The organism is Schnuerera sp. xch1, from assembly GCF_019931165.1.
Classification (GTDB): Bacteria; Bacillota; Clostridia; order Tissierellales; family Tepidimicrobiaceae; genus JAIOUP01.
Genome location: NZ_JAIOUP010000003.1, coordinates 57,672 through 115,342, shown reverse-complemented (window position 1 = coordinate 115,342; position 57,671 = coordinate 57,672). Strand labels below are relative to the sequence as shown.

Sequence of the window (57,671 nt, the reverse complement as noted above, 5' to 3'; positions counted from 1 at the left end):
TAAAATTATATATTATAATTTATATAGAAAGCGGTTTCTATATTTAGAATATAATCCATTCTGGTATTTGTCAATATTATTATTCTGTTTAGGATAATATGTTCTATCAAAAAATATTTTGGGAGTGGGAGTGATATTTTATGAAATATAAAATAAGTGATGTAGCAAAAGAAGCAGGAGTTTCTATTTCTACTGTATCAAGAGTTATAAATAATAACTATCCAGTTAGTGAAAGCACAAGAAAAAAAGTTGAATCTGCAATTAAGAAACTCAATTTTGTACCAAGTTACCTAGCTAAAAGCCTTTCTGAGAATAAATCCTATGTTATAGGCGTTCTTATACCTAGCATTAATAACTTATTTTTTACTGAAATAGTTGCAGAGTTGGAGAAACATCTTGTTGATAATAAATATATGATATACCTAGTTTCTACAAATAACATCTGGGAACAAGAAAAAAATTACTTAATCAATATGGTTGAACGACAAGTGGATGGACTTATTATTCTGGATTCTTCTGCTAAGGAAACAGGACATTTCAAATTCATAAATAAAATAGCCTTTAATATACCTACCGTTATGGTAAACGGTAGATATTCTGAAATTAATTGTTCTGCAGTGGTTTCGAATGAAGAATATGGTGCAAAATTAGCATTAGAGCATTTATATAATACTGTTGGTGATAATATTTCTATTTTTAGTGGTAAAAGTAGTTTTTCTTATGAAATTAAGGAAAAAGTTTTTTTTAATTTTTTATCTGAAAAAAATATATCTCTCAAAAAATATAGTATTTTAAAAGTTCCATTAGGTAACAGTTTACAAACAATTGATTATTCACGAGATATATTTATAAAAACTTATAAAAAATTTCCTTACATAAAAGGTATCTATGCTTTTAATGATTTGATTTCTTCAGGTATTTTACAAGGTTGCAAGATGTTAAATTTAAATATTCCAGAAGATATTTCCATAATAAGCAACGATAATACTATTTTATCATCGCTTTCCTTTACAAAACTTTCAACTGTTGATTTAAAGCTAAAGAAAATAGGATTTGAAACATTTAAATTAATATATAAATTAGTTACTTCAAAAACACAATCCAACAATATTATTGAAATAGATACCGAATTAATACTTAGAGATTCAACTATTTAAATGAAATAGATTCATATTTATTTAAATAGTTCAATTCTATTCTCCTGTCTCTATTACATTTGGCAAGGGTAAATACCTGCTAATTCCTAAGTTTTTGGTTTCAGTGCTACCATCTTCATACTGAATTATTACCTTTGATTCTACCGTAGCTCCATCTATACCTTTTAGAATCAATTTTTCTTCATTTTCTTCTAACTCTGAATTTTTCTTATAATATGTGGGTGCTTCTACTTTATCTGTAACATTATGGTTCCATTCTACCTTAGGAGATTCTTCTTGCCCATAAAATCCTATATATAGTCTGTATCCTATAATTTCAGCCCATATTAAAATAGGAAAATCCTTATTGTTTTTAAATTTAAAATCCTTACCTCCATAGGCAACAGTTGCATCCTGACCATAAGGTACATAGTTAACTGGCATAGAATGATAGTGTCTTTCTACAATCTCTAAGTCACTTAAAACCGCAACATTGTATAAAGTAGAGGCAATCTTACATACCCCTCCACCTTCAGTCTGAACTATATTTGGACCAGCAAAAGAGGCTCCTTTCTTATATCCTCTTGATTCAGTATATGGACCTATTAATTCATTTTGTGAAAATATCTTTTGAGAAGGTAATACTATTCCTCTAGCTGAACTAGCAGCTAGATTCACATTGTGTTCTTCTCCGGGTAATGGATCTGTTAACACTGAACAATATGCTGCCATCAATACATGAGTATTATTTTCCTGTTGTGCTTTCAAAAAATCTTCATCTTCTGCCCAAGGTAATTTATTTACAGGTCCAGATACATCTGGTGTATCTACTTCTATCCCTTTTTTCCCCAATTCCGATTCATCAACATGTATTTCGATACGTTCTTCTTTCAATTCTGTATTTGTATTTGAATTTACGGTAGAATAGGATTCCAAAGCTAATAACATAGCTAAATTAGCCATGAATACTGAAATTTTATCTTTTGCCATTATAATCCTCCATTTTTATAATCTTATTTAGAACTACTATATAGTTTTCATTAATAAGTAGAAAATATTCATAGGATTATAACTTTACCATATTTATCTAATATGATAAGATTATCATAGTGAAAAATTTAATTAATATTTTTTAGCATGAGGTGATGTTTTGTATAATTTCTTTGATGCTATAGGAAAAAACCCTATTATTGCTGCTGTTAATAAGTTAGAGCAATTAAATAATGCTATTGAATCACCATGTGAGAATATATTTCTACTTGCAGGAAATATTTTTAATCTTAAGGAAATAGCTCATAGAGTCCTGACAAAAGATAAAGGATTATACATAGGTATAGATTCTATTGACGGTTTCTCTAAAGATACTTGGGGATTAGAGTATATTATAAAAAATATACATCCTAGTGGTATAATTACTTCCAAGGATAATTTAATAAAGTTGGCTAAGGATTTAGGAGCATTTGCTATCTTTAGATTGTTTGTATATGATTCTGTATCCCTTAAGCAAGGTATTAGAACTATCAAAAATGTTAGACCTCATGTTGTTGAAATATTACCAGGTATTATGCCTAAAATAGTTGTAAAGATATTCAAAGAAACCAGTATGCCAATTATCACAAGTGGATTGATTATGGATAAAGAAGATGTATTTAAGAGCCTAAATTCTGGAGCTATTGCTGTATCCAGTTCTAATGAGGATATATGGTACTTAAACAAAAATGAGTAAGGAATCAATCCCTTACTCACTTTTATTATTATAAGATAAAGAAAGGTTCTTCGTCTTACTAATGACTTACTTTACTAGTATCTTCTTTAAATAGTATCTTGTACCCTTGCACTGCTAAAACTATAGCTAATATAAATAATAATACCGGAAATACTACTAGTATATAATTTGCTTTAATAAAGTTATCTCTAACTAAGAATACAAGAGCACTAAGTGTTACTATAAGCATAAATATCATTGGAATGGTTATCATATTGAAACTCTTCTTTGATTTTTTCAACCATAATGCTACAGCCATCAATGCTAATGCTGCTAGTAATTGATTTGCAGAACCAAATATTGGCCATATCTTAGCATATCCACCTGCTGCAAGTATACAACCTATAATTACAATAATAGCAGTTGCAATATATTTATTAGTAAGCACTGATTGTTGTTCTTTATCTGGATCTTCAAAATATTCTTGGAATATGAATCTACCAAGTCTAGTTGAGGTATCCAAACTTGTTAATGCAAAGGCTGATACTGCCAATGCTACGAAGTTTTTACCTACATCAAATGGAATGCCAAACTTAGACATAAATACTCCTACACCTTCAGAGAATACATTTACAGGTCCGCCTTCTAATAATGTCGATAGTTCTCCCTGGCTTACATAAGCTGCAGTTATCAAAGCAACAACTGCTAATACACCTTCAACAAGCATAGAACCATATCCAATAGGTCTTGCATCCTTTTCGTTATCAATTTGCTTGGATGTAGTTCCAGATCCTACTAAAGAGTGAAATCCTGATATAGCACCACAGGCTACTGTTACAAATAACATTGGGAATAGATATTGTCCGCCTACATTAAATGATGTTACTGTGTCAAGTTGAATGCTTGGTCTATAAACTATTAATCCTACTACGGCTCCTATAATCATAGCATATAATAAGAAAGAGTTCAGATAATCTCTAGGTTGTAATAATATCCATACTGGAGCCACAGATGCAATGAAAATATAGATTCCTAGTATTACTATCCATGTATTTACACTTAATTGAATAGGGAATACATTCCCTAACCATACACATATGAATAGAAGAATAACACCAACTACAGTTCCTAATTTTAAAGATACTCCTTTTCGGTATACTGCAAGTCCGAAAGCAATAGCTAAAACTATAAACAATAACGAGGATGTTGCTGCTGCAGGTGTTGATGCAAAGGTTGCTGCAACTATGTTTGTAAATGCTGCTACGATTAACACTAAAGTTAACCATGCAAATATTGAGAATAACTTTTTACCTGTTTTCCCCATAGTGTCATTTATTACTTCTCCTATGGATTTCCCTTTGTTACGTATAGATACGAATAATGAACCATAATCGTGAACTCCACCAAAGAAAATACTCCCAATTATAATCCATAGAAATACTGGTACCCATCCAAATATTGCTGCCTGAATAGGCCCGTTAATTGGTCCTGCTCCAGCTATCGAAGAAAAATGGTGTCCCAATAATACTGCTTTACTAGTCGGTACATAATCTACTCCGTCATTAAATTCATTAGCAGGAGTTTTTTTGCTTGTGTCTACTCCCCATTTTTTAGCGAGCCATGCACCATAAGTGGCATATGCAATAATAAAGATAATAATACTGCCAACCATTAACCACAATGCATTCATAATTACATCTCCTTTCCCTTACTACACTAGGTAAAAGCTAAATACCGTAAACCTCTCTAACCTCCTTCCCTTTTTTACTTGTTACTATATATTCATCATTCATAGTAACCAAAATTAATCGGATATCAACCCATCCTTTAAAACCAAAAGCAAACCCCTTTTGATATTTAAATTTTTTTATAGTATCGATAATCTCCATATTAGGCTGTTCATCCAAAACTATTACCCCTGTAATCATACTGGACATGTGACTTTCATCTGGATTTACTATTTCATCAGTAAAACTAATTAAGATGTTAATATATGTTTGAAGACACTGCTGAGTGAGATTGTCAAAATACTTAATAAAGCAATACTCATTGTTTTCAATAGCATCTAACACAGTTTTCTTGAGCAATATATACCTTTCCGTTCTTAAGTGATACTCGGCGAATAGATCAAATTCATAATTCCCGACTTTATAATTTTTTTCAATATCAAAATTGTTTTGTAGTTTTTTTTCAATAATCTCCAGATATTGTTTAAAGTCCATCTTATCACCCTTGTAAGTGTTTGTTATGTATTAATAAATATATTCACTGTACTTCAATTATATAACGTTATCGAACGTAGAGATGGAATTTTAGAATAAGATGCATAAATTTGAGTGTAAAATGCATTATTAAAAGATAAAGTACATTGTATTAGCTTATATTCATAATTTCCTTAAATTCTTTTGATTGACTTCTACTAACCGGTATCTTTGTACTAACATTCTTTAGCGTTACATTAAAGGTCGAATTGAACCAAGGCTCTATGGTTTCAATTAAATCTAAATTTATTAAATAACTTTTATGACTTCTAAAAAAACATTGTGATCTTAGTTTCTCTTGAAGTTGTCCTAAAGTATAATTAGTTTCAAACTTTCCTTTTTTGGTTATTATTACAGCACTCTTCCCTTCTACAGTAGCATATACTATATCACTTAAGCTTAAAGGTATCAATTTACCGTTATGATACAGCGATATTCTATTTGAATATTCATTTTCTTTATTACTCAAATCTTCAATTAATTTGTTCAGCTTATTATAATATACCTTTCCTTCCATGTTCATATTATTGACTATCCTGTTCATTCCTTTTCTCAATCGTTCTTTACAAACAGGTTTTAATATATAGTCCATAGCGTTTACTTCAAAAGCTTTCAGAGCATATTGTTCATAAGCAGTTACAAATACTATGTATGGTACATGATTTTCATTTAAAATTTTTCTTGCCACACCTACTCCATCTAATTTAGGCATCTTTATGTCTAAAAAGATTAAATCCGGTTTTAAATCCTTATTCATTTCTAATGCCTGTAGTCCATGAGATGCTTGTCCAATAATCTTTATGTTATCAAACCCTTCTAACATGTATATCAATTCTTCCCGTGCAGGGCTTTCATCATCAACAACTATTGCTCTTATCATACTGTTTCTACCCTCCTCAATTCTTTGGGAATTAACATTTTAACAGTTGTACCTATACCCAATTGACTTTCTATATTTAGACCAAAGCCTATACCATATTTAGTCCTTAGTCTATCGTTAACATTTTTTATTCCAATCTTTAATGTATTGTTATTTCCTTTTAATAAAGAGGACAATAACTCTTCACTAATACCTACTCCATCATCTTTAACCATAAGCTCTGTAGCCCACTCAATATCTGTTGCTTTTATCAATACAGTACCACCTTCTACTCTTTCTAGTACCCCATGTTTTACTGCATTTTCAACTATTGGTTGCAATATAAGGGGAGGCAAAGAACAGTCAATGTCTTCAGGAATATCAAAAATAACCTTTAATTTATCACCAAATCTTGCTTTTTCTATCTCTAAATATGAGTTGACATTTTCAATTTCCTTATATAAATCCACTTCATTAGTTTCCTCTTGGAGATTATTTCTAAAATAATTTCCTAGATGAATGAGTAAAGCTCTTGCATTGTCTGGTTGAGTTCTTACTAAGGATATTATAGTATTTATAGCGTTAAAAAGAAAATGTGGGTTGATTTGAGCTTGCAATGCCTTTAATTCAGATTTAGCCAATAGTTCAGCTTGATAATCAATTTTACCAAGCTCAATCTGAGTTGAAAAGATAAGTCCTAATCCTAAAGCTAGTTCTCTTTCCACTTTGGTCATTGAGTTCTCCTCGTCTTTGTATAACTTTAAAGCTCCTATAACCTTATTCTGTTCCTTTAATGGTACAATTATCGCAGATTTTAATTTACACTTTTTATGTTCGCACCTTATCTCTTCCTTTTTGTTAGCAATTACATAATTTCCGGTCTTCAACACTTCTTTAGTTAGATTAGTTTTTACTGTGCTTCCAGGTAGATGATGATCTTCTCCAGTTCCTATATGAGTCAGTATCTTATCCTCATCCGTAAATGCAACCGCTTTCACCCCTGTCATGTTTTTTATTATTTTTGCTGCTTCATATGCAGTATCTTCATTTAATCCCTTTCTAAAATATTTTAAAGTCTTATTGGCCACCTTTAAAGCTAATTGCGCCTGATAAGCTGCCTCTGTTTCTAAATCCTTTTGAACACTATCTATAATTGCTATAAAAATTGCTATACCTATGCCATTTGTTATTATCATTGGTATACTTATAACCTTTACTAATTCTAAAGTAGCTGAAAAAGGTTTTGTAAATATTAATATTATTATCATTTGAGCAATTTCTGCTATGATTCCAGATATTAGTACAAATATGATTCTATTATCTGAGCTATCGATCTTTCTCTTCAAAAACCCTGACATAATACCTTCTACAAACGTCGATAAGCCACAGGAAAATGCCGTAAAGCCACCTATATCTGTTAGAAATCTATGTCCACCAGCAATCAATCCAGATAGTATTCCTACAAAGGGGCCTCCCAATAATCCTCCAACAAAAACTCCAACTACACGTGCATTTGCAATAGCTCCCCGAATTGGTATCCCTATATATGTTCCTACTATACCAATCATTCCAAATATAAATGATAACAATATTTTGTCCTGTAAGTTGAAATTTTGTTTTGAAACCAGCTTCCTAAACAATTTAGTTTTGGTCATTAGAAAAGCTAATACCATTATAATCCCTACACGATTGATTAGATTTTGGAAAAGTATTAGTAACAGTTAAAACACCTCTTTACCATTTTTTGTTCTACTTTAACTCTATTATAGTACATTGTTGCCTAATTCTCAATATATTCACAATTATTATAAAATAAAAAAAACACCTGAGAATATTGAAATGCTACAGCATATTATAACTGAATATTTTTTCATATCCTCAGATGACTTCATTATTCTATTGTGTAAATTGTCTTTCCCATATTTGAGGATATCTACCCACGGCCCATTCAGCCATTATTACCTTTTCAGCTGAATTTAAACCTATCTTCTCTATTGGCTCATCCTCTAACTTCCCATTATTTATTTGATAAACTAATATTTCATTATGTGTTAAAATGACTGCAATATCTTTATTAGGAGATATAAATACGTCCAATGCTTCAGGCACATCTGTTTTTATTACGTTCCATGGTATGGCAAGCTCATCGAAACTTACCAATTCTTCAGGTGGGAAGGCATTAATATTGAAATCCTCATATATATATTTATCTTCTTTTATATAATTCACTCTTCCTTTAAACATCCAATACCCATTTCTTCTAAACAAGCCAAAACTCTCTTCTTTTGGATTTATATCTACTAGGCTATTCTTATATTCCTCATTCCTAGAAATTATATCCTTATTAAAGCCTTCTATTAGGGCTTCTTTACCAGACTCACCCATAATATCTGATAATTTTATAGGTGTATTGTTATCTATATTGTCAACAGGATAAAATTCCAAATATCTTTGCCCTTTATTCCTATGATAAATGTTTTCTATAGAGATATAATTATTGCTTACAAACAATATGTTTTTTATGGTTTTTTCATCCTTTAATTCTCTTATTTTATCTTGCTCTTTATCATTATTCTGTTCTTTCTTTTGGTCCTTCCTTTCAGCTTCCGAATCCACTGTTTTGTCTATAGGATAGGCAACTATATCATCGTTAACTTTGTCATCAACATTTTCTCTGTTTACTTCGATTTTCCAAAATCCTGTCATTCTAGGCAATAATATACCTTCCATTTCACTAACACTTACTGTGTCTTTATTATGACTTCTAATAAATATTGTTCTATAATGCCACTTCTCTAATCCACTTTTGCTAGTATCTAAATCTAAAGATTTAAGTCCTAAAAGAATTCCAGAATTTAAATCATTTTCATCAGAAACCTGTGTGGATTTTAATGTTATTTCTTTTGGAGCTTTTAAAGCTTTGATCTTTTCTTTATCCACCTCTTCATCTACCTTTTTTAAATAAAAGAATGTACCATCAATATTTGTTATTATAACATCCTCAGATACTTTGATAAATTCATTAATGAAATGTTCTGGTCCAGTTATGGATATTATTTGAATTTCTTCTAATTGAATGTCCAATAATTCTGGATTTGTTTTAAAATGATATTTTAGATAATCTTCAGCATTTACATTTTTTATTTTAAATGAAGGTTCTAAACAATATTCATCGCCTAGACAAACTAATTCTTCGTGAAATAAAGCTTCCATACCTAAATATGATTTAGCATCTTCTTCATCCATCCCACTAATGGTACTCAATCTGTAATCCTCTACAACCCATTCCCCCGAAATAGGCAAATTATTATTCTTTGGTGTTGTAATATTTTCAGATATCTCCAAATTGTCTACATTACATCCTGTAAACACAAGCATAATTATTGTCACCAATATGATCAAAATCTTTCTTTTCATTGTGTCACTCCCTTTATTGGTAGGGATACAATTACCATTGTACCTTGATTTAATTTACTCTTTATTTCAATAGAACCTCCATGCAATTTTACAATTTCATCACATATGGAAAGTCCTAGTCCACTATTAGCTTTACTATTTTTCCCCTTATAAAATTTTTCTGTAATATATGGAATATCTTCTTCATGTATACCTGATCCATTATCTTTTACCTTTATCAAAATATTATCATTGTCCTTTAATGCCTCCAGACTAACTTTTCCTCCCTGTTGAGTAAATTTCAATGCATTATCCAGCAAATTTATTAAAACCTGCTTTATCCTATTTTCATCAGCAACTATATTAGGCAAATCCAGTTCGAAAGATACATCAAATTTAATATTCTTATCGTTGGCTCTTGGTCTTAATTGTTTACCTATTTGTTTTATAGAACCTATTATACTCATTTCCTCTTTCTCTACAGTAATCCTTCCCGATACAAGCCTTGAAAAATCCAATAATTCATCTACGATTGTTGATAGTCTATCGCTTTCTTTTTCAATTATATTTAATCCATCCATTAGCAATTCATCATCATTTGATTTATCTGATTTTAGAGTAATTGCCCAACCCTTTATGGAAGTCAATGGAGTTCTTAACTCGTGAGAAATTGAGGATATAAAATCATTTTTTAATTGTTCTTTCTTTATGAGCTCCTCCGCCATATAGTTTAATGTGTCTGAAAGTTTTCCAATTTCATCATTAAATCTTTTCTTAGACCTTATCTTCAGTTGACCATCAGCCATCTTTTCCGCTACCGTTGTTACTTCCCTTAAGGGTTGAGTTATGGTATTAGATAAAAATATACTAACCAGTCCAGATATTATTATTACTATAACACCTATTAATAACAGTGTTTGATATATACCATTAATCACCAGATTTGTTTCTCTTAAAGAAGAAATAAATCTTAAAACTCCAACAATTTCTCCATCTATAATTAAAGGATGGGAAACTGCCATTACAGGTTCTGTATCATATTCTACATCTCCGATCCAAGTGCCTGTATCCCCTTCTATGGCTTTAAGTACATCACTTGTATTTATACTGTCTATAGAATGAACAGCTCCTATCGAATCCATTAAAATAGTTCCATCGCGATCAAGTATCTGTACTTGAGCAGATGTATGTTGTAAAAATACATTTACATCATCTATAATTACATCCTCCAATGTATCCGAAGAAAAGTATCTAGAATAGAGATTTGTCGAAAAGGTAATCTGATTAGAAAGTATCTCTTCTACACTTTTATAATAATAATCTCTGATTGCATTAAATAAAAAGAATTCTATTATAAGAACCGTAATAATGATTACCAACATGAAATTTCCTACTAGTCTCTTATTAATACTACTATTCATTATGTTCACCTGCGTGTTCCTTTTCACTTCTCCATCTATATCCTACTCCCCATACCGTTTCAATATAATAAGGATTTTTCGAATCAGTTTCAATTTTTGATCTCAATCTTCTAATATTCACATCAACAATTTTAGTATCTCCTATAAAGTCATAGCCCCATATCAAATTTAATATTTCATCTCTACTAAATGCTTTCCCCGGATTTTCAATAAAGAGTTTCATTATTGAATACTCAGTTGGAGTTAACTCTATATGTTTATTATTTTTGTAGAATTTTCTCGAATACTTATCTATTTTAAAAGGATCATCAACTATTACATCCTTATTATCTTCTTTAGCTGAATCCATTCGTCTAAGCAAAGATTTTATCCTAAGTATTAGCTCCATTGGATTAAAAGGTTTTACCATATAATCATCTGTTCCATACTCCAATCCCATTATCTTATCAACATCTTGAGATTTAGCTGTAAGCATTATTATTCCTATAGTAGAAAATTTATTCCTAAGCTTTTTACATACCTCAAATCCGTCTATTCCTGGTAGCATAATGTCCAGTATTACCACATCAATATCTCCAGTTTGTGCAATTTCTAGTGCCTTTTCTCCAGTTTCCGCTTCAGTAACAATGAATTTTTCCCTTTCCAAATTAATTTTAATAAGTTTTCTAATAGGCTCCTCATCTTCCACTATGAGAATTTTCCTTTTTAAATCCACTTTAATGACCTCCAGTTAAAAATTATTCAAAAGTACTAAATTCATAACCATTATCGATTAAAAATTCTATTATACCTGGCAATGCTTTAGGTGTAGTTTTCTTTGCATCTGTATCATGCATCAGTACAACAAGTTCATCTTGTCCTTTGAACGTGCTCTTAAATCTTTCAATCAATCTATTGCTTGGAATATTATGACCTTCTGCATCTCCGTTTAGAGAATTCCAATCTATATACTCATAACCCATGTTCTCTACTGCTTCTTTATATACTGCCTTTCCTTCACCAAAGGATCCTCCAGGAAATCTCATTATTTTAGTTTCAAAATCTTCGCCTAATATATTTTTAAATATTTTTTCTGTGGTTTTTAACTCCTTTATAAAATTAGAGGGTTTCTTATATATATCATTATATTTGTGAGTATAAGTATGATTTCCTATAGCATGTCCATTTTCATCTATTCTTTTCAACATATCAGGGTGCCTTTCAGCTAAGTTCCCAATTACAAAAAAAGTGGCTTTTACATCGTATTCATCCAAAATATCAAGTATCTGAGATGTTATAGTTTCTGATGGTCCATCATCAAAAGTTAAATATGCTACTTTATTATTTCCCATAGATTTCTTTTCCTGATCTGCTTGCTGTTCTATTTCTTCCCTTGATCCTTGATTCTGCTGCTGTTTTTGTTCTCCCAATTCCTTTTCCTTTTCTGGTACTGTCGACTGACTAGATTGATCTTCCACACCTACATTAGCATCTTCTGCTTCAATTATATCAGAATCCATCTTTTCATTATACTTGTAAGAGGTGAAAAATAAAATAATGATTAATAGAATAACTGTAAAACATCTTTTATTAAATTTTTTTGTCTTAATTCTCTTTGATTTGTTCATTTTCATCCTCCTTTTGATGAAACATATCATATGTTGTCATTGCTTCTATATATAGAATACTATATACCCAGTAAAAATGAATTACAAAAGGGTTACAAAACAAAAAACAAGCTAGACCAATATTAGCCTAGCTTTTCTCAGTAACCATATCCATTTTCAAATATAAAAGGTCTTCTCCTTCTTAATAATTCTGAAATAAGTATTATGGTTATTATATCTCTAACCAATCTTCGTCTGCCGTAAAAAGGTCTTTGAAGAGAACGATATCTACCCCTTCTTTCTATAGGATCTTCGTCTATCTCTGGGCACTCTTCTACCATTTTTTCATAAACTTCATCTACTAAGGACTCTAACACATCATCTGAAATATTTTCTGGATTTGGATTGTTGCTAAGATATCCGTTTACTGAATCCATAACTTTCGGATAAACCCTATAGTATAATTCTGGATAATTTATATCCATAAATAAAACCTCCCCATACATATTCAATATATAATATGCATGGAGAGATTGTTCTGTTACATCTTTTAATCATCAAGATCTTTAAATTGAGATCTATATAATTCAGCATATATATCATCTTTACTCAATAGCTCTTCATGGGTTCCCCGTTCTTCAATTCCATTATTAGTTAATACAATTATTTCATCTGCATTTTTAATAGTAGACAATCTATGAGCAATTACTAGAGTAGTCCTTCCTTCTGATAGCTTTTCTAATGCTTCCTGTATCAACATTTCTGTCTGATTGTCCAATGAAGATGTTGCTTCATCTAGTATTAAAATTGGTGGGTCTTTTAAGAATAATCTAGCAATGGATAATCTCTGTTTCTGACCCCCTGATAGTTTGACACCTTTTTCTCCTATATAGGTATCATAACCATTAGGCAAAGTCATAATATATTCATGAATACTTGCTAATTTAGCAGCTTCTATTATTTCTTCTTCAGACTTTGTTGGATCTCCATATGCTATGTTATCTTTTACTGTCCCAGTAAACAAAAATACATCTTGCTGAACTATCCCTATATTTCTTCTAAGAGATTCTATTTTAATATCTCTTATATCCTTACTATCCAATAAAATTTCCCCATTATTGATATCATAAAATCTAGGTATCAAATGACAGAGAGTTGTTTTACCTGCTCCAGATGGTCCCACCAATGCAACAGTTTTTCCTGGTTTAATATCCATATTTATATCTGTTAATACTCTATCTTTGCCATTGGTATAACTAAATGAGACATTATTAAATTGAATATGTCCTTTTACATCTTTAAGTTCAACGGCATCTTTCTTATCTATAATGTCCGGCTTAATGGCCATTATCTCTATAAATCTTTCAAATCCAGTCATACCTTCCTGATATTGTTGCATGAAATTGGATAATCGTCTTATCGGTTGCATGAAGAAGTTCACATACATAGTATATGCAAGCAAGTCCCCTACTTGTATAAAGTCGTTATAAACAAAATATCCACCTATACTTATGACTGCTAAATTAAGTATATTTGTGGTAATATTGATACCAGCCATGAATTCTGCCATGACCTTGTAGGATTCTTTTCTTGATTCCTTATACTCATCGTTGCTATAATCAAACTTATCAATTTCATAATCTTCATTTGTAAACGCCTTCGCAACTCTTACTCCTGAAATACTGTTTTCTAAATAAGCATTTATATTTGAAATCTTTCTTCTAACTCTTTTAAATGCATTATGCATCCTGACTCTTTTTCTTAAAACAAACCAAATTATTAATGGAATAAAGGCAAATATTATTAAAGTTAATCTCCACTCCACACTCATTAGAAGAATAAATGAACCAATTAGCATAACTAAAGAAATGAATAGATCTTCTGGTCCATGGTGAGCTAGTTCTACTACATCTCTTAAATCATTTACTAATCTTGACATAATATGTCCTGTTTTTGTGTTGTCATAATAACTAAAAGGTAATGTTTGTAAGTGAGCAAATAATTCCTTTCTCATATTATATTCAATGTATACGCCTAAAACGTGCCCCCAGTAAGCTACTATATAATTACTTATATACCTCACGATAAACAATACTAGTAATATTATTGTCCATCTAAGTAAAAGATCCATTCTCCCATTTGGAACTATATCATTAACTATTTGTCGAGAAATCATTGGGAATATCAAATCTATTGCCGAAATTAAAAAAGCAAAGAACATATCAATGAAAAATAATATTTTGTGTGGTTTATAATATGAAATAAATTTTCTAACCAACTCTTTATACGCCCCCCCTCTTAAATTCTTACATAGTTTTTCTAAAATTAATAATAGATCCTGTACTTCATCCTTTTCCATATTAGATAAAGCTGAATAAGTAACTCTATTATTTCTTTCTTTTTTATCTAATATAGTACTCTGCGCTCTATTAAATATTTATCATTTAATATCCATATTGATATCTAAATATTTCTTTACTAATAGAGAAATAAGGTAGTGACACATGAATATAAATGCAATATTACCAGTATCATTGATTAAAAATGCTACTACTGCTATAAAAAAAATAATACTCGTCTCCTTTATAAAATTTTTATCAACACTTTGAGATAAGAATTTTAAGGAAACTAATTGAGCAACTATTACTATGCTAAAAGGTGGTAATAGAGTAAACTTGACCAATTCCATTATTTTTACTCCAATCATACTCAAAAGTTCTGTAATTCCATTCTGGCTGATCCTTATAAAGAAGTTTATAGCATGGGACTTCTGTCCATTGAGAAAATCGAAATACATATTTAGACTGAATATTACAACTCCCATTAGAACTAAAATCATCACAATCTTTATACCTTTTTCTCCTTTTAAAAACTTTGTATATACTATAATTAATAACAACACTAAGGCAGCCAAAAAACCTCCTGTATTGGCCCCAAATCTAGCTGAAAGAATTAAAATATCTACACATGCAAAGAATAAAAATATTAATTTAGATACAAAGTCATTTTTTATTAAATCCTTAATAAAGAGATAGCTTACTATAGAACTAGCTAATACTACTCCCATCATTCCATTATTAAATCCATAGTATCTGGCTCCATAGAATAGATTATTAAAACCTATATAGAAATTATAAATATTTTCTGGAAAAAATACAGTCATCATAATTATTAGTGCATATGTTATAGTGGAAAACAATCCTATAATATTTGTTTCTCTATCATACATAAATGAAGTTATTATATAGGATATCAATAAATTTATGGATAAATACAATACAATATTTACATGATAATTTGACGCTCCCATCAACAGGCTAACAACAATGTTTATTATAATAAATATATTTAAATAGTGAACTTTTTCCAATTTATCATATTTATTCTTATATATTAAATACGCACAATAACATTGTACAAAGTATAAAAGTCCATGAAAAATATATGTTATTAACATTAAATTATTAGTCTTTTGAAATAGATTTTTTGCATAATCTATATTATCTTCTTTTTCCTCGATTTCTATTTTATTACCTATTATAGGGCCATCATTCTTATTATAAATGGACAACAATTCTCCATAAATGTCTTCTAAAACCATAAAGCCTTCCCTTTTAGTAGAAGAACTAGTACCAATCCCATTATTGCCGCTGTTTATATATAATATGGGTGTTAAATGATTATTTATAATATTATTCATATCTTGGGGTACTTCTTCTGATACGATCATAATATTAGTACCCTTATATTCCTTTATATAATCTTTTAATAGAGTAATTCTATTATTATACTGGTTTATATCATAAGATAACACAAGTATATTTGAATCAGATAGATGAAGATTAGTTTTATCAATCAACCATTCCTTATTATATTCTATCTCTATTTCTCCTGACTTAACATGTCCTTGATTATCTGCAGCAACAATAGCTGAAGAATTATCTCCTATATAAGATATACCTTCATCTTTTAGTTTCTCTCCTATTAAATCATCTTCCATGTTTTCCGTTCCATTTGATATGCTATCAAACATATCATTGAATCCAGCTATGTTTATTCTCCCATCTTGATCCTTATAAAGTCCTCTATAATATTTTGATTCAACTCCTATCTTCCTTCCTAAAGCAGTAGAAAAATAAAAGCTCTCATTTCCATAGGGCTCTCTAGTTCTTATATTTACAAATCCTACTCCGAAGTCTTTATCAACAATATTTTGAATTTCATTCAAACTTAATTCATCCAACAGAATTAATATTGTCTTATCTTCAGTTGCATAGGAATTTGCACTAAATATTAAAATTAAAGTTATTACCAATACTAGTATTATATTACATCTTTTCATAGGAACACCCTTTAATAAACAATATGGTTAATAATAGAGAATACTCCCAAAACTATGGAAAGTATTCCAAGAAATATCTTATATTTAAAAAATCCGCTATTTCTATCTACATCTTTTTCCACAAAAGTTATTTCTTCATTTTCTCTTTTTACTTTATAGTTTTCACCAAGTATAAAAAATAATCCTAATATCAAAAATAATATCCCCATTAATAACAATTCTATCGCCTCATTTTATTATATTCTTTTATACAACCAATTTATTATATCAGTCAAAATTTTGTCTTTTTCTCTTTCATTCAATATTTCATGATAAAGATCATCATATATCTTAATTTCTTTATCCTTAGAAGATATACTATTATACAAATATATGGATGCCTCTTTAGGAACAATTTTATCATTTTCACCATGAGTTATTAGACAAGGATAATTGTACCTTTTTATATTTTTTCTAATCCAATCAGTACCCTTAATCACAAACTGTACATGAAAATTTAATGTAGATTCCTTTAGCACCAATGGATCATCTTTATAATCTTCTACAACTTGCTGAACGCTACATGTATCTTCAGAAAGCACATTTTTTATCTTCATATTAGGTACAAAAACATTTAATAGTTTAAATAAATCTCCTTTAATGCCTTTAGCTATAGGAAGTCTCCTAACTGCTGCTCCAGAAAATATTTGTCCTTGTAGTCTATCTGGCTTACTTATCCCATATAGGCATGTTATAAAACCTCCCATACTGTGTCCAAGCATAAATAGGGGCAAATCAGGATATTCCTTTTTTGCTAAATCAACAACTCCATCTGCATCAGATACGAACTGCATAAAATCATCGATTTGTCCCTTAGGAGATTGCGTTCTGCCATGTCCTCTTAGATCATATCTATATACTCCAATCTTTGCAATGTTTAAAGTTCTAGTTACATAATCATATCGATCCAAATGTTCTGCAAACCCATGATTTATAATTATATTTGCAATTGCACCTTCTGGTATATCCTTCTTATAGTATAGTTTAACCTCATCTCTACATTTTAAAAAGCCTTCCATCCATATCCCCCTAATCATATTTACACATCATACTATACCTACAGTTTCCTTCACAATTACTAGATTTTTCATATTTATCTATTGAATTGTTATTGTTAATAAAATTGATAAACTGTTTTATACTTTCATAATTATTATCTAAACTCCTGTTACTAATATCTATTTTTTCTAACTCTCCTGTTCCCAAAAATAAAATAGCCGCCCTCTTTACCTCCATATTTGTTATCCGTTTAAAAGCATTAACATACAATTGAAGTTGCGGTTCATATATCTTTATAAGTTTGTCTTTATTAAAAACTTTATTGGTTTTAAAATCCAATATTTCACATTCGCCATCTTTGATATTTATCCTATCTATTATTCCATGAATATAAATATCTTTAATCTTTAGGAGAAATTCCTTCTCAGAATATATTGTATCAAAATCTTCGCTATAATGTTTTAGATAATTTTCTATATATAACATCAATTCTTTTTCTATCTGTATATTATACTCTAATCCAAAGGAATTAACTATCTGTTTTAATAACTGTTTATAATCCAATTTTAATCTATAATGTTGACAAAACCTATGAATTATATCTCCTTTAGTTATTGGATCTAACACGTAAGAACTCTTTTCTATATTATCAGAATCTGTGTATGTGTCAAATATTGTTTCTTTTGCTTCTAGTGGAAGTCTTCGATAATATTTCATAAAAAACATTCTCTTACACTTATTAAAATTTACAAATTGAGTGGCATTAATACGTGAAAAAACCTTATGTCCATATTCTGGAATCTGTTTGTATAATGGAAATTTTGTATTATCAAAAGGTTTAATTTTAAAAAAATTCTCCTTAAGTACTTTGGTACCCTGTGTTGAATTTGGCCCAGCATCTACTCTATCTATGTAAATCGTTTGATTGGTATCGATTAAATCCTTAACTAATTTTTTTAATCCCCTATTCTTTCCTTGATTACCAATTATTAATCTCTTTTCGGCTCTTGTCATTGCAACATATAATATGCGTTTATTTTCATCACTGTCTCTTTGTCTCACTTTATCTTTTATATAATCATAAAAAGGTGCTATTCCATCATGTTTTAAGCCAATGCCTTTACTTTTATCAAATAATATATAATCCATATGATAATTAAATCCTCTCGCCATCTGTGGGATTATCACAACTGGAAACTGTAATCCTTTAGATTTGTGAATAGTCATTAACTTTACTACATTTGCGCTTTCCGAATAAATTTTACCTTGGGATTCATCTATATCTTTGTTTTGTTCGATATAATCTATAAAGTCTTCCAATGACCCTATAGTGTTCTTATCAAAATCTAAAGCAATATCCATAAACTTGTACACATTTGAAGCTAATTGTTTTCCCCCTTGTTTGAGCATAAGCTCATCGATATAGTAAGTCTTCTCAATAAGCTGATTCAATAATGTATATACCCCATATAAATCCTTTTTTATAATAAATTCTTCTAATAGTCTTTTCGCTTCTTTTACCTTTGTCTTGTCCTCATATTCTATATAGGGAGTATCTTCATCTAAAGTATCTAATAAACAGTTCCCTCTATTTCTTAATATCCAGTATAATGTTTTATCAGAAAGACCTACCATAGGACTTCTTAAAAATCCTATGGTAGATATTATATCATATCTATTGCTTATAGCCTTTAAAGCATTTATTAAATCTTTTATTTCCTGACCCTGGTAAAGCCCTTTACCTCCTACATTATAATAAGGAATACCATATTTTCTCAGTGCATCTTCATATATATAATCAACTGTACTGGCTCTAAACAACAGACAAAAATCTCTATAATCAAATGTCCCTGTATCTACTAATTCTTTTATCCTGCCAGCTATTAGTTTGCTTTCAAAATATGTATCATAATCTCCTCTTTTTATATTCGGAGGTGTTTCTAATCCTTCCCTTTCAAGTATTTCTACGTCTATCCGATTTTTAGATACATGATAATTGTCTAGACTAATGTATCTATCACTCATTAATTTATCAAATAATGAGTTTACAAATGAAAGAATAGTGTCTACAGTTCTAAAGTTTTTATCCAATGCAATGGTCTGCTGACTTGACATCTTTTCAATATCCTTCGTTACTTCATAGAACACTTCTAAATCTGCGCCTCTAAATCCGTATATAGACTGTTTTGGATCTCCAACTACGAAAAGATTATTCCTATCCAACAACTCATTCTCAGAACATAATTTATAGAATATACTTTTTTGTAATTCATTTGTGTCTTGAAACTCATCAACCATTATATGTCTGTATTTATCCTGATATTTTTTTCTTATCGATTCATCTTCCAAAAGTTTTAATACTAAAATCTGCAAATCATCATAGTCCAATGCTCCCTTTTCTTCTTTTCTTATTGAATATTCCTTATCTATTTCAACTAATAGTACAAGTATAGTTCGATAAAGCCATAGATATTCTTTCTCCTTAATTAATAGTACTTTATTCATAATAGCCTTTAAATTATCAATTACATCTGTTTCATTTTTATTTGTCCCTATATTATCATATAGGTATTCTAGTATTGGTACTAACTTGTCCCTTGAGTATTCATCATTAAAAAACTTTATCCAAACTTCATCTGTTTGTAGCTTACCAATTTTGGAAGTCTTTCTGGATTTATCTATTAGATACATGAATATATCCTTTATGCTTTGAACATCCTCCATATTAAATTCAATATTCTCAATATTAGATATGGTCATATCCTTCACCGTTTTAAATGAATATCCTACTGTTCTAATCCTATAATATATACTCTTCAGTTCCTTAACTATCTTGTCGAGATCATCCCTTTTAAATAGTTTGACCATATTATATATATTATCATCTTCTTCTATACCCTTTAGCAATAGTTCAAGTATTACTTCTTGTAATAACATATCTCCGTTATTTTCATCCAATACAGTAAACATAGGATCTATGCCTACTTCTAATGCATTTTCCTTCAATATATTGCCACAAAAACTATGAATAGTTGATATGTTAGCCTTCTCCATATCCCTATAAAATCTTCTCCATTTTTTATCTAGTTGAAACCTTTTCTTTATTTCTTCCCTTATCCTCTTCTTCATCTCCTGAGTAGCCTTCTTAGTAAAGGTTATTGCAACTATGGACTCCACTTCCTTGTTCTTTTCCAAGTTACCATTTTGCAAAATATATATGTATCTTTCTGTAAGTACTTTGGTCTTTCCAGTTCCTGCCCCAGCATTTACAGCTAAGTTTCTATCAATTGTTTTTATGGCTAAATCTTGTTCTCTTGTATTTCCCATTATTTTCCCTCCAAGACATCTTCGTATCTGCATATATCTTTATAGATACAAAAAGATGAACATTCCATCGGATTTACTGAAAAATCTCCTTTTGAAATAGATTCAATATAGGTTTTAATAAAGGTCTTGCTAATATTCAATAGTTCCTCTAATCCTTTAGCAGTTAATGCCCCTTTATTTTTCTTTGTTACCAAATGCTTTTCATCAATATTTCCTACCTTTACCTTGAATTCTCCATTTGAAATTATTCCATACATGGCTGCAACAATATTTTTATCCTTTTGAGTTAAAATGTATATGGGTAATTGTAACGATAGTCCAGATTTCATTTGGTCTATATCCTTTACACTATATGCACTATTTTTATAATCAATCAATATGTATTTATCTTCATCTACATATTTATCAATTCTGTCTATAACTCCAGTAAATCGGATCTTCAAATCACCTATTCTCAATTCAAATAAATTTCTCCTGCCAAAAGGAACCTCAAAATTATAGGGCAATACTTTTTTCTTCAATTTAGTTAATCTATCTAAGTCGGATTTTATAAAATCAAGCAACCTATTAGTATTGTTATCTACTCTTAACTTCCAAATGGCTGAATTCATGTTTTGATTTTCAGATTTTATCTTTTCTTCAATTTTCACATGTATAAAATCATAGGTTTCATCTACATCAAACTCCTTATTACCAAGTACATGATCCTCTATTTCACGACTATAATTAAAATAATATTCTTTTAAAACCTCATGGTTAATACTACCTCTATCCAGCGGAGTAAAGTCCTGAAAAATTCTCTCCATCTCTTTCACATTCATTATATTGTTTAATAAAAAATAATATGGACATTTCCCATAGGATTCTAAGTAGCTAATTGAATATATCTTATCTCTTTGTATATTATCAATATCCCTTTTAACATTGTCGTCTTCAATCATACCACTATATTCATTAAATCCTTCTTTCTCCCTTTCAAACTCACATAAAATCCTGGTATTTACCTCTTTAAAAGTTTGTCCATCCAAATCATTAAACATTTGAAATAACTCTTCTACACTTTCTCCCTCATAATATTTTCTCAACAGATATTGAGATAATTCTCTTTTTGTCGTTAACTGACATGCTTCATCCTTTAAGATATAATCAATGTCTACATCTATCACATTAACTTTTTCCTCTATTTTATCTCCTTGTATCCTGTTTAATATTTCATCCAAAAATATAGAAGGTATTCCTTTCTCATTTTCAGTGGAATCCTGTGAATAAGACAAGTATAGAATATCAGAACAAGCTGAAATTATAGTTGAAAATACAATTGATTCCTTATCCAATTTTTCATAATAATTTTTTACATCAATACCTATTTCCCTTAACTGTTTATAGTTATTCTCCCTAAAGAAAAAATTTCTATCGACTATATTGGGATAGTCATCTTGAGAAAGTCCTACCACAAATACAATTTTATATCTTTGTCCACGAATTGATACTGGAGATAATATATTGATTCCTTTAGTATTTCCTTCCATTTCCACTATACTTTCCTTTTGCAGATAATCCTTTAATATATTCAGGAATTCATCTATTGTTATTCTAACGTATATTCTTGATAAGAATTTATCCATAGTAGATAGTATTTCTTTAAATTTATTAACTGCAGTAAAATCTCTATTGAGTAAATTATAATCTTCAGTCAATTTATAGATATCAAGTATCCTCTCTTCTATATTAAACCTGTCCAATATATTTGACACAGCTTCTACATATTCTTTCACACTACCATTTTGAGGAATGCATTCTGACTCTTGTTCTATAGTAAACTTTATATCTTCAATATTCTCTATAAAAGAAGAATTAAAATCCTGTTTTCTCAATATATATTCCATGGCATCTCTTTCTTGAGGATTACATAATGGAAAATAGGCACTTTTTATTCTGTTTATGATGTTTATATCGTCCATACCATTCTTCTTAACTTCTAAAATATGTAGTAACTCTTCCAACAACGGTATCTCTATTAGATTTATCTCCTTATCCAATGTACAGGGAATTCCTTCTTCTTCAAACACCTGAAACATTTTGTTCGTGTATTCACTAGGATTTGTCAATACAATTGCCATATCATTTAAATATATACCATTCACGTAATATCTCTTTATCTCTTCAGCTACCTTTTTCATTTCCAGATAACTATTGGCTACCCTTATAACATTGATATTAGAATTTGGAGCTAAAATCTTTTCGTCGTCATTAAATATGACACTAGCTAATTGTTCATAGTATGATAAATCCCTTTTCTTTAATTTTTCTATCTTAAATTCCAAACTCTTTAGTATATCTATTGTCCTGTTAAATGTATTAAAATTTTCATCTCTATTAAAGGGCATATTTATGTATATAGAACAGTTCGTTTTCATTATTTCCTTTAGTAATTCCAACTCCTGAGGCCTAAAATCAAAGAAATAATCAATTATAATAAAATCTAAACCATTAAAAAAGCTGTTATCCTTTTTTAATAAATCCAAACTTTTTCTAAAACTTCCTTCTCTGTCTATCAACCCTAAATCATGCAGTCTTCTTTCATATTCCATATATACCAGCCCTATTTCAGTATAGAAAGGCGTTCTAGGACATCTGTTTAAGAATTGTTCAGGAGAGACTAACGATCTTTTTAACTCACCTATTATATTTGCCACAATCTTCACAAATCCTTTTTTTGAAGAAATATCTTTATAGAAATTTATCTTCTCCTTTTTGAATTGTATAAATATATCTGTTAATAAGGCTTCCTTCGTCTCACCATCAATGTAGGTATAAAAGTCATCCTTTAGTAGTCTGTCCACTATATTGTCGAAGGTGAACAAGTTTAAATCAAATACTTGTCCTACTTCTTCTAGTATGGCCCTTCTATACTTTACCAATAGTTTTCCATTAGGCAATATATAATAAAATTTATGACCTTTGTTTTGCTCTAAATAATCCACTGATTTATTAAAAAGCTCATTGGATTTATAATTATTATATTGTCCTATATAAACTATTCTTTCAATCATTTTATCTCTCCTGTTTTTGTCTTTCATTTAATCTATTCTTTTTAACACTTCTTTTGTTCTTGAATTTACATCTTCTATACTAAATTCATCTATTACGCTGTCCTGTAGATTGTAAGCTTTTTTCAACCTAATAATTCTATATACCTTTTCATCTAATTCTTCTTCAGTTATATTGTTACTTTCTACTTCTTGTTTTATCCTATTCAACACATTTATTTGATTTTCATATCCATGACATATCAACAGTAAGTCCCCACCAGCTTTTAAAAATTTGGCTGAAGCTTCTTCTATAGTATAATTATCTGCTATAGCTCCCATAGTCATATCGTCAGAAATAACAACTCCATCATAGGATGACTTTTCTCTAAGCAGTCCATTGATTATGTCATATGAAAGAGTAGAAGGATTGTGTGCATCCAATTTTTGAAACAAAATATGCGCTATCATTATTCCATCTACATCTGTATTTATAGCTTCTTTAAATGGCACTAACTCTAAATTTTCGAGCTCATTTATTTCCTTGTCAATAACGGGAAGATCTATATGAGAATCTGTATTAGTATCCCCATGGCCTGGGAAATGTTTAACTACAGAAATAACTTTTTCTGAATTAATTCCACGCATTACCTGAAGGCCATTATCAACGACTGTATCTACATCAGATCCAAAAGCTCTATTACCAATAACAGGATTATTTGGATTTGAGTTGATATCCAATACAGGTGCAAAGTTCATATTAAATCCTAATTCCTTTATTCTTGCACCTAATATTTTACCATATTCTAAAGAAATATTCCTATCATTCATATCTCCTATTTTCTTAGCATTAGGTAATTTAGAAAAGGAATCTGGTAGTCTAGATACCATTCCTCCTTCTTCATCTGTAGCTAAAAATAGAGGTATAGGATTCTGGGCATTTGTCCTCTTTAATGAATTCAATAATTCTACTGTTTGATTTTCATCTGAAATATTATTACCAAATAATATAAAACCCCCTATATTATTTTTCTCTATCATCTCTTTTACATGTTCATCCATTACAGTACCATCTAATCCAAATACTAATAATTGCCCAATTTTTTCATCAAGAGTCATACTATTTACTATTTCTTCAATTTCATCTACTTCTTCCTCTTTTTCTTTGTCCTTATCATTTTCATCTACTATTTCTTCTTCCAGATTGTTGTTGTCTTCATCTATAATTTCTCCCTTATCATTACTACAACCAACTGAAAGAAGCATAATTCCTATTAATGTAATCAAAAGTACTTTTTTAATCATATTACATATTCCTCCCTTTTCTGTTTTTAGTTAATAATTTACATATTTTTGTTATTGAGAATTTCGTAAATCAATTTTATTATAACATCAGTAGTATTTCAATATTCATCGGATAAAATAAAATCCATCACTTATGCTCAGGATTTTTAAAATTATTTTCTTATTAGTATTAATGCACGTTAATATCTGCACCACCAATAAATTCCCTTAAAATTGAATTAGCAGGAATAGTGCTCTCATCTTCTATACTTTGAAAATACTTTAAGAACTTCAGTAATCTTTTGCTTTCGGAATAATAGATACTACTATTGTCGATTTTTTCTAGAAGCGAAACTGCATATTTTTTTAAAACTGCCAATTCATAAACCAATGCAGTATTAAACATTACATCAGCTTCCTCTTGAAATGGAAATATATTTATTCCTTCACCCTCTACTACCCCTTCCCATAATTGAAAGGTTCTAAATACATCATTCCCTCTAAATTTACTATCTCTAACCATTCTCCTTATGAGTCTGGTATCTGTTGTAGATATCCGGTTATGAGCATCTATATTTAGTTGTGTTAACGCTGAAATGTATATTTTAAATTTATTTTTATCAGGAATATGAGCAGTAAGCTTAGGATTCAATCCATGTATACCTTCAACTATGATTGGATGATCTTTATCTACCTTAATCTTTATCCCAGAATTTTCTCTTTTCCCCGTTAAAAAATTAAATTTTGGTAGTTCTATTTCCTTTCCCTCAAGTAATGCCAACAAATCCTTATTTAAACGTTCCAAATCTATCGCTTCTATGCATTCAAAATCATACTCTCCATCTTCATTTATAGGGGTTGTTTCTCTGTCCACAAAATAATCGTCTACAGAAATGGTTATTGGTTTTTTACCATTTACTGTAAGATGAACTGCCAATCTTTGAGCAAATGTAGTTTTCCCTGAAGATGATGGGCCTGCTATTAATATGATATTCACATCTTCATCTTCACATATTAAATCAGCTATTTGTCCTATTTTCTTTTCATGAAAGGCTTCATTGACTCTAATTGTTTCTCCAATAGTTCCACTTAATATTTTTTCATTTAATGAACTTACATATCCTAAATCCAATATATCAGCCCATTCATTAGCCTCATCAAAAACCTTTGCTAACTTCTTCTGTTCCTTAAATTTGGGTATTTTCTTATCACTATCTGTAGTCGGAAACAATATGATAGCACCTGGGTAATAGTATTTAAGGTCAAATAATTTAACATATCCAGTTGAAGATGTCAAGTATCCATGAAATCCATCAACATAGTCTCCTATTCTATAAATTTGGATCAAATTCTTATTTAATGAATTATATAGTCTTATCTTGTCATGGTGTCCATATTTTTCAAATAATGAAATTCCTTCTTCAAATGGCACTTTTTCTCTTAAAATTGGTAGATCCTTTTCTATTATGTCTATCATCTTCGCTTTTATCTTTTCTATATCACTAAAGCTTATGGATTTCCCATTTTCGAATTCAGCATATAATCCATTTCCTAAAAATTGCTCTGTTGTCACTGTATGTTCTGGAAATAACTGTTTACAAGCCATAATAAATACTGCAGCTATTGTTCTTGTATATATTCTATATCCATCTTGCTCTGTAATATCTAAAAATTTTATGTGCATTCCATCCTTTGCTATTTTTCTCAAATGATAGACTTCGTTATTTATCCGAGCCCCTAGATAATTTTTATATTCACTTCCTAAGGCCTTATTCAATATATCTTCTAATGTAGAGCCTTTTTCAACTTGTATTTCCCCAACGCCTTCTACATATACCTTTATCTTATTCGTCATGATACTTTCCTCCACTTCTTTACTATTTAAACAATTCTTCTTCGATCTTTGCGAACTTTTTACTGGGTTTTGCAATAAATTGTTTATCATTTAAATATTCTAGAGGTCCATATAATCCATTAAATACTATTTTATAAGCATGTAAAAATTGACTTCCTAAATTATACTTTTCTTTAAAGTATTTGTTTGCTTTATCGTCACCATACTTTGTATCACCTATTATCGGATGACCAATAGATGCTAAATGTGCCCTGATCTGATGAGTTCTTCCTGTTATTAATTCTATTTCCAATAGAGAATATCCATTAAAATTTTTCAGTACTCTAATGCGTGTGACTATTTTTTTCGAACTGTCCTCTTCTCTATGAGATACCTTTACTTTATTCAATTCCTCGTTCTTAGTTAAAAACCCTTCAATTTTCATGTCTTTTTTTATTATCCCATTAACTATTGTTTTGTAATACTTTCCAATAGCTTCTTCCTTTATTGCATCATTTGTAATCTTTAGTACCTGATAATTTTTAGCTCCTATGATGATGCCACTGGTATTTCTATCTAATCGGTTACATATGGCTGGTTTAAATGTTTTTTCGGCTCTAGGATTATATTCTCCTTTTTTATAAAGATAATGTATTATGCCATCAACTATGTTGTTCCCATATTCCTTATTTGCAGAATGAGATAGTGTGCCTACTGGCTTATTTATCAATATAATATTTTTATCCTCATATATTATCCTTGGAGTAAAATTGCTATTACCTATATTGTTGCTACCTTTAAACTTTTCTATAGTTTTATCTGCTAAATATAGTTGAATAGTATCTCCTTCAACAACCATTGTATTGGGATTTGCCTTTTTATTATTTAGTTTAATCCTTTTTTTTCTTAACATCTTATAAATAAAACTATTAGGTGCTTCTGATAAATATTTTTTCAGAAACCTATCCACTCTTTGTTCACTGTCATTTTTGTTAATAAATACCTGTCTCAAATTTTTCACACCTTTTCTTTGTTGTTATGTTATAATTATATTATAATTGAATTTATAAATGTTATCCAATGGATATAAAAGAGGTGAACTCAATGAAAAGTTTTTTTGAAAAAGCTAAAGACATATTGTATGATGGTATTGATTACATAATGATGATTATAATAATTGTTGTTGTAGCTTTAGTAATAAATTGGAGATTAGATGGATTATTTGCCACAAATGCAGAGGAATTAGCAAATGAGCCCCCCATAAATATGTCAAATATTGATTTTGTTCCTGAAGATTTTGAACATGAAGACAAGCCTGATGATAACAAAGATTCTAATAAAACACAGGATGAAAATATAGATGAAACAATTAAAATAGATATCCCAGCTGATTCATTACCTAGTGACATTGGTAATATTTTAGCTTCTAACGGACTTATTAATAGTAAAAAAGAATTTGTGCAAAAAGCTATGGAACTCAATTTAGATACAAAGTTAAAATCTGGGAAGTTTGAAATTGCTAAAAGCTCTTCTTTAGAAGAAATAATCAATACTCTTACCAAGTAAAGGAAAAAAGCCTTTAAAGGCTTTTTTCCTTTATCTATATTAAGTTTTTTCCACTTCATTTGCAGTAAGTTTTTTAGATAACCAATTCTTTCCTTCCAATATCCTGGTTACCATCATAGAAACAACTGTATCTCCTGTTACATTTATCATTGTCGCAGGCGGATCAACTAAGTACCCAATTGTAGCTATTATTGGAAAAGATTCTAATGGAAATCCATATAAATTTACTATTAACATTTCTCCTATTAGCCCCCCACCAGGAACTCCCGACATAACTACTCCACTTAAAACAGAGATAATAACAGCAGTTACATAAGTTCCTATTCCCTCAAAAGGAACATCAAATATTCCAAACATAAATGAAATTTTTAAAATAGCACTCATACATGATCCATCCATATGTGCAGTGGCTCCAATTGGAATTACAATATCTCTAATATCCTTAGATACCCCTATTCTCTTAGCTATGCTTAAATTTACTGGTAATGTAGCAATACTGCTTTGAGTAGCTAGAGATGTAACTGCAACTGGAAATATGTTTTTAAAATAGACTTCAACTCCTTTTTTACCACCAGCAAAATATGAATAAAAGAAAAATGCTATGAAGAAATATAGTATACATAAAGGATAGTATACAACCATGGCTCTAGCATAAGACCCTAATAATTCTGGTCCAAAAGTTCCTATCAAAGAAGCAAAATAGGCACCTAATCCGATAGGAGCATAGTACATTACTAATGAAACCATTTTTAAAAATACATCAGATAAAACATTTAACAGATTTGCAACTGGTTTTGCTTTTTCCCCTACTAAGCTAACACACAATCCGAAAAATATTGAAAATACAATCAAAGGAAGCATATTTTGTCTAGAAATCAAATCTGGAAAATCACTTACAGTTATAGCTTTAACGATTTGATCTACAGTACTTAATGCTTCTATCTCCTCTGCTGATTCCATAGTCAAATTTACTCCTTCAGCAGGTGGAAATATGTTTACTGTAATTATCATTATTATAGATGCAATAAGCCCTGTAACTATAAATACCGCAAGCATACTACCAATAATCCTGCCAAGTCTCTTCATGTCTACCATACTGGAAACTGCACTGGCAATAGTAACAAATACAAGCGGTACAACTATGGTAAACATTATGTTTAGGAAGATATCTCCTAAAGGCTTCAATACGGAAGCCTTTTCACCTATTATTAGTCCTATAATACTTCCCAATATAATGGATGATAATAGAATAATAGGGAATCTATAATATTCCCAAAAACTCTTCTTATTTACATCCGGCATCTGAACACCTCCAATCCTGTTAAATTATAAAAAAATCCATCACAAATTCTATTTGCTCCACCTTTCATATATATTCGATAATTCTCATCAAGCTCAACTTGCAGTTTTCCTCCTTCAGTCTTAACATCAACAATTTCATCTAATCTATTTGTTATGTTGCCTATAACTACACCTGCACAAGAACCTGTTCCACATCCCAAGGTTCTACCTGCACCTCTTTCCCAAGTATAAATATTTATCCTGTTTTTATCTATAACTTCGATAAAGTTAACATTTGTCTTGTTAGGGAATATGGAATATTCTTCTAAGCTTCTGCCCAACTGATTAATATTTATATCCTCCATATTGTCTACAAATATCACTGTATGGGGAACTCCTACTAGGACTGAAGAAAATACTATTTGCCTCCCATCTATTTCTATAGTTTCCTCCAATACCTTTTCCCTATCTATATGTACAGGAATATCCTTTGAATTAAAAACAGGCCTTCCCATGTTAACCTTTACCAATTCCACATTGTCTTCCTCATCTGTATATAACCAAATAGTTTTAACTCCACCAAGAGTCTCCACTGTAAACATCTTTTCATTTACTATACCTTCTTCATATACATATTTAGAAAAACATCTGATGCCATTACCACACATCTCTCCTCTAGAACCATCAGAATTGTAATATAACATTTGTATATCTGCTTTATCAGATTCAACACATACCAGCATGCCATCAGCACCAACACTAAAGTGTCTATCACAAACCTTTATAGCCAAATTATTGTAGTCTTCAATTTTATATTCAAAATCATTAATGATAACAAAATCATTGCCGGTAGCTTCCATCTTTGTGAATTCCATCTATACCTTCCTCTCCAATGCTTTTGTTTAATAGTTCATAATATCATAATATGCATACTCTTTATCTATTAGTATATCTTTCTTCTCATGTATCTATATATTATTTATTCTATACATTATATAAAAATCCTCTCAAGATTATATATAAATACAAAGTGGATGATAGATTAATAAAAAGCTATCATCCACTATTAAATTATTAAATGTTGGAAATACATTTATGATGTTGGTCTTTCCAATATGATCAATTCTTTGTTATCCGCATCTAATTTGGTTTTTACTCCAAAGGGAATAGTAATCACTGGTTCACAATGTCCTGCCTGTAAATTAAATATAGTTGGTTTCTTTAAAGGTTTTATTATATTATCTATTACTTGTTCTAAAGTGAGAGAATCATCATAATCTGAACTTTCTGGTATACAGTTATTGAAATTGCCTAAAATAATTCCTTCTGCTTCTTGCAGTTTCTTTGATAATCTCAGCTGGGTCAACATTCTATCAATTTTATATGGTTCTTCCCCTACCTCTTCTATAAACAAAATCTTTCCTTTAGTATCTATCTCATAATCAGTACCTATTGTGCTTGTTATCAAGGATAAATTTCCTCCAATAATTGGCCCCTCTGCAATTCCATTATTTATAGTTATAATCTCTTCTGAATGATTCTTTATTGAAGATTTGAATTCGCCTTTTAATATACAATTGTATAAACTTTTCTTTGAAAACTCACTAAATTCTCCAATTATATCCGATGCTGCCATAGGCCCATGGAAGGTTACTAAGTGCGATATCTGATTGAATACAATATGAAGAGCAGTTATATCGCTGTATCCAATAAATACCTTTGGATTATTCTTTATTAATTCGTAGTCTAATAAATCTAAGATTCGTGGAGTTCCATATCCTCCTCTTAAACATATGATTCCATCCACTTTTTTATCTTTAAACATATTGTTCAAATCTTCTGCTCTCAAATTATCTAAACCTGCCAGGTAACCATAATTATGGTAACAACTTTTCCCCATAATTACTTTAAATCCCATTTCAATCAATTTATTATATACTCTTTCAACTTTATCCTTAGTTGTAGGGCTAGCTGGAGCGATTATCCCTATATTATCTCCAAATTTCAAACTCTTTGGTCTAATCATAATTTACTCCTTTACTGATCTTAAAAGAATATTTTTGAAATATAGATAGCAGCTAACAAACCAGCCAAGTCTGCTAATAATCCTGCTGGCAATGCATGCCTTGTCTTCTTAATAGCTACTGAACCAAAATAGACTGCTAATACATAGAAAGTGGTCTCAGTAGAACCCATCATTACAGCTACTGTACGGCCTATCAACGTGTCAGGGCCATGGGTATTTATAATTTCAGTCATTACACCTTGAGCTCCACCTCCAGATAATGGTCTCATGAAGGCCATTGGCAATGTTTCTCCTTCTATTCCTAAAGCATTAGTTACTGGACTTAAAGCGTTAGTAAGCAAATCCATAGCACCTGATGCTCTAAAAACACCTATTGCCACAAGCATTGCTACAAGAAATGGAATTATTCTTACTGCAGTATAAAATCCTTCCTTTGCTCCTTCTGTGAAGGATTCGTATACCTTAACCCTTTTAGCCAATCCAAAACCAACAATCCCTACAAAAACAACAGGTATGGCGTATCTGGATATTGCTTCTATTATACTGATAAACATAGATCCCCCTCCTTACCTCTATTCATTTTTAATCTTCTCATACTCAATTTGATATCTAGGTAATTTTTGCATTATTTTGGTTGCAATCACAGCTACTACTGTCGAAACAGTTGTTGCTATTATAGTTGGTCCGATTATATCTGTGGGATTAGTGGCCCCTGCTGCTGATAATATACCTATTGTTGATGCTGGTATTAAAGTTACTGAAGAAGTGTTAATTGCCAAAAACATTACCATAGCATCTGTTGCAGTATCCTTCTTTTTGTTTATCTTCTGCAATTCCTGCATAGCCTTTAACCCTAGAGGCGTAGCAGCATTTCCCAATCCAAGTATATTTGCAGCCAGATTCATAATTACTGCTCCTATAGCTGGATGATCTGCTGGTACATCAGGAAATAGGCGAGTTGTAATAGGTTTTATTAGATTAGCTAGTTTTTGAACTATCCCTGCATCTTCTGCTATCTTCATTATTCCAAGCCAAAGAGTCATGATTCCTATTAATCCTAATGCTATGCTTACTCCAGTTTCTGCATTTTCAATAGCTGCATCTGTAACTGCATCCAAGTTCCCTGTTGCAGCACCTACGACAAAACCTATTATCAATAGTGCTGCCCAAATAATATTGATCATTATAAAACCCCCTTTATTTAATATTGATTAAGCATAAAACTTTCCTATGTTTCTTTGACAGCTAATCTATCATTATACTATAGTAAACATAACTAACCATTTAGTCTTTTTATTAAACTTACTATTCCTTTAGTAGAAATAATATAACCTTAATTTGCATCAATTTAAAATTAATACAGGATTATAGCCATTAAAAAAAGGAAAACCCCATTAAGGTTTTCCTTTTTATCTATTTATTAAACTATATGGACTCATAGCCTATACAATTTCTCCTCGTAAACTTTTACAATTCATTCCTCATAATATCTTCATACGTTTCTCTTTTAACCATTAATCTATACTCCCCTTGTGATACCATGACCACTGCTGGCTTTGGAAGTCTATTGTAATTGCTGGCCATAGAATAATTATATGCTCCTGTTGAAAAAACCGCTAGCACATCTCCTGATTCTATTTTTGGTACTTTCAAATCTTGAATTAAGATATCTCCAGATTCACAACATTTACCTGCTATGGTCACCGTATTTATCAATTTTTCTCCTACTTTATTAGCTATTATACCTTCATATTTTGCTTCATATAAACTTGGCCTTGGATTATCAGGCATTCCTCCGTCTACTCCAACATAGGTTCTTACACCAGGAATTTCTTTTATAGAACCAATAGTATATAGAGTAATGCCAGCTTCACCTACAATCCATCTCCCTGGTTCTATAATAACCAAAGGTCTTTCAAAGCCACTTTTTTTACATTCATTTTCCAATTCAGACATAATAGCATCTGTAAAATATTTTATAGGCTTCCTACTTTCATCGCCAGAATATTGAATTCCATAACCTCCACCAGTATTTAATTCTTTTGTTATGAATCCTAATTGTTCTTTTAATTGTTTCATCAAATATGCTATTTTCCTAATTGCTAAAATATAACCTCTATTCTCATAAAGTTGGGATCCAATATGAAAATGAAAGCCTAATAATTTAACATGATCTAGATTTATCGCTTTTTTAACTGCTATATTTATAATATCTTCATTTAACGGAATACCAAATTTAGAATCAACTTGTCCAGTTTGTATGTACTTATGGGTATGTGCATCTACTCCAGGAGTTATTCTAAACAATACGCTTGAAATTTTATTATATTTGCTTGCTGTCCTTTCAATTAAATCCAATTCCGTTATATTATCTACAACAATTCTTCCAACATCATTTTTTATCGCCATTTCAATCTCATATAATGATTTATTATTTCCATGAAATACTATCTTATCCATTGGAAAATCAACTTGAATAGCTGTATAAAGTTCTCCTCCAGATACAACATCCATTCCCAAGCCTTCTCTTTTTATAATTCTAGCCATTTCTTTTATTAGAAAAGCTTTACTTGCATATACAGCCATTGTCTTTTCATATTTATCTAAAAAATCTTCTCTAATTTCCCTACATCTATCTACTATGTAATCCTCGGATATTACATATAAAGGTGTACCATATTTCTTAGCCAATTCAACAGTATCACAACCTTCAAATACAAGATTTCCCATTTAATTCACCTACCTCTATTATAAAATAGTAAGCAAAAAGAGAACTAAACCTTAAATATAGCCAGTCCTCTTAAGTTTTCATCAGTATCTTTCATTTATATAATCATCAATGAGAGATCTCTTCTTCCCTTCTATAAATACTCCTTCTTTTTTTAAAATTTCTAATAACCACAAACTCTTTGAATGAAAAATTGCTTCTTTATAATCCAATAATACAATTTCATATAGTTTATCCTTTAAATATTTAGATTCTACTTCTATAAAATAAGCTTCTACATCTTTAAAATCCAGGTATTTTAATAATTGAAATGTAGATTTGTCCTTTTGATGGTAGTACTCATCTCCCATTTCTTTATAATGAGTGTAATATTTGTTATATTTTCCTGATCTTCTTATATCTTTGGCCAACATTGTATAATATTTTGCTAAAACATTGTAATATTGATAATTATACATTCCCTTTTCATAACTATCTATTCTATCAAAAGGCTTCACATTCATATCCTGTACAAAATCAAAATTATACTCTAAAAATTCTTTTTTTGAAATATCTCCATTTGCATATTGAATAATAAGTGATGACCTATTTTCAAAAAAAGTTTCAAATATACCCTTATCTTTATACTGCACCAATTATAACACCCTATCTAAATATAAAATTAAATTATAAATAGATTATACCATAAAAATAAACCTTTTTGTTTTAATTATCCCTTTTATACTTATTTAGTAATTTTACATAGTATACTAATAAATTTTACTAAGTATAAATAGATTAAATTCAAGCAAAATAATTATGAATAAATAATATAGGAAAGGAGATTTTTATGCGTATAGAGAAAACAGATGATCATATTGACGGGGTAAAGTGTGTTGTCAATACTTGCTATTATTATGAATCAGGTGATCGATGTAATGCAGCTAAAATTGAAATACAGCCGAGAAATGCTACTAACACTGAAGAAACTGATTGTGCAACTTTTAGGCCCAAAAATAATAATTTCCGAGCATAAAACAATAAGGCAGGAATTCCTGCCTTATTGTTTTATGCCACTTCTAATTCTATACAATTACCCTTCAATTCATCAGGTACATCATCTATACTTAAATCAGATCCAATATGAAATTCTGTATTAAATTTTTCACTTATTGTTAATAAATACTCATTAAGCTTTTTCAAATCATCAGCTTCTAATGGGAATACTTTATATATTCCATCTACATATACCTTTTCTACATCATAGTCACTTCCTATAATTCCACATAAAAAGCCATAGAAAGATTCAATATTTTTAATGTTGAATTCTATGGCGTTAATAAGTCTTACAGAATAATCTAGACTAAATATATGGTTATCATCTACATCAATAAATATGATGTTTCCATTATCTTTTTTAATTTCTTCGTTAGCCTTATCTACTAACCACTTTGTCTTTCCACTACCTTCAGGACCTAAAACAAATCTAACCATATTTATCATCCCCCTTTATCATTCTTAATATAATATTCTACATTATTTTTCATTTTCCTTTATTTTTTATCAAATTATTTAGAATTTTTGTAATTTCTTTATAGCCTTTCCATTCAAGTATTGGAACTTCTTACCTTGCTTTATTTTCCTGTTTCTCATATCTTCAACTATTTCGTCTCTTATCTTCCACCAACTTTCATTCCAATTAACGAATAGAGTATTTTCCTTTGGAGCTCTACCTATAATTCTTTGCACTATTATATCTTCATCTAGATATTCCAAGAATGTGATTACTCTTTCCTTATATTCATCTTTCGAAATTAGAGAAACTTCTCCTTCTTTGTACATTCTTCCTAATTCAGTTCCATCTACCACATATAAAGCATGCAATTTGACTTCCTCTACATTTAAAGCAGATAGTATCTTGGCGTTTTCAATAACATCTGTCATATCATCCCATGGAAGGTTTAAAATCAGATGCGCACATGTTCTTATACTGTATCGTTTATTTCTAATGACCGCATCAATAAATTCTGCTAACGAATGGCCTCTATTGATCTTCTTTAGTGAATGATAATTTACAGTCTGCAATCCTAATTCTATGGTTATTTCCAAATCATATCTATTCTTTATATCGGAAAGGTATTTAAGATAGTTATCATTTACACAATCTGGTCTTGTAGATATAGATATACCTACTATCCCATCTACTATGGATTCTTCTACATACTTTTTAAAATCATCCAATGGTAAATAGGTATTAGTGAAATTTTGAAAATAGGAAATAAATTTATTAGCTTTATATCTTTCACTTATATATTCTTTATTTCTTTTTACCTGTTCCCTTACAGAAAGGGCATGAGAAAGATTCTCAAAGGAACCCCCCTCTTCACCACAAAATATACATCCACCAGTTCCCACACATCCATCTCTATTGGGACAAGTAAGTGGTAAATTGATTGGAAGCTTATATACCTTTTCGCCAAACCTTTCTTTTAAGTATTTTGAATAAACATTGTATACTGCTATATCCATCTTATCACCTTTTCTGTTGGTGCATTCCTCTGATTTTTAATAATGTATATCTATACTTTTAATATCTTTTTTAATTCAAAAGCCACACCCGCTTCATTATTATCCTTTTCAGTAATAAAGTCTGCTACTCTTTTAACACTTTTACTTGCATTTTTCATAGCTATACCACATCCTGCATTTTTTACCATCTCTGCATCGTTATTATCATCACCTATAGCTATAATTTCAGATTTAAGAATCCCTTTTCTTTTTGCATATTCAGATAGTGTTTGCCACTTAGTCCCCAACGGGTTCATTATCTCAAGCATGGCTTCTGCTATTCTAATATTTTCCATTATGTGCGAGCTATATGTGTTAGGATACCGTTCATTTATGTAAAGATGAAAACTTTCCATATCCTTTTTATCTCCCGCATATACTACTGCTAGTATCTTATCCTCTGTCATTTCTAGATAGTCTTCGACTTCCTTGCATCTTTCCTCAGATTTGGATATATAATTATGATACATTCTATGAGCCTTATCCATTTCCACCAATAAGTCAATGCCATTCTCATAATCATCTACATGAATTATAGGATATAGTCCCAATTTTTTGCTTTCAGCTATCAAGGTTTTAAAGTTCTCTACATTTAGATACTTCGTAATTATCATTCTATCATCTTCGGTATTTCTAACTACATTGCCATTGTTGGCCAAAATAATAATAGGTCTGTTGATTATATTTATAAAATTTTTAGCTTCCCAATATCTTCTACCAGTAGCTATAACTACTTTATACCCTTTATCAATTAATTGTCTCAATACTGTTAAATTTTCTATAGGAATTTTTTTATCATCGTCTAATAATGTGCCATCTAAGTCAATAGCTATTAATTTATACATTAAATATATTCACCTCTGAGAACATGTCTATATTTCATAAAATCTTTTAAAGGATTTATATACATAATAATGATCTAATACGCCACCTAATTCTCGTACAGAATGCATAGCCAATATCGGATTACCTATATCTACTGATGGAATGTCCACCTGAGTTGATGATATAGGCCCAATTGTAGATCCACCTTTTTCATCAGATCTATTGACAAACTTTTGCACTGGCACATCTGCAGACTCACATATTCCCTTATAAATAGATGCTGATATGCTATCGGAGGTATATGCCTGACTTGCTGCTATCTTTATTGCTGGACCACCATTTAGTATTGGTTTATTGGTTAAATCATTTTTTCCTCTATAATTAGGATGTAGAGCATGGGCCATATCTGCTGATATTATAAACGAATTGGATAGTGCCCTATAATAGTCTTCTCTATCTTTACCCATGGATATTGCAATCCTTTCCAATATAGTCTTAAGCATAGGACTAGCTGCTCCTTGCTTTGTTCTACTACCTACTTCCTCATTGTCAAAACATACTAATATATTCGTAGAATTAGCTACTTTACTATCTATAATTCCATGTAGTCCTGCATGAACCATAGCTAAATCATCTAATTTTCCAATGGATATGAATTCTTCATCAATACCTATTAATGAGCCCTTTTCCGTATTATATAAAAACAATTCAAAGTCCATAATGTCTTTCTCAACTACATCAATATTTTCTGCTATCAATTTCAATAAGAAATTTTCCTTTTCCAATTCTTCATTTATAACTGATAACAATGGAAGCGTATCCTCTTGCGGATTTAGTTTTACTCCTTCATTTACCTTCCTGTTCATGTGTATTGCTAAATTGGGAATTGTTGTGATTGGATTCTTTATATCCACTAATAATTGCTTAGGTTTCAATGGATTTTCAGTCTTTATACTTACTCTACCTGCAATAGATAAAGGTCTGTCAAACCAAGTGCTCAATATGGGTCCTCCATAGACTTCTGTATTCAATTTAAGATATTTATCATCTACAGCAATCTCAGGACGTGGTTTTATTTTAAATGTTGGTGCATCTGTATGTGCTCCTACCAACCTAAAGCCATCCTCTTCTATTTCTCCTCTTCCTATCACAAAACCTATTATTGCAGATTCATTCTTTATTATATAATATTTGCCTTCTTTTTTTAAATCCCACTTGTCTTTTAGCTCTAATTTTTCAAATCCACTTTTAACAAGAACATCTTCAGCTTTTTTTACTGCATGGAATGAACTAGGGCTATTATCAATGAAATTAATCAAGTCTTTTGCAAATTTTTTCTCTTTTCTCATCTAATCATCCTTTCAGTATATTCATAAAAAGTACTCCAACTATATAGTTAAGTACATAGTTGAAGTACTCTAAGTATTAATAATTATTCTTCATCATCTTCTTCATCGTATTCTTCATCTTCTTCAAATAATGCATAGAAAGCCTCTGATGCTATCTCAAATTCTTCATCGTCTTCAATGTTTATTAAGTCCATTTCTCCATCTTCTTCTTCGTATCTGTATAGAAATACTTGCTCGTCTTCTATAGGTACTAAAGCAATATATTCATTATCTTCAACTTCAAATGTTCCTAAAACGTGACATTCCATTTCTCCGCCATCTTCAAGAACTAGATTAATATGTTCATGGTCATGGTGATGACTATTATTCATAATTATTCTCCTCTCTCTTTTTATTAGGCTACACTCTATATTATCTTATTTCTAATAAAAGATATTCTTGATTACTTTATTTCCTTTAATACATTTGATAATAGTTCATAAGTTCTTTGAGTGGATGATATGCTAAGCTTTTCTTGTGGAGAATGAACGCCATACATATTTGGCCCAAATGATATCATATCTATACCACCACCAAATTTTTCTGCAAACAATCCGCATTCTAGGCCAGCATGGATAGCTGCTATTTCTAACTCTTTACCAAATTGTTCTTTATAAACTTTTTTAAATATATTTCTTATATCAGATTTCTCCTTTAATTCCCAAGCAGGATAAGCTCCATGACTTTCCCATTTACCATTAACCATATTTGCTATTATCCTAATTTTCATGGATATATTAGCCTTTAAAGATTGGTGAGAACTCCTTATGGCTGATTCTATCGTTACTGCATCATCCTTAGTTTTAACTATACCCATATTGTTTGAACTCTCCACTAATCCTTCCATATCCATACTCATGGACTGCACTCCAGTAGGAATTAGAGTTAGTGCAGCTATTACTCTGTTGAAACTATCATCTGTAAATACTTTTTCTACCTTATTTTTAACTTTTTCTACTGCTAACTCAAAGTCAGGGTCTGCTACCTTTAATTCATTTTGAATCTGTCCTTCCAATTTTTTAACTTCTCTTAAAAATGATTCCTCATCTTCTCTTTGAAGAGCTACTAGAGCTAATCCATTTCTTGGTATAGCATTGGTCTTTGAACCACCTTCTATACTAGCTAATTTAAAATCGCATTCATTCTTAATAAAAGCTAATACTCTAGCTATAATTTTATTAGCATTTCCTCTACCTTTATCGATTTCCATTCCAGAATGTCCACCTTGTAGACCTGATGTTTTTATTGAATACATCATATAGTCTTCTTTATTATCCAAAGATTGCCATTGTATTGGAATAGTAACTAAGTCTCTTTCTCCGCCTGCACAACTAACTAATGCCTTTCCTTCTTCTTCTGAATCAATGTTGATAAGAATTTTACCGTTTATATTTTTTGGATCCAATCCTTTTGCACCATCCATGCCAGATTCTTCATTAGATGTAATTAGAACTTCTAGCGGTGGATGAGAAATATCCTTGGATTCCAATATGGCTAAACACATAGCTACAGCTATACCATTATCTGCTCCAAGTGTAGTTCCTTCTGCACTTAAAAAATCTCCTTCTACTTTCAAGTCAAGAGGATCTTTTGAAAAATCATGTTCATATGAATCTTCCTTTTCACAAACCATATCCATATGCCCTTGTAAGATTACAGTAGGACTATTCTCATATCCAGGAGTACCTGGTTTTCTTATTATTACATTCAATGATTCATCTTGTATGGTTTCAAGTCCTTGTCTTTTACCAAACTCAGCTAAATAATTACTGATTTTTTCTTCATGAAAAGAACAACGGGGTATCTTTGAAATCTCTTCAAAATAATAGAATACCCTCTCTGGCTTTATATTTTCTAATCTTCTTGACACAAAACCACCCTCTCATTATTAATTTGATAAATATTAAAGTTTTCATTTCCAAATATATCTATGTACTTGATATATATTTTTCTACTCTCTTTAAAATCAATATCTTTAATCCTAATATTAGACTTGATAATTGGTTTGCCGTTGTTCCTATAGTTTTGCCAATTAAATACTGGAATATATCCATTATAGTCTGTATCTATACCAATAAAATCTATTAAAGCTAACGGCTTTTTCTGTAATATATATTTTACTTTATCTTTGAATTTGTCTTTAATATTTATTTTACTTATATCTATTTTATATTTATCTAATTCTATATTCAACGCATGAATACCTTTTTTATCATTAACTATTTCTATATTTTTTACGGACAATTTTCCTCCACTCATAGCTTTATCAGGAAACTTATAATTAATAAAAGGTAAAGATCTATTCTTTACAAGCCTTTTATTGATAATAGCTCCAGATAAATCTCCATTATCTGCTAATATCCATCTTCTATTAAGTCTTTCTGCTACTATACCAGTAGTTCCACTTCCGGCAAAGAAATCGGCCACTATGGAATCCTCATCAGAAGAAGTCAGTATAATCCTTTCTAATAATCTTTCAGGTTTTTGAGTGGCATAATCTACCCTTTCTTTAGCAGTTCTTCCAACCATATCAATTTGCCATACATCCTTTAAATTGACTAAAGTATACCATCCCAACTTATCCTCGTATTCCTTAACCCCTTTAAATCTATATGGTTTTAATCCTCTATTGTAGGATTTCTCTAATTGAGGATTAAATATATAATCCTTGCCTCTAGTATAAACTAATATGGTATCATGTTTTCTAGAATAATATCTTTTGCTCACCCCACCAGATTTGTATGACCATATGATTTCATTTAAAAAATTTTCTTCTCCAAATATCTGGTCCATCAATATCTTCACATAGTGAACCGTTCTATAATCTAAATGGATATATATGCTTCCTCTTGCGCTTAATAATTCCCTCATTAGATATAGTCTTATATATAGCATCTGAAGATATGAAAGCAATCCATCTTTCCATACATCACTATAAGCAAATTGTTCCAATGTATATTTATTTTCTCCATCGTTAACAACTATCTTTGCCTTATATTTAGCATTTGTTAAAAAAGGTGGATCTATATATATTAAATCTAATTTGCTCCTATAATCACTTTTTAGTAATTTTTCAATAGCTAATAGGTTATCTCCTTGATAAAATTGATTTAACCAGTCATAATTATATGAACACTCAGGTATTATCTTTTCCTTGTGCGTAAAAGCTTCTACGTAGGACCTTTTTAGTATTCTTTCTGCTTCTACTTGCCCATCATCAATGATTTTAGGTAATTGTTCTATTATAGATAAATTACACATATAGCCACTCCTAATAGTATATTAATGCTATTATAACATAATTCTTTAATTTAGTGGAATTTTAGTTCTCAGTATAAAAGGGGTTGGCATATAAGCCATCCCCTATTAATCATGCATTATTTTATTATACTGAACAAGGACTATATCCACAGTCCTGACATTCTGAACAGCCTCCACTATGAATCATGTTACCTCCACACATTGGACAGCTATCTGGATCTTCTTTTAACTGATCATTTATCAATTCATCTATCTCCTCTTGAAGTTTTTCAATTCTTTCTCTTTTAGTCATCTTGGCTTTATCAGATATCAATATTCCTTCTCTAGCACATCCATCTCTATAAATCGTAATACCCTTTAATCCTTTCTTCCATGCATATATATACAATTGTTCTACTTCTTCAATAGTAAATTCATTAGGTACATTAACCGTTGATGATATACTAGCATCTATATATTGTTGCCATGTTGCCTGTACATTTACTCTATCAACATAATTTAAATTGGATGTAGTTACAAAGAAATCTGGCAAATCCTCTTCTCTTGTAATGTTATTTCTGTCCATATATTGCTTAACTATTGGAGTAAATACCTTGTAATAGGTATCCTCTTGATGTAAGGATTCAGACTTTCTCGTATAGGATATTTGAAATATTGGTTCCAATCCATTGCTACATCCCACTAAAGTGGATATACTTCCTGTAGGTGGTATAGTCAATAGCTGGCTATTTCGAAGTCCGTACTTTTTAATTAATTTTAGTACATCTTCATTAGCATTAGATAATAAAAATGGTGATTTTAACACTGCTTCCCTATTATATTTAGGAAATGGTCCATCTTCTTTTGCAAGTAATGCTGATTGCTTTAAAGCTTCGTTTATTAAAACCTCTCCTATTTGATGTATCAAATCTACGGATTCCTTGCTACCATATCTTATTTCCATCTTAATAAACATATCTGCCACACCCATAAGACCTAATCCGATCTGTCTTAATTCTTTAGCCATCTTCCTTTGCTGTTCCAATGGATGTAATTCCATATTTTCATCTAGCACTTCATTTAAGAATATAACTCCTTCTCGTACCATTTCAGAAAATCTATCAAATTCAAATATTGCATCTTTAGTAAATGGATTTCTTACAAATTCACTTAGATTAATAGATGAAAGATTGCAACTACCAAAAGGCGGTAATGTCTCTTCTGCACAAGGATTCACTCCTGCAAATTCAAATTCTTCATCTTCACTCATTAGATGCCATCTATTTATCTTATCTGTAAATAATACACCTGGCTCTGCCATATTCCAATTGTTTTTAGCTATTTTCCCGTATAAATCTCTAGCTCTAATAATTCTCCTAATTTCTTCTCCTGTAGCTTCAACCTTAAAATACAATTCATATTCCTTATCTTCTACAACGGCTTTCATAAACTCATCTGTGATATTAACAGATATATTTGCATAATTTACTTTATTTAAATCATTTTTTACATCTATAAAATCTTCAATGTCTGGATGATCACAATCCAAATTGAGCATAAGAGCTCCACGTCTACCCTTCATCCCTATTAATCCTGTCACTAAAGAAAATAAATCCATAAATGAAACTGCTCCTGTTGTGGTACTAGCAGCGTTATTAACTTTTGCTCCTTTTGGTCTTAATTTAGACAGTGTAAGCCCTACTCCTCCACCATAGGAATAAGTTCTAGCCATATATTTAGCAGTATCAAATATTGATTCAATATTGTCGTCTACTTTTGGCATTACATAACAATTTGATAATGTAATCTTTCTTCCATGTTTATCTAATCCTCTACCAGCTAAAATTCTTCCTGCTGGCATAAATTTCTTATCCTTTATTGCTTTCTTTATATAATTATTACCACCACTTACTCTAGTTAGGAACTGGTCAAAACTTTCATTTGCAAATCTATACTTTTTCTCATATATATCCCTTTGTAGATCAGTCATTTCCCAACCATGTTTTCTAAGCCTAGCTCTTTCTTCCCTATACAGTATATATTTTTTTGCTACATCAGGTCTTGCTCTCATCAATTCAATTTCTACAAAGTCTTGTATTTTTTCTATATTTATTATATCCACATTATTAAAGGTATCAAATACATTGTCAGCAATCTGCTTTGCCAACTCATTATCTATACCCATTTCTGTTTCAGCCATAGCCTTGCTAACAGCCTTAACAATTTTGTCTCCATCGAAATCAACTATCATACCATTTCTCTTTTCAACTTTCAATATAAAAACCCTCCTATGCTATATGTAGTATATAATATTTTTTCATGTACTATATATACTACATTATCATAGGAGGAATATAAAAATCAATACCCTTTTTATATGAATAAAGTCATATATGTCCTATTTACTTCTAATTTAACTGAATATCTATACGATATACTAAATTGTATTTTTGTACAAAAAAGATTTTGGTAATCAAAAGTCACTCAAACATAGAATATCTCTGTTATAGCCATCTTAAATGTTATCCCACTCTATATATTCATTTAATATATCAACAAATTTGACAAAATATTCCTTTTCAAGCTCAGTAAATCTTCCAACCTCTGGGCTATCCAAATCAAGCACTCCAATCACTCTATCTTCTTTAATAATAGGTATAACCAATTCAGAATTGGAAGCAGAATCACAGGCAATATGTCCAGGGAATTGATGTACATCATGTACTAGTCGGACTTTTTGACTTTCAATTGCTGTACCACACACCCCTTTGCCTATTTCTATTCTATTACAAGCAGGCAATCCTTGGAATGGTCCCAATACCAATTCATCATCTCTCATTATATAAAAACCTACCCAGTTAAGCCTTTCTATACAAGCCATAACAATTGCTGTAGCATTAGATATATTAGCTAAGTCATCTTTTTCTGAACTAAGTTGACTTTTTAAAAGCATATTCATATACTTTAATCTTTCCTCTTGGTTCATGTTTTTTATCGGTTCCAATTTAAATATAATTCTCACCACCTATTCAATATTAAGCACGCTATATATAAGTATACATCATTTTGTACATCACTCATTATTTAAGCAAACTTCTCTGTTCTGTATTCCATCCAAACAATCCTCCCGTATGGATGAATAAAATATTTTCATGTTCATCAAAAGTACCTTTTTTAATCTCTTTTACAAGTCCATACATAGCCTTTCCAGTATATACAGGATCTAGAATTATTCCTTCCAATCTAGCAAGATGATTTATGAATTCAACTTCTTCGGGGCGACTCAGTGCATAACCTCTGCCTGGATATCCATCTATTATATCTATTTCATCTTTTTTTACTTCAATTTCTTTATTTGTATAAAGAGCTATTTCTTTTAACAATTTCAATATCTGATTTTGAAAATGTTCCTTTGTTTCACTAATATTTATACCATATATAATAGCAGTATTATTGTTAACATAATTTCCATAATAAAGTCCTGAATATGTACCACCAGAGCCTACCGTTGAGACTATTGCATCAAATTTTACTTCTAATTCCTTTTCTTGTTTTAAAATCTCTTCCATTGCATTTATATAGCCTAATGAACCTATACCATTAGAAGCTCCTTCTGGAATTATGTATGCATCATGACCTTCATCACCCAAATTTTCCTTTATATCATTCATTATTTCAGTTCTATTATTTCTGTATTCCTCAGCTGTTATAAACTTTATATCCGCTCCTAGGATCTTGTCCAAAAAGAGATTTCCTTCTATTTGTATATCTTCATCCCCTCTTAACACAAGATAGGCACCTATTCCTAACTTAGCAGCTACCGCAGCAGTTGCCCTACAATGATTTGATTGAATACCTCCACAGGTTATTAAATAGTCACAACCCTTTTCTAAAGCTTCTGCTACAGAAAATTCAAGCTTTCTAACCTTATTACCTGAAACTTCTGTACCAGTTTGGTCATCTCTTTTAATGTAGATATTTTTTCCTAATTGATCACTTAATCTATTTAGCTTTTCTATTTTTGTAGGTAGATTTGCAAGATTTAATCTTTTGATATTTTTCATATGAACGCCCCCTTATTAAATACTAACTATCTGGGTCAAGCTTTAATATCAATATATTAATTATATCATAGATATAACTTTGGGTATATTTAATATTAATGATGATTACTATATAATAAATAGTATAGGAGGGAGGTGGAGTATATGTCCATTAAAAAGTCTGATGATCATAAAAAATCCTACAAAGACAAGATCGAATTGATACTTTTAAAAACAACGAATGATAGTCATGAATTAAGTCTGATTAGGAACTTATTGGATCAGAATAATATTCCATATATTCTTAAAGATCGTGGTAGTGGAGGATATATGAGAATTATGTCTGGATTTTCAATTTATGGCACAGATATTTTGGTAGAAAAGTCAACCTTCAAAAAAGCTAAGTCTATTATCGATGAATTACCATGGGATAAATAAAATAACATTCCTCAATTCAAGTAGATTATTGCTATTGAAATTTTAAATGATATAATTATCTTTAATTTTAGAACACGTTTAAAGGAGTTTATATGAGATATAAAAAGACTATTGAAGCAATTTTTTTAGAAAGACCAAATAGATTTATAGCAAAAGTATTAATAAATAATGTAGAAGAAACGGTGCATATAAAGAATACAGGAAGATGTAAGGAATTATTAATACCTGGTGCTAAAGTTATACTTGAGGATTGTTCCTCTAATTCTAACAGAAAGACCAAGTATTCGTTAATAGCTGTGGATAAAGGAGATATGCTAGTTAACATGGACTCTCAAGTTCCTAATGCAGTGGTATTTGAAGCCCTCAATAAGAATAGAATTCATGGATTTGAAAATTTAACAAATATAAGCAGAGAAGTTACCTTTGGTAAATCTCGATTCGATATATATTTTGAATCAGAAAAACAAAAGGGTTTTATTGAAGTTAAAGGTGTCACTCTAGAAAATGATGGTATTGCCATGTTTCCAGATGCCCCTACTGAAAGAGGTACAAAGCACGTATATGAGATGATAAAGGCTGTAAAAGAAAGTTATAGGGGAGCAATATTATTTCTTATACAGATGAAAGGACCAAAATTGTTTCGTCCTAATTGGGATATGGATAGCAAATTTTCGGAAGCCGTTAGATTAGCTAGTGAAAATAATGTAGATATACTTGCTTATGATTCAATAGTAAATCATAACAACATCAGTATAGGCAAACCTATTGAAATAGAACTTATGTAGAAGCCTTAAGAGTAATCCATTATTATAAATTAAAATATGAAATGAAAGATGATTAGGATGGAGGTTTTATGATGATTTTTGTGGACGCAGATGGATGCCCTGTAGTTGATATAGCAATAGAAGTTGCTAAGGAAAATAATATTAAAATAGTAGTGGTTAAAAACTATGCGGTTAAATTGGATGATGATTATGCGGAAATTGTATCTGTAGACATTTCGAGAGATAGTGCTGATTACTATATAGCCAATAGAATAGAAAAAAACGATATATTAGTAACTCAGGACTATGGGCTGGCTGCCATGGGACTTACCAAAGGTGCATATTGTATAAATCAAAATGGATTTTTGATTACTGATGATAATTTAGGTGAGATACTAAATAGAAGACATATTAATGCCAACTTAAGAAGAAAAAAGAAAATATATACCAAATTCAAAAAAAGAAACCCTCAAGCCGATGAGGATTTTGAAAGGAATTTAAAAAATCTTATAGAATGTATTAGATCATAATAATATTCTCATCCTTGCACATAATAATTGATATTGCGAGGTGAAAGAAAGTGAAATTAAAATATTCTATAGGGTTTTTAATAGCATCTGTTGTTCAGGCAGCAATTATTATGTTAACAGAAACTTTTGGAATTTCTTCCTTAGGAGCAAATTTTACTGCCACTCAACTAATAATCCATATACTAGCAGGTCAAATTGCGGGTTATATCCTTTTATATATAGTTAACAAATTGAAGATTATAAATAAAATAAACATTGGTGTTATTGGAGCAATTTGGGGAATAGTAGTATGGACAATAATTCTTTCAATTAACTCAATTCAAGGAACAGTTAACGCACCTTGGGTACAGGGAATTTCAACAGTATTATCCAGTATAATTGCATTTGTTTTATATGGGATTATTTCAAGCTCTACCATAAAGAGATATTCATATTCAAAGCATTAATGTCCTAAATCAACCCAAAATCTTTTTACAACATTGCCATTAGTTTCTACTTCTTCTGATTCGAAAACTCCGCCATTTTTTATTATGGTCTTTTCAGATATTATATTGTCATCATTACAGGTTATGAGAACCCTTCCCATTCCCATATCCTTTGTTATATCAAGTGCTAAGGATAGCATTGTTGAGCCATAACCTTTTCCTCTAAAACTTGGCCTTATACCTCCTCCAATATTGCCATCTATTCTAAATAGATAGTCATTGAGCCTATGCCTTATATTTACTGCACCTATAACTGTGTTATTTTCTATCAACCAATATGTAGAGTGTTCAACATATCCCTCTTTTAATCCTATTCCCTTACTAAATCCCTCTAATTTTTTTATCATTGCAGGAAAATCACTTGTATCCAAATTCAAAGTTGAGGGATTAGGTCTTTCATTGTTATCTTTCCAATCCTTAATCATATCCAAATATTCGTCTTTAAGCTCAATTGTTGGTTTTATTAATTTAACATCTTCCATAGATTCATCCCCTTCAAGTCAATATAAATATTCTTCTGCTTTAAGTATATCATCTTTGTAAATATCCTCAGGATAATCAAAATACTTTAAAGGTGGAGATATGTGTAAAGAGGATAAATGAAAAATGACTTTTTAAAAGCTATTTCAAACAAATATGGATATAATAAAACTATGATAAAAGAAAGTAAAAACTATAAGTTGATGAATAAAGAAAAATAATCCTGTGTATTATCTCATATCAATATTCTAACTTTTTATTTCGTATAGTAACTTGACACTATCAAATATGTAAAAGACTTTGAATAAGAAATTAATATATGTTATACTGTACTTAATTGAATATTTCAGTGCTAGGGGTGCAAAAATGCTGAGATACTTTAACGAGTGAACCCTTTGAACCTGTTTAGTTAATACTAACGTAGGAAAGTGAGATTTTATAGAATGAAAACTATTTTTACGTTTTCATTTTTTTGATTTTTGCCCCTTTATTAAAAGATGCTGATAAAACAATTAATTACACAATTAAGGAGTGGAATTGTATGAAAAAATTAGCACGAGTTTTGACGATTGCAGGATCAGATTCAGGAGGAGGTGCTGGAATCCAGGCTGATTTAAAGACTTTTCAGGCCTTTGATGTTTATGGAATGTCTGCTATTACTTCAATAACTGCTCAAAATACTAAAGAAGTATGCTCAGTGTGTGATATTCCTTTAGATACTATTGCAGATCAAATTGGTGTTGTTTGTGAAGATATTGGTATTGATGCAATTAAGATTGGTATGTTGTCAAATTCTGATATTATTAACATAGTGGCTAACAAAATAAAACATTATAAAGCTCCTAATGTAGTATTAGACCCAGTAATGGTGGCGAAAAGTGGTGATTTATTGTTACAGGAAGAAGCCTATAAGTCCTTAATAAATAAATTGCTTCCTTTAGTTTATTTGGTAACTCCAAATATTCCTGAGGCAGAGATTATTAGTGGATGTAAAATAAAAACCCTTGAGGATATGAAACATGCTGCAAAATGTATTAGAAAATTAGGAGTTAAGAATGTATTGATAAAGGGAGGACATTTATCAGGCTCAGAGGTTGTAGATCTTTTGCTTGTAAATGATGAATTTTTTATTTACAGATTTGCAAGAGTTGATAGTAAAAATACACATGGTACAGGTTGTACATTGTCTTCTGCTATTGCAGCTTGTCTTGCTAAAGGACATAATTTAAATGATGCTGTAGACACAGCAAGAGAGTATGTTTATAAAGCAATTACTAATGCACCTATTAATATAGGAAATGGTCATGGACCACTTTATCATAATTTAAAACCACAATATGTTAGTCATTATAAAAAGGCTGCACAGGATTTTGAAGATTGGTTTAATAAGAATAAAAATTTATTTACTTCAGAATTTAAAGCATTGAAAAAGTTTGTTACTGATCCAGAAAATTGTTTGAGCGTAGGAATAGGAAATGGCATGTTTGCAGAAAAACTTGGAATTAAATTTGGAGTTGAACCTTCTGAAGCAATGGCTAAATTTGCAAGAGAAAGAAATATATCTGTAAAATCAGGATGTGCTGAAGATATTCCTTGGCCTGATGAGAGTTTTAATCAGGTATTGCTTGGAACAATACTTGCTTCTGTTAAAGATAAAGCTAAAGCTATTAAAGAAGCTTATCGTGTTTTAAAAACTGGAGGAGAAGTGATTGTTTCCATTATTGCAGGTGAGGGTGCATATGCTATTTTATATGATTATTCTTATATGAAGGGAGAATATAATTATGAAATTTGCCCAGAGTATCCTTATCCTCTTGAATTTGTAAGAAATGCAGAATGGATTACTACTGAGAAATTGATTAAATTATTAGAAGATGTAGGGTTTAAAGATTTAGAATTTGTTCAGACTTTGGTAAAAAATCCTAAATATACTAATGAAGAAATTGAAGAACCTCAATCAGGTTATAAAAGCGGTAGTTATATAATAATAAAGGGAGTTAAAAAATAATGATCTTTGAAGATATTGTTAGAGAAACAGAAGATATTTGGAAGAAAGTAATTAATAATCCTATGGTTAGTGAAATTTATAATGGGACTTTGGATCGAAAAATATTTAAATTTTATTTATTGCAGGATTATTATTATTTGGATCAATCTTTAAGGAATATGGGTATTTTGGTATCTCGTGCAGAAAATATATATGACAGAATAGAGCTAATAAACATCCTATATATGGAAGCTAATCATGAATTTACTGCCTATGAAAAGCTATTAAAGTCTCTTAATATTGATTTAAATGAAGCTAAAAAAGTAAAACTTACTAGAGCCAATGTTTCCTATACCAATTTTCTTTTATCTATTAGTTCTTTAAATACATTTGCAGAAGGGATAGCTTCCCTTCTACCTTGTTACTGGACTTATCGAAAGATTGGCGAGTTGCATCAGTCAAAACTTGTTAATAATAATGACAAATATTATCAAGACTGGGTTAGTATTTGTGATACTCCTGATTTTCTAGAATTGGTAGATAAGATGATAAAGCTATTAAATAGAAATATTTTAAATGCAGGAAAGGAAAAAGAGAAAAAAATAATAAATGCTTTTTCAATGTCATTAAAATTTGAATATGAATTTTGGGAAGATGTTTATAAAATGAGAGAGTGGATATAAGGCACATGACACAAGGAGACGGTTCTTTTTTTATTCGAGAGGCATGTTACCGAACCAATGGTTTGAAAGAAAGCCCACCAGTTAAAGCAAGCTCAAGAGTAAAAGCGTCTTCCCCTTCACAAAGATACCGGGTTAACCCGATTTTTGTCGAAACTTGATAATAAGACGAACCCCCAATGGAGTTAAATCCAAAAGGGGGTTTTTTATGCTATGTATAATTTATGACATAAAGGATAAGAGCCACTAGTTATTATTCAATTTAGATAATCATGGATTAAGGATGTAGTTATTGATACTGTATGTGTTATTGTGGGAATTGGATTTTCTCCCTTTTATCTTTTATAATCTTAAAGATTCTTGTATAAGTCATAACCATTAACACGATAAGAATAGTTGCGAAGGAAACTACCATTGGAATTAAATAAAACAATTCATTGTTCAAGTCAATAAAGATTGCTTGGTTTTCCAGTGATAAAATAATGGTCACAATAAAAGACATTAAAGTCACCATTATTCCTAAAGTCATAGTCATATTAGCTGTTAGTTTTTGCCTATATTCTAAAACTGATTTCACATTTTCCTTATTAGAGATATACTCAATTGTTAATTTTCTTTCATCTTCAGCCTTCTGATTCCTCAATGACAACAATCTTTCACAATATTCATTCTTAGTTTCTGAAGAAATAAAGCTAGAATCCATTACTTCCTTAATTAATTCATCGCATATTTGTTCTAAAGTAAACATATCTTTAACTTCAATTCCATATTTTAGTGAATTTGAAGAAATAAGAGCATTGATAATCTCTCTTTTTGGAATATCCCCCTCAGAAATTGTAGGTCTAATAGAATATATTATTTCTTTGTTTGCCTGCAACACTTTCTGGAAGTACTCTTTATTATCTCTCTTCGAAAAGATTATTCTAGTAATCCATGTTACAAAAAATCCACTTAGAATACCTCCAATAATACCAACTACCCAAGAATTTGCTAAAAATTCTTTCATACACTCCTCTACTCCTCCTGAATTCGAAATCTTTCATTCTTCAACCACCAACGGCTACGACTGTGGTTAGGTTAGGCATGTGGCGCATTCTCTTCATGATTCGACTTTCCGCATCTCGCCAAATGAAAGTATTAATACCAACTTTCCATATGTATTATTTCTTCAAGCTTCCTTCCGGACGTATCTTAAGCATTTCAGCACTATATGCTCGATATCTCGAATTGTCTGCTTTAACTCCTGTTGGGACTGCTTTCATCAACAGATATATCTATACTCCCTTTTATTCTAGATCGTATATGTGCAACACAAACTATAAAAACTAGAACAGAAAGCATCCATTTTTGGTTATGCTACATAACATGTATACTCTTTAATTTACCAATTTATCATCTCATTCTTAAAACTATCACTTTTTTTAGTAATGATGGAATATAATGTCCCACGGGTTCACAACATCCCTGAACCGAACTCGTTGACTCTCAAACTCCATGTTAAGTGAAGTTGAGTAGCCCATGTTTTATGCTTTTATAGTTTTTTATTTAACCTTATATATAGTATTCCTTATGTAGTTGCTAATCTTATTAATAAATCAATAACCATAGAAAATTTCGATTTTAGATTTTGATTCTTTTTTATTTTTAATTTCTTTTAACAATGGTTTAACAAATCCACCTAATTCATAATTATCAATTTCATTTAAATCTACCCATTCATATTCTTGCGCTTCTTCATTCAAAATTACATTATATGAATCAGTCTTGCATATGTAATCAATAAATATAAAATGCTTTTTTTCATGAAAGACTTTATTATAAACACTTTCCTTTATACTAATCAAATGAATATCATAAATTTCCAAACCTGTCTCTTCTAGTATTTCTCTTTTCAAAGCTTCTTCCATTTTTTCTCCTAATTCAATATGACCACCAGGAATTATATATTTATTATGCCACTTATGTGATTTGCAAAGAAGAATTTTATTATCAGGATTAAATATTACTGCTCCTACTGTTGGCTCAGGATATTTCATACTTATCTCCTTTCAATTTAATGTTTTTAACTATTACTCAATTTCATCTAACGTACTTGCAATTTCTGATGTTCCTTTTTTCAATACCTTTGTCAAAAAAGTGACGCAGCGTGTGGTTCACAGACACTGTGGCATCAAAACGAATGGTAGGAATTATCGTGTATCCTTCCTTTTTAGTAGGCATCCTTGCGTCAAATCTGCTGTTATGTGAAATAGCGAAAATTCAAAGTAAATTCAATACCTTCTCAATAAATTTTTTTGCTTTTTTTAAGTCTTTATCATTTGGATGCCCCCGCGACAATATGCCTATAATAGTAAAAATAATACCAAAAAGTTTATTGTTAGTGAATTCCTGTGCAACAAAACTACCCTTACAAGCAAAGCTACCCTTGTTTATTGCCCCTTTAGATTCTAGGAACTTAATCAGTTTCTTATTATAAAATTTTATACCAACTCCACTGGTTGAAAATACAAAAACATTTTTATCTCGTAAATCCAATTTTTCTGCTAATCTAAACAACTTTGGTGACATACTCTCCTTGTATACTCCGGACCCAAATCCAATTAAGTTATAATCTTTTATATCAACATTATTAACATCCTTTATATTAATCAACTCCGAATTTATTTCCTTACCAAATAGTTGTGCTATTTTTTCAGTATTACCTTTATAATTAGAGTAATATATAATTAAGGATTTCATAAGTCATTTCCTCCACAATAATTTTCAAGAAAAATTTATTTAGATGTGAAAAATATTTTTCCAATCTTTTAAATATACCTATGTATTTTATCAAAATAATATTAATCTTAGTTATTTCTTCTAACGTCTGCTAGTTTATGAAGTTCATCAACCTTAGCCAGACTTGGCTACGGTTTTAATCAAATATAGTTTCGTGGAATTCATTCTCCGTAGCTCGAAAACACATCTTTATTTGTCCTTCTGTATTTCGGCCCGTAGATAATGGAGGTAAATCATCTTCTGCAAAAAAATTAGCATTAGATGTTTCTATATTGTTTTCAAATTTCATGGTAATAAAATTACACTCAACAAATACTTTATATACTCCATATGACATTGGAGGATCATTATGTTTTTTTCTATCTAATATAGCTATTATTCTTTTAGGATTTATCTCTACTCCAGCTTCTTCTCGTGCCTCTTTAATTATGTTTTCTTATAATGATAAATCAACATCTGCCCAACCACCAGGTAAAGACCAAAATCCATCTATCTTTTCCTTTACTAGCAATATCTTTTTATCTTTAAATATTGCAGCACGAACATCAACTTTTGGTGTAGGATAACCATTCTCATTCGCAAATAGTTCTTTAATTTTTCCATGTTCTATATTGGTATAGTTATTTAGTATATCTACACTAATATTTCGAATTTCCTCAAATCTTTCTATATCATATTTATCTTTAGAATAAGTTAATCCTGCTTGTGCAATTGCCTGCAATTTCTTAGCATAAATTAACCAACTTGGTTCTTTTAACATGCTTTCATCTCCTAAATTTACTATTCTATCGGAATTTCAGCTAGCGTACCGGGGATCTGAGAAGTTCATGAGTCTTAGGTCGACTGCCATTGACGAATGAATTTGGATGCAGCGGCAACAAAATCTTAATCCCAATGCTATGCGAAATTTTTTCGAGCCTACTTAATTATTTATAACTTTAATCCCATTTGCATCGCATTATAAAATTTATTATTTAAATAAAAATATCTTGTGATAATTCCTTCTTTTTCAAAACCAAATCTTTTATATAATTCAATAGCACGCTGATTATCCTCTCTTACTACTAGATTGATTTTTTTTATAATTTTTGTTTTTTTACTCCATTCAATTAAATATTTTAATAACTTAGACCCTACTCCTTTCCCCCAATACTCCTTTACAACTGAAATACCAAATTCCCCCATATGACTAATTCGTAATCTATCATTTCCGTTAAAATTTAAATTTCCTACAATCTTCCCGCTAACTTCTGCTATTAAAAATAAACAATTATTTCTTTGATTTATATTTTTTATATACTCTTTTTCTTCATCAACAGTCATGTTAAATTCTTCTGAACTAAATGTTAAATAATCTGATTCATTAGCTACTTTTTTTACATACTCAATTACCCTTAAAGCATCACTTGAGTTAGCTTTTCTAATAACTAATTCTTCTTCATTTTTTAATACATATTTCTTTTCATTCAAAATTATCATCTCCCACATAAAAAGAATGTATCTTAACTACAAATTTAGAGAAAAATTCAATGACTTCTTTATTAACTCCAGATCATTATTATAAAATAAGTTTTCAGAACTGCTTGAACCCATATGTGGTGAAATATGTATGCCCTCCGTAGTATCTTCAATGCTTTGAAAATTATATAGAATAGTAGTTTCAATCCTATTCTTGTAAAAAAGAACTTTTCAACATAATATTTAACATCTGAAAATTTTTCACCTTATTAAAAGCAATAATTATTTTTTTCTATCTATTTATTTCATTTTTTGAAGAACTCTCTTAATTCTAATTCGATTATATCTTTGTAGAAAAATTGGATATATATTTGTTATGACATTAAATGGTACTTCATTTTTTCTATTCCTTGCTATATGGAGTAGCATCCTTTTAAACCATTTTACCCCTAAAATTTCATATATTTTACCTTCTTGTTCAAAATTTTTAATACTGTAATATTTATCATTAAATATTTTGTTTAATAATTTCAATATTTCTTTTACCTCCTAAGACATAGATGCTTCTTCATTTCTTCTGCACCATTAATAGAATAAGGACTAAATATTGAATTTTGACAAAAGTAATCCACTCATTGCCCTTTCGAGTGCGATAAAGAACGGTATTTCTGTTGTATCAGTAAATACCTTACTATAACACTTATAGCGATAGCATTGACGGCCATTATATTTACTGAATCTAACAACGTGTTCAGGTGAATAATGAGGGTATTTAAATCCTTCTTTAAAACGAGTTTCTCTCATTTCATTGATTAGACGACCACCAACAGGAGAAGGTTGAACATAGCGTTTAACCCACTGATAAACCTACTCTTTTTTCGTATATGGTAGTTTATCTATGTGTTTTAGCAAATTATTAAACACTTTGCTCATACTCTTAACCTTCCGAATACTTATTCTAATATTAATTATACTAAGATTCCGGACAGGTATCAAATATCAATATTTATTCAATGGCTTCTTTGGCGGTGCTTGCACCCAGTGAAGGGATATGCGTAGTGAACGAAGATATTTTATTATACGCAGTTAAAATCATTTCGATAACTTTAATAAGGTTGCATCTATTATTTCAAATAAATAATCTGAAGGTTCATCTCCAGACTCTTTGAGTTTCAACATTTTATAAAGGTCTGTATCTTTTAAATCAAT

General features: G+C 30.2%; 55 protein-coding genes, 1 pseudogene and 1 riboswitch (1 of these 57 only partly in view). Of the genes and pseudogenes, 10 read left to right on the top strand and 46 right to left on the bottom strand.

Annotated features, from left to right (window positions below; translation table 11 throughout):
- Nucleotides 1–140: 140 nt before the first annotated feature.
- Nucleotides 141–1,157 carry a LacI family DNA-binding transcriptional regulator gene (locus tag K8M07_RS04545; RefSeq protein WP_223376709.1) on the top strand — a complete coding sequence of 339 codons (1,017 nt, stop codon included), beginning with the start codon at nucleotides 141–143 and terminating at the stop codon, nucleotides 1,155–1,157.
- 36 nt (nucleotides 1,158–1,193) lie between these two features.
- On the opposite strand, the gene K8M07_RS04540 is transcribed toward K8M07_RS04545, so the two are convergent.
- Nucleotides 1,194–2,126, bottom strand: coding sequence for a VanW family protein (locus K8M07_RS04540; RefSeq protein WP_223376708.1), 933 nt, complete (start codon nucleotides 2,124–2,126; stop codon nucleotides 1,194–1,196).
- A 160-nt stretch (nucleotides 2,127–2,286) separates the two neighbouring features.
- Between K8M07_RS04540 and K8M07_RS04535 the strand changes: the two genes are divergently transcribed.
- On the top strand, nucleotides 2,287–2,862 hold the full coding sequence (locus K8M07_RS04535) for a glycerol-3-phosphate responsive antiterminator (RefSeq protein ID WP_223376707.1): 576 nt from the start codon (nucleotides 2,287–2,289) through the stop codon (nucleotides 2,860–2,862).
- Nucleotides 2,863–2,920: 58 nt separating this feature from the next.
- Here K8M07_RS04535 and K8M07_RS04530 read toward each other — a convergent pair whose 3' ends face one another.
- The 18 genes from K8M07_RS04530 to K8M07_RS04445 form a co-directional block, all read right to left on the bottom strand.
- Nucleotides 2,921–4,531, bottom strand: a complete 1,611-nt coding sequence (locus K8M07_RS04530; RefSeq protein WP_223376706.1) for a carbon starvation protein A — start codon at nucleotides 4,529–4,531, stop codon at nucleotides 2,921–2,923.
- A 37-nt stretch (nucleotides 4,532–4,568) separates the two neighbouring features.
- Nucleotides 4,569–5,063 (bottom strand): hypothetical protein, encoded by a 495-nt coding sequence (locus tag K8M07_RS04525; RefSeq protein WP_223376705.1) that lies wholly within the window; start codon nucleotides 5,061–5,063, stop codon nucleotides 4,569–4,571.
- Between the two features lie 151 nt (nucleotides 5,064–5,214).
- Nucleotides 5,215–5,982: a LytR/AlgR family response regulator transcription factor gene (locus K8M07_RS04520; RefSeq protein WP_223376704.1), complete on the bottom strand. Its 768-nt coding sequence runs from the start codon at nucleotides 5,980–5,982 to the stop codon at nucleotides 5,215–5,217.
- Nucleotides 5,979–7,634: a sensor histidine kinase gene (locus K8M07_RS04515; RefSeq protein WP_223376703.1), complete on the bottom strand. Its 1,656-nt coding sequence runs from the start codon at nucleotides 7,632–7,634 to the stop codon at nucleotides 5,979–5,981. Before K8M07_RS04515 ends, K8M07_RS04520 begins: the two co-directional genes overlap by 4 nt.
- Before the next feature lie 223 nt (nucleotides 7,635–7,857).
- Nucleotides 7,858–9,378, bottom strand: a complete 1,521-nt coding sequence (locus tag K8M07_RS04510) for a hypothetical protein (protein ID WP_223376702.1) — start codon at nucleotides 9,376–9,378, stop codon at nucleotides 7,858–7,860.
- Nucleotides 9,375–10,778 carry a sensor histidine kinase gene (locus K8M07_RS04505; protein WP_223376701.1) on the bottom strand — a complete coding sequence of 468 codons (1,404 nt, stop codon included), beginning with the start codon at nucleotides 10,776–10,778 and terminating at the stop codon, nucleotides 9,375–9,377. The genes K8M07_RS04510 and K8M07_RS04505 overlap by 4 nt, the downstream gene beginning before the upstream one ends.
- A complete protein-coding gene (locus K8M07_RS04500; RefSeq protein WP_411741953.1) occupies nucleotides 10,771–11,499 on the bottom strand; it encodes a response regulator transcription factor in 729 nt (242 codons plus the stop codon). The genes K8M07_RS04505 and K8M07_RS04500 overlap by 8 nt, the downstream gene beginning before the upstream one ends.
- A 16-nt stretch (nucleotides 11,500–11,515) precedes the next feature.
- Nucleotides 11,516–12,385: a polysaccharide deacetylase family protein gene (locus tag K8M07_RS04495; protein WP_223376699.1), complete on the bottom strand. Its 870-nt coding sequence runs from the start codon at nucleotides 12,383–12,385 to the stop codon at nucleotides 11,516–11,518.
- Between the two features lie 137 nt (nucleotides 12,386–12,522).
- The gene (locus K8M07_RS04490) at nucleotides 12,523–12,849 is read right to left on the bottom strand and encodes a hypothetical protein (RefSeq protein ID WP_223376698.1); all 327 of its coding nucleotides are present in this window, start codon (nucleotides 12,847–12,849) and stop codon (nucleotides 12,523–12,525) included.
- A gap of 65 nt (nucleotides 12,850–12,914) precedes the next feature.
- On the bottom strand, nucleotides 12,915–14,642 hold the full coding sequence (locus tag K8M07_RS04485) for an ABC transporter ATP-binding protein (RefSeq protein ID WP_223376697.1): 1,728 nt from the start codon (nucleotides 14,640–14,642) through the stop codon (nucleotides 12,915–12,917).
- A 162-nt stretch (nucleotides 14,643–14,804) separates the two neighbouring features.
- A complete protein-coding gene (locus tag K8M07_RS04480; RefSeq protein ID WP_223376696.1) occupies nucleotides 14,805–16,706 on the bottom strand; it encodes a hypothetical protein in 1,902 nt (633 codons plus the stop codon).
- 11 nt (nucleotides 16,707–16,717) lie between these two features.
- Entirely contained in the window at nucleotides 16,718–16,900 is a 183-nt protein-coding gene (locus K8M07_RS04475) for a hypothetical protein (RefSeq protein WP_223376695.1), read from the bottom strand.
- A gap of 42 nt (nucleotides 16,901–16,942) precedes the next feature.
- Entirely contained in the window at nucleotides 16,943–17,764 is an 822-nt protein-coding gene (locus K8M07_RS04470) for an alpha/beta hydrolase (protein WP_223376694.1), read from the bottom strand.
- Between the two features lie 10 nt (nucleotides 17,765–17,774).
- On the bottom strand, nucleotides 17,775–21,071 hold the full coding sequence (locus K8M07_RS04465; protein ID WP_223376693.1) for a UvrD-helicase domain-containing protein: 3,297 nt from the start codon (nucleotides 21,069–21,071) through the stop codon (nucleotides 17,775–17,777).
- Nucleotides 21,071–24,124, bottom strand: coding sequence for a PD-(D/E)XK nuclease family protein (locus K8M07_RS04460; protein WP_223376692.1), 3,054 nt, complete (start codon nucleotides 24,122–24,124; stop codon nucleotides 21,071–21,073). Before K8M07_RS04460 ends, K8M07_RS04465 begins: the two co-directional genes overlap by 1 nt.
- 27 nt (nucleotides 24,125–24,151) lie before the next feature.
- Nucleotides 24,152–25,405, bottom strand: a complete 1,254-nt coding sequence (nagZ, locus tag K8M07_RS04455) for a beta-N-acetylhexosaminidase (protein ID WP_223376691.1) — start codon at nucleotides 25,403–25,405, stop codon at nucleotides 24,152–24,154.
- A 169-nt stretch (nucleotides 25,406–25,574) separates the two neighbouring features.
- Nucleotides 25,575–27,239: a nucleoside kinase gene (locus K8M07_RS04450; protein ID WP_223376690.1), complete on the bottom strand. Its 1,665-nt coding sequence runs from the start codon at nucleotides 27,237–27,239 to the stop codon at nucleotides 25,575–25,577.
- Between the two features lie 22 nt (nucleotides 27,240–27,261).
- Nucleotides 27,262–28,230, bottom strand: a complete 969-nt coding sequence (locus K8M07_RS04445) for an RluA family pseudouridine synthase (RefSeq protein WP_263282450.1) — start codon at nucleotides 28,228–28,230, stop codon at nucleotides 27,262–27,264.
- A 92-nt stretch (nucleotides 28,231–28,322) separates the two neighbouring features.
- Here K8M07_RS04445 and K8M07_RS04440 point away from each other — a divergent pair, with 92 nt between their 5' ends.
- Nucleotides 28,323–28,784 (top strand): hypothetical protein, encoded by a 462-nt coding sequence (locus K8M07_RS04440; protein WP_223376688.1) that lies wholly within the window; start codon nucleotides 28,323–28,325, stop codon nucleotides 28,782–28,784.
- A 39-nt stretch (nucleotides 28,785–28,823) separates the two neighbouring features.
- Here the strand turns inward: K8M07_RS04440 and K8M07_RS04435 are convergent, their stop codons facing one another.
- The 7 genes from K8M07_RS04435 to K8M07_RS04405 all read right to left on the bottom strand — a co-directional run bounded on the left by K8M07_RS04435 (nucleotide 28,824) and on the right by K8M07_RS04405 (nucleotide 35,451).
- Nucleotides 28,824–30,086 (bottom strand): dicarboxylate/amino acid:cation symporter, encoded by a 1,263-nt coding sequence (locus tag K8M07_RS04435; protein ID WP_223376687.1) that lies wholly within the window; start codon nucleotides 30,084–30,086, stop codon nucleotides 28,824–28,826.
- On the bottom strand, nucleotides 30,074–30,940 hold the full coding sequence (gene dapF, locus K8M07_RS04430; protein WP_223376686.1) for a diaminopimelate epimerase: 867 nt from the start codon (nucleotides 30,938–30,940) through the stop codon (nucleotides 30,074–30,076). The genes K8M07_RS04435 and dapF overlap by 13 nt, the downstream gene beginning before the upstream one ends.
- Nucleotides 30,941–31,158: 218 nt before the next feature.
- Complete coding sequence (locus tag K8M07_RS04425; protein WP_223376685.1) at nucleotides 31,159–32,091, bottom strand: LD-carboxypeptidase; 933 nt, start codon at nucleotides 32,089–32,091, stop codon at nucleotides 31,159–31,161.
- 20 nt (nucleotides 32,092–32,111) lie between these two features.
- Nucleotides 32,112–32,645, bottom strand: coding sequence for a spore maturation protein (locus K8M07_RS04420; RefSeq protein WP_223376684.1), 534 nt, complete (start codon nucleotides 32,643–32,645; stop codon nucleotides 32,112–32,114).
- An 18-nt stretch (nucleotides 32,646–32,663) separates the two neighbouring features.
- Nucleotides 32,664–33,275 (bottom strand): nucleoside recognition domain-containing protein, encoded by a 612-nt coding sequence (locus K8M07_RS04415; protein ID WP_223376683.1) that lies wholly within the window; start codon nucleotides 33,273–33,275, stop codon nucleotides 32,664–32,666.
- A gap of 283 nt (nucleotides 33,276–33,558) precedes the next feature.
- Nucleotides 33,559–34,821: a diaminopimelate decarboxylase gene (lysA, locus tag K8M07_RS04410; RefSeq protein ID WP_223376682.1), complete on the bottom strand. Its 1,263-nt coding sequence runs from the start codon at nucleotides 34,819–34,821 to the stop codon at nucleotides 33,559–33,561.
- 81 nt (nucleotides 34,822–34,902) lie between these two features.
- Nucleotides 34,903–35,451, bottom strand: coding sequence for a DUF6648 family protein (locus K8M07_RS04405; protein ID WP_317845471.1), 549 nt, complete (start codon nucleotides 35,449–35,451; stop codon nucleotides 34,903–34,905).
- 197 nt (nucleotides 35,452–35,648) lie between these two features.
- On the opposite strand from K8M07_RS04405, the gene K8M07_RS04400 reads away from it, so the two are divergent.
- Complete coding sequence (locus K8M07_RS04400; protein ID WP_223376680.1) at nucleotides 35,649–35,834, top strand: DUF1540 domain-containing protein; 186 nt, start codon at nucleotides 35,649–35,651, stop codon at nucleotides 35,832–35,834.
- A 32-nt stretch (nucleotides 35,835–35,866) separates the two neighbouring features.
- On the opposite strand, the gene K8M07_RS04395 is transcribed toward K8M07_RS04400, so the two are convergent.
- The 10 genes from K8M07_RS04395 to K8M07_RS04350 form a co-directional block, all read right to left on the bottom strand.
- Nucleotides 35,867–36,292 carry a hypothetical protein gene (locus K8M07_RS04395; RefSeq protein WP_223376679.1) on the bottom strand — a complete coding sequence of 142 codons (426 nt, stop codon included), beginning with the start codon at nucleotides 36,290–36,292 and terminating at the stop codon, nucleotides 35,867–35,869.
- A 78-nt stretch (nucleotides 36,293–36,370) separates the two neighbouring features.
- The gene (locus K8M07_RS04390) at nucleotides 36,371–37,327 is read right to left on the bottom strand and encodes a TIGR01212 family radical SAM protein (RefSeq protein ID WP_223376678.1); all 957 of its coding nucleotides are present in this window, start codon (nucleotides 37,325–37,327) and stop codon (nucleotides 36,371–36,373) included.
- 50 nt (nucleotides 37,328–37,377) lie between these two features.
- Nucleotides 37,378–38,211, bottom strand: coding sequence for a Cof-type HAD-IIB family hydrolase (locus K8M07_RS04385; protein ID WP_223376677.1), 834 nt, complete (start codon nucleotides 38,209–38,211; stop codon nucleotides 37,378–37,380).
- A 27-nt stretch (nucleotides 38,212–38,238) separates the two neighbouring features.
- Nucleotides 38,239–39,540 carry a M18 family aminopeptidase gene (locus tag K8M07_RS04380; RefSeq protein WP_223376676.1) on the bottom strand — a complete coding sequence of 434 codons (1,302 nt, stop codon included), beginning with the start codon at nucleotides 39,538–39,540 and terminating at the stop codon, nucleotides 38,239–38,241.
- A gap of 83 nt (nucleotides 39,541–39,623) precedes the next feature.
- Entirely contained in the window at nucleotides 39,624–39,911 is a 288-nt protein-coding gene (locus tag K8M07_RS04375; RefSeq protein WP_223376675.1) for a DUF1292 domain-containing protein, read from the bottom strand.
- Between the two features lie 71 nt (nucleotides 39,912–39,982).
- The gene (locus tag K8M07_RS04370) at nucleotides 39,983–41,449 is read right to left on the bottom strand and encodes an aminoacyl-histidine dipeptidase (protein WP_223376674.1); all 1,467 of its coding nucleotides are present in this window, start codon (nucleotides 41,447–41,449) and stop codon (nucleotides 39,983–39,985) included.
- Nucleotides 41,434–42,840 (bottom strand): DNA methyltransferase, encoded by a 1,407-nt coding sequence (locus K8M07_RS04365; RefSeq protein WP_223376673.1) that lies wholly within the window; start codon nucleotides 42,838–42,840, stop codon nucleotides 41,434–41,436. Before K8M07_RS04365 ends, K8M07_RS04370 begins: the two co-directional genes overlap by 16 nt.
- A 124-nt stretch (nucleotides 42,841–42,964) precedes the next feature.
- Nucleotides 42,965–45,094, bottom strand: coding sequence for an adenosylcobalamin-dependent ribonucleoside-diphosphate reductase (locus tag K8M07_RS04360; RefSeq protein WP_223376672.1), 2,130 nt, complete (start codon nucleotides 45,092–45,094; stop codon nucleotides 42,965–42,967).
- A 240-nt stretch (nucleotides 45,095–45,334) separates the two neighbouring features.
- Nucleotides 45,335–45,823, bottom strand: a complete 489-nt coding sequence (locus tag K8M07_RS04355; RefSeq protein ID WP_223376671.1) for a GAF domain-containing protein — start codon at nucleotides 45,821–45,823, stop codon at nucleotides 45,335–45,337.
- A gap of 76 nt (nucleotides 45,824–45,899) precedes the next feature.
- Complete coding sequence (locus tag K8M07_RS04350) at nucleotides 45,900–46,883, bottom strand: D-cysteine desulfhydrase family protein (RefSeq protein WP_223376670.1); 984 nt, start codon at nucleotides 46,881–46,883, stop codon at nucleotides 45,900–45,902.
- Between the two features lie 144 nt (nucleotides 46,884–47,027).
- Between K8M07_RS04350 and K8M07_RS04345 the strand changes: the two genes are divergently transcribed.
- From K8M07_RS04345 to K8M07_RS04330, 4 genes are all read left to right on the top strand, one after another.
- Nucleotides 47,028–47,300, top strand: coding sequence for a DUF2007 domain-containing protein (locus tag K8M07_RS04345; RefSeq protein ID WP_223376669.1), 273 nt, complete (start codon nucleotides 47,028–47,030; stop codon nucleotides 47,298–47,300).
- Nucleotides 47,301–47,392: 92 nt separating this feature from the next.
- Complete coding sequence (sfsA, locus tag K8M07_RS04340; RefSeq protein ID WP_223376668.1) at nucleotides 47,393–48,085, top strand: DNA/RNA nuclease SfsA; 693 nt, start codon at nucleotides 47,393–47,395, stop codon at nucleotides 48,083–48,085.
- Nucleotides 48,086–48,156: 71 nt separating this feature from the next.
- Nucleotides 48,157–48,594: a DUF188 domain-containing protein gene (locus K8M07_RS04335; RefSeq protein WP_223376667.1), complete on the top strand. Its 438-nt coding sequence runs from the start codon at nucleotides 48,157–48,159 to the stop codon at nucleotides 48,592–48,594.
- A 50-nt stretch (nucleotides 48,595–48,644) separates the two neighbouring features.
- A complete protein-coding gene (locus K8M07_RS04330) occupies nucleotides 48,645–49,040 on the top strand; it encodes a hypothetical protein (protein WP_223376666.1) in 396 nt (131 codons plus the stop codon).
- Here K8M07_RS04330 and K8M07_RS04325 read toward each other — a convergent pair.
- Nucleotides 49,037–49,561, bottom strand: a complete 525-nt coding sequence (locus K8M07_RS04325) for a GNAT family N-acetyltransferase (RefSeq protein WP_223376665.1) — start codon at nucleotides 49,559–49,561, stop codon at nucleotides 49,037–49,039. The two genes, K8M07_RS04330 and K8M07_RS04325, sit on opposite strands and share 4 nt — an antisense overlap.
- A gap of 342 nt (nucleotides 49,562–49,903) precedes the next feature.
- A riboswitch (TPP riboswitch) is annotated at nucleotides 49,904–50,003 on the top strand.
- A gap of 97 nt (nucleotides 50,004–50,100) precedes the next feature.
- On the opposite strand from K8M07_RS04325, the gene thiD reads away from it, so the two are divergent.
- Nucleotides 50,101–51,567 carry a bifunctional hydroxymethylpyrimidine kinase/phosphomethylpyrimidine kinase gene (gene thiD / locus K8M07_RS12775; protein WP_317845470.1) on the top strand — a complete coding sequence of 489 codons (1,467 nt, stop codon included), beginning with the start codon at nucleotides 50,101–50,103 and terminating at the stop codon, nucleotides 51,565–51,567.
- On the top strand, nucleotides 51,567–52,229 hold the full coding sequence (tenA, locus tag K8M07_RS04310; RefSeq protein ID WP_223376664.1) for a thiaminase II: 663 nt from the start codon (nucleotides 51,567–51,569) through the stop codon (nucleotides 52,227–52,229). Before thiD ends, tenA begins: the two co-directional genes overlap by 1 nt.
- A gap of 304 nt (nucleotides 52,230–52,533) precedes the next feature.
- Here the strand turns inward: tenA and K8M07_RS04305 are convergent, their stop codons facing one another.
- The 9 genes and pseudogenes from K8M07_RS04305 to K8M07_RS04265 form a co-directional block, all read right to left on the bottom strand.
- Nucleotides 52,534–53,232: a hypothetical protein gene (locus tag K8M07_RS04305; protein ID WP_223376663.1), complete on the bottom strand. Its 699-nt coding sequence runs from the start codon at nucleotides 53,230–53,232 to the stop codon at nucleotides 52,534–52,536.
- Between the two features lie 589 nt (nucleotides 53,233–53,821).
- Nucleotides 53,822–54,262 (bottom strand): NUDIX domain-containing protein, encoded by a 441-nt coding sequence (locus K8M07_RS04300; RefSeq protein WP_223376662.1) that lies wholly within the window; start codon nucleotides 54,260–54,262, stop codon nucleotides 53,822–53,824.
- A 223-nt stretch (nucleotides 54,263–54,485) separates the two neighbouring features.
- Nucleotides 54,486–54,965: a flavodoxin domain-containing protein gene (locus K8M07_RS04295; protein ID WP_223376661.1), complete on the bottom strand. Its 480-nt coding sequence runs from the start codon at nucleotides 54,963–54,965 to the stop codon at nucleotides 54,486–54,488.
- Between the two features lie 175 nt (nucleotides 54,966–55,140).
- The gene (locus K8M07_RS04290) at nucleotides 55,141–55,341 is read right to left on the bottom strand and encodes a hypothetical protein (RefSeq protein WP_223376660.1); all 201 of its coding nucleotides are present in this window, start codon (nucleotides 55,339–55,341) and stop codon (nucleotides 55,141–55,143) included.
- 99 nt (nucleotides 55,342–55,440) lie between these two features.
- The gene (locus tag K8M07_RS04285) at nucleotides 55,441–55,764 is read right to left on the bottom strand and encodes an NUDIX hydrolase (protein WP_223376659.1); all 324 of its coding nucleotides are present in this window, start codon (nucleotides 55,762–55,764) and stop codon (nucleotides 55,441–55,443) included.
- 170 nt (nucleotides 55,765–55,934) lie between these two features.
- Nucleotides 55,935–56,474 (bottom strand): GNAT family N-acetyltransferase, encoded by a 540-nt coding sequence (locus K8M07_RS04280; RefSeq protein ID WP_223376658.1) that lies wholly within the window; start codon nucleotides 56,472–56,474, stop codon nucleotides 55,935–55,937.
- A gap of 288 nt (nucleotides 56,475–56,762) precedes the next feature.
- Nucleotides 56,763–56,996 (bottom strand): hypothetical protein, encoded by a 234-nt coding sequence (locus K8M07_RS04275; RefSeq protein WP_223376657.1) that lies wholly within the window; start codon nucleotides 56,994–56,996, stop codon nucleotides 56,763–56,765.
- A 70-nt stretch (nucleotides 56,997–57,066) separates the two neighbouring features.
- Nucleotides 57,067–57,395: pseudogene (locus tag K8M07_RS04270) on the bottom strand (IS1595 family transposase); the annotation flags it as partial.
- 159 nt (nucleotides 57,396–57,554) lie between these two features.
- Nucleotides 57,555–57,671 carry the end of a hypothetical protein gene (locus tag K8M07_RS04265; protein ID WP_223376656.1) on the bottom strand. The gene runs 957 nt beyond the window's last position, so the window shows 117 of its 1,074 coding nt (coding positions 958–1,074); its start codon lies beyond the right edge, outside the window; the stop codon is at nucleotides 57,555–57,557.

Bases quoted from the DNA above. Each gene is read 5' to 3' on its own strand.
- K8M07_RS04545 (WP_223376709.1), top strand. From the start codon at position 141: ATGAAATATAAAATAAGTGATGTAGCAAAAGAAGCAGGAGTTTCTATT.
- K8M07_RS04540 (WP_223376708.1), bottom strand. From the start codon at position 2,126: ATGGCAAAAGATAAAATTTCAGTATTCATGGCTAATTTAGCTATGTTA.
- K8M07_RS04530 (WP_223376706.1), bottom strand. From the start codon at position 4,531: ATGAATGCATTGTGGTTAATGGTTGGCAGTATTATTATCTTTATTATT.
- K8M07_RS04525 (WP_223376705.1), bottom strand. From the start codon at position 5,063: ATGGACTTTAAACAATATCTGGAGATTATTGAAAAAAAACTACAAAAC.
- K8M07_RS04520 (WP_223376704.1), bottom strand. From the start codon at position 5,982: ATGATAAGAGCAATAGTTGTTGATGATGAAAGCCCTGCACGGGAAGAA.
- K8M07_RS04515 (WP_223376703.1), bottom strand. From the start codon at position 7,634: ATGGTATTAGCTTTTCTAATGACCAAAACTAAATTGTTTAGGAAGCTG.
- K8M07_RS04510 (WP_223376702.1), bottom strand. From the start codon at position 9,378: ATGAAAAGAAAGATTTTGATCATATTGGTGACAATAATTATGCTTGTG.
- K8M07_RS04505 (WP_223376701.1), bottom strand. From the start codon at position 10,778: ATGAATAGTAGTATTAATAAGAGACTAGTAGGAAATTTCATGTTGGTA.
- K8M07_RS04495 (WP_223376699.1), bottom strand. From the start codon at position 12,385: ATGAACAAATCAAAGAGAATTAAGACAAAAAAATTTAATAAAAGATGT.
- K8M07_RS04490 (WP_223376698.1), bottom strand. From the start codon at position 12,849: ATGGATATAAATTATCCAGAATTATACTATAGGGTTTATCCGAAAGTT.
- K8M07_RS04480 (WP_223376696.1), bottom strand. From the start codon at position 16,706: ATGAAAAGATGTAATATAATACTAGTATTGGTAATAACTTTAATTTTA.
- K8M07_RS04470 (WP_223376694.1), bottom strand. From the start codon at position 17,764: ATGGAAGGCTTTTTAAAATGTAGAGATGAGGTTAAACTATACTATAAG.
- K8M07_RS04465 (WP_223376693.1), bottom strand. From the start codon at position 21,071: ATGGGAAATACAAGAGAACAAGATTTAGCCATAAAAACAATTGATAGA.
- K8M07_RS04460 (WP_223376692.1), bottom strand. From the start codon at position 24,124: ATGATTGAAAGAATAGTTTATATAGGACAATATAATAATTATAAATCC.
- nagZ (WP_223376691.1), bottom strand. From the start codon at position 25,405: ATGATTAAAAAAGTACTTTTGATTACATTAATAGGAATTATGCTTCTT.
- K8M07_RS04450 (WP_223376690.1), bottom strand. From the start codon at position 27,239: ATGACGAATAAGATAAAGGTATATGTAGAAGGCGTTGGGGAAATACAA.
- K8M07_RS04440 (WP_223376688.1), top strand. From the start codon at position 28,323: ATGAAAAGTTTTTTTGAAAAAGCTAAAGACATATTGTATGATGGTATT.
- K8M07_RS04435 (WP_223376687.1), bottom strand. From the start codon at position 30,086: ATGCCGGATGTAAATAAGAAGAGTTTTTGGGAATATTATAGATTCCCT.
- dapF (WP_223376686.1), bottom strand. From the start codon at position 30,940: ATGGAATTCACAAAGATGGAAGCTACCGGCAATGATTTTGTTATCATT.
- K8M07_RS04425 (WP_223376685.1), bottom strand. From the start codon at position 32,091: ATGATTAGACCAAAGAGTTTGAAATTTGGAGATAATATAGGGATAATC.
- K8M07_RS04420 (WP_223376684.1), bottom strand. From the start codon at position 32,645: ATGTTTATCAGTATAATAGAAGCAATATCCAGATACGCCATACCTGTT.
- K8M07_RS04415 (WP_223376683.1), bottom strand. From the start codon at position 33,275: ATGATCAATATTATTTGGGCAGCACTATTGATAATAGGTTTTGTCGTA.
- lysA (WP_223376682.1), bottom strand. From the start codon at position 34,821: ATGGGAAATCTTGTATTTGAAGGTTGTGATACTGTTGAATTGGCTAAG.
- K8M07_RS04400 (WP_223376680.1), top strand. From the start codon at position 35,649: ATGCGTATAGAGAAAACAGATGATCATATTGACGGGGTAAAGTGTGTT.
- K8M07_RS04395 (WP_223376679.1), bottom strand. From the start codon at position 36,292: ATGGTTAGATTTGTTTTAGGTCCTGAAGGTAGTGGAAAGACAAAGTGG.
- K8M07_RS04390 (WP_223376678.1), bottom strand. From the start codon at position 37,327: ATGGATATAGCAGTATACAATGTTTATTCAAAATACTTAAAAGAAAGG.
- K8M07_RS04385 (WP_223376677.1), bottom strand. From the start codon at position 38,211: ATGTATAAATTAATAGCTATTGACTTAGATGGCACATTATTAGACGAT.
- K8M07_RS04380 (WP_223376676.1), bottom strand. From the start codon at position 39,540: ATGAGAAAAGAGAAAAAATTTGCAAAAGACTTGATTAATTTCATTGAT.
- K8M07_RS04375 (WP_223376675.1), bottom strand. From the start codon at position 39,911: ATGAATAATAGTCATCACCATGACCATGAACATATTAATCTAGTTCTT.
- K8M07_RS04365 (WP_223376673.1), bottom strand. From the start codon at position 42,840: ATGTGTAATTTATCTATAATAGAACAATTACCTAAAATCATTGATGAT.
- K8M07_RS04350 (WP_223376670.1), bottom strand. From the start codon at position 46,883: ATGAAAAATATCAAAAGATTAAATCTTGCAAATCTACCTACAAAAATA.
- K8M07_RS04345 (WP_223376669.1), top strand. From the start codon at position 47,028: ATGTCCATTAAAAAGTCTGATGATCATAAAAAATCCTACAAAGACAAG.
- sfsA (WP_223376668.1), top strand. From the start codon at position 47,393: ATGAGATATAAAAAGACTATTGAAGCAATTTTTTTAGAAAGACCAAAT.
- K8M07_RS04335 (WP_223376667.1), top strand. From the start codon at position 48,157: ATGATTTTTGTGGACGCAGATGGATGCCCTGTAGTTGATATAGCAATA.
- K8M07_RS04325 (WP_223376665.1), bottom strand. From the start codon at position 49,561: ATGGAAGATGTTAAATTAATAAAACCAACAATTGAGCTTAAAGACGAA.
- thiD (WP_317845470.1), top strand. From the start codon at position 50,101: ATGAAAAAATTAGCACGAGTTTTGACGATTGCAGGATCAGATTCAGGA.
- tenA (WP_223376664.1), top strand. From the start codon at position 51,567: ATGATCTTTGAAGATATTGTTAGAGAAACAGAAGATATTTGGAAGAAA.
- K8M07_RS04305 (WP_223376663.1), bottom strand. From the start codon at position 53,232: ATGAAAGAATTTTTAGCAAATTCTTGGGTAGTTGGTATTATTGGAGGT.
- K8M07_RS04300 (WP_223376662.1), bottom strand. From the start codon at position 54,262: ATGAAATATCCTGAGCCAACAGTAGGAGCAGTAATATTTAATCCTGAT.
- K8M07_RS04295 (WP_223376661.1), bottom strand. From the start codon at position 54,965: ATGAAATCCTTAATTATATATTACTCTAATTATAAAGGTAATACTGAA.
- K8M07_RS04290 (WP_223376660.1), bottom strand. From the start codon at position 55,341: ATGTCATATGGAGTATATAAAGTATTTGTTGAGTGTAATTTTATTACC.
- K8M07_RS04285 (WP_223376659.1), bottom strand. From the start codon at position 55,764: ATGTTAAAAGAACCAAGTTGGTTAATTTATGCTAAGAAATTGCAGGCA.